At 60.8% G+C, this 53,145-nt stretch carries 47 protein-coding genes; 11 read left to right on the top strand and 36 right to left on the bottom strand.

Annotation, left to right across the window (positions count from 1 at the left end; translation table 11 throughout):
* The 3 genes from AB5Y97_RS02765 to AB5Y97_RS02755 form a co-directional block, all read right to left on the bottom strand.
* Positions 1-1,745: retention module-containing protein (locus tag AB5Y97_RS02765; RefSeq protein ID WP_368157219.1), on the bottom strand; the 1,745-nt coding region annotated here is incomplete at its 3' end.
* A 231-nt stretch (positions 1,746-1,976) separates the two neighbouring features.
* Positions 1,977-3,638, bottom strand: coding sequence for a putative transporter (locus AB5Y97_RS02760; RefSeq protein WP_021229463.1), 1,662 nt, complete (start codon positions 3,636-3,638; stop codon positions 1,977-1,979).
* A 127-nt stretch (positions 3,639-3,765) separates the two neighbouring features.
* A complete protein-coding gene (locus tag AB5Y97_RS02755) occupies positions 3,766-4,401 on the bottom strand; it encodes a hemolysin III family protein (RefSeq protein WP_005335337.1) in 636 nt (211 codons plus the stop codon).
* Positions 4,402-4,576: 175 nt separating this feature from the next.
* On the opposite strand from AB5Y97_RS02755, the gene AB5Y97_RS02750 reads away from it, so the two are divergent.
* The 3 genes from AB5Y97_RS02750 to AB5Y97_RS02740 all read left to right on the top strand — a co-directional run bounded on the left by AB5Y97_RS02750 (position 4,577) and on the right by AB5Y97_RS02740 (position 7,075).
* Positions 4,577-6,100, top strand: coding sequence for an aminotransferase class V-fold PLP-dependent enzyme (locus tag AB5Y97_RS02750; protein WP_216952964.1), 1,524 nt, complete (start codon positions 4,577-4,579; stop codon positions 6,098-6,100).
* 90 nt (positions 6,101-6,190) lie between these two features.
* The gene (locus AB5Y97_RS02745) at positions 6,191-6,754 is read left to right on the top strand and encodes a septation protein A (protein ID WP_216952963.1); all 564 of its coding nucleotides are present in this window, start codon (positions 6,191-6,193) and stop codon (positions 6,752-6,754) included.
* Positions 6,755-6,778: 24 nt separating this feature from the next.
* Positions 6,779-7,075, top strand: a complete 297-nt coding sequence (locus tag AB5Y97_RS02740) for a YciI family protein (RefSeq protein ID WP_368157218.1) — start codon at positions 6,779-6,781, stop codon at positions 7,073-7,075.
* A gap of 80 nt (positions 7,076-7,155) precedes the next feature.
* On the opposite strand, the gene cysQ is transcribed toward AB5Y97_RS02740, so the two are convergent.
* The 11 genes from cysQ to rpoE form a co-directional block, all read right to left on the bottom strand.
* On the bottom strand, positions 7,156-7,911 hold the full coding sequence (gene cysQ, locus AB5Y97_RS02735; RefSeq protein WP_368157221.1) for a 3'(2'),5'-bisphosphate nucleotidase CysQ: 756 nt from the start codon (positions 7,909-7,911) through the stop codon (positions 7,156-7,158).
* 210 nt (positions 7,912-8,121) lie between these two features.
* Positions 8,122-8,859: a pyridoxine 5'-phosphate synthase gene (gene pdxJ, locus AB5Y97_RS02730; RefSeq protein ID WP_201944399.1), complete on the bottom strand. Its 738-nt coding sequence runs from the start codon at positions 8,857-8,859 to the stop codon at positions 8,122-8,124.
* A gap of 84 nt (positions 8,860-8,943) precedes the next feature.
* On the bottom strand, positions 8,944-9,654 hold the full coding sequence (recO, locus tag AB5Y97_RS02725; RefSeq protein WP_005335391.1) for a DNA repair protein RecO: 711 nt from the start codon (positions 9,652-9,654) through the stop codon (positions 8,944-8,946).
* On the bottom strand, positions 9,655-10,554 hold the full coding sequence (gene era / locus AB5Y97_RS02720; protein ID WP_005335393.1) for a GTPase Era: 900 nt from the start codon (positions 10,552-10,554) through the stop codon (positions 9,655-9,657).
* On the bottom strand, positions 10,551-11,222 hold the full coding sequence (gene rnc, locus AB5Y97_RS02715) for a ribonuclease III (protein ID WP_005335394.1): 672 nt from the start codon (positions 11,220-11,222) through the stop codon (positions 10,551-10,553). Before rnc ends, era begins: the two co-directional genes overlap by 4 nt.
* Positions 11,223-12,146 carry a signal peptidase I gene (lepB, locus tag AB5Y97_RS02710; RefSeq protein ID WP_005335395.1) on the bottom strand — a complete coding sequence of 308 codons (924 nt, stop codon included), beginning with the start codon at positions 12,144-12,146 and terminating at the stop codon, positions 11,223-11,225.
* 3 nt (positions 12,147-12,149) lie between these two features.
* Positions 12,150-13,943: a translation elongation factor 4 gene (lepA, locus tag AB5Y97_RS02705; RefSeq protein WP_005335396.1), complete on the bottom strand. Its 1,794-nt coding sequence runs from the start codon at positions 13,941-13,943 to the stop codon at positions 12,150-12,152.
* A 116-nt stretch (positions 13,944-14,059) separates the two neighbouring features.
* Positions 14,060-14,521: a SoxR reducing system RseC family protein gene (locus AB5Y97_RS02700; RefSeq protein WP_368157220.1), complete on the bottom strand. Its 462-nt coding sequence runs from the start codon at positions 14,519-14,521 to the stop codon at positions 14,060-14,062.
* Between the two features lie 93 nt (positions 14,522-14,614).
* Positions 14,615-15,595 (bottom strand): MucB/RseB C-terminal domain-containing protein, encoded by a 981-nt coding sequence (locus AB5Y97_RS02695; RefSeq protein ID WP_005335407.1) that lies wholly within the window; start codon positions 15,593-15,595, stop codon positions 14,615-14,617.
* Positions 15,596-15,616: 21 nt separating this feature from the next.
* Positions 15,617-16,219 carry an RseA family anti-sigma factor gene (locus AB5Y97_RS02690; RefSeq protein ID WP_064335572.1) on the bottom strand — a complete coding sequence of 201 codons (603 nt, stop codon included), beginning with the start codon at positions 16,217-16,219 and terminating at the stop codon, positions 15,617-15,619.
* A 22-nt stretch (positions 16,220-16,241) separates the two neighbouring features.
* A complete protein-coding gene (rpoE, locus tag AB5Y97_RS02685; protein ID WP_064335571.1) occupies positions 16,242-16,823 on the bottom strand; it encodes an RNA polymerase sigma factor RpoE in 582 nt (193 codons plus the stop codon).
* 182 nt (positions 16,824-17,005) lie between these two features.
* On the opposite strand from rpoE, the gene nadB reads away from it, so the two are divergent.
* Positions 17,006-18,613, top strand: coding sequence for an L-aspartate oxidase (nadB, locus tag AB5Y97_RS02680; RefSeq protein ID WP_110304308.1), 1,608 nt, complete (start codon positions 17,006-17,008; stop codon positions 18,611-18,613).
* A 154-nt stretch (positions 18,614-18,767) separates the two neighbouring features.
* Here the strand turns inward: nadB and AB5Y97_RS02675 are convergent, their stop codons facing one another.
* Both AB5Y97_RS02675 and AB5Y97_RS02670 read right to left on the bottom strand, forming a co-directional pair.
* Positions 18,768-19,160 carry a protein YgfX gene (locus AB5Y97_RS02675; RefSeq protein WP_368157217.1) on the bottom strand — a complete coding sequence of 131 codons (393 nt, stop codon included), beginning with the start codon at positions 19,158-19,160 and terminating at the stop codon, positions 18,768-18,770.
* Positions 19,161-19,179: 19 nt separating this feature from the next.
* On the bottom strand, positions 19,180-19,449 hold the full coding sequence (locus AB5Y97_RS02670) for a succinate dehydrogenase assembly factor 2 (RefSeq protein WP_005335417.1): 270 nt from the start codon (positions 19,447-19,449) through the stop codon (positions 19,180-19,182).
* Between the two features lie 111 nt (positions 19,450-19,560).
* Here AB5Y97_RS02670 and ygfZ point away from each other — a divergent pair, with 111 nt between their 5' ends.
* On the top strand, positions 19,561-20,469 hold the full coding sequence (gene ygfZ / locus AB5Y97_RS02665; RefSeq protein ID WP_191966374.1) for a tRNA-modifying protein YgfZ: 909 nt from the start codon (positions 19,561-19,563) through the stop codon (positions 20,467-20,469).
* Positions 20,470-20,475: 6 nt separating this feature from the next.
* On the opposite strand, the gene AB5Y97_RS02660 is transcribed toward ygfZ, so the two are convergent.
* Complete coding sequence (locus AB5Y97_RS02660) at positions 20,476-21,357, bottom strand: LysR family transcriptional regulator (RefSeq protein ID WP_021229472.1); 882 nt, start codon at positions 21,355-21,357, stop codon at positions 20,476-20,478.
* A 125-nt stretch (positions 21,358-21,482) separates the two neighbouring features.
* On the opposite strand from AB5Y97_RS02660, the gene AB5Y97_RS02655 reads away from it, so the two are divergent.
* On the top strand, positions 21,483-21,929 hold the full coding sequence (locus AB5Y97_RS02655) for a PACE efflux transporter (RefSeq protein WP_201944393.1): 447 nt from the start codon (positions 21,483-21,485) through the stop codon (positions 21,927-21,929).
* Positions 21,930-22,091: 162 nt separating this feature from the next.
* On the opposite strand, the gene AB5Y97_RS02650 is transcribed toward AB5Y97_RS02655, so the two are convergent.
* Positions 22,092-22,448: a hypothetical protein gene (locus AB5Y97_RS02650; RefSeq protein WP_128815385.1), complete on the bottom strand. Its 357-nt coding sequence runs from the start codon at positions 22,446-22,448 to the stop codon at positions 22,092-22,094.
* A 244-nt stretch (positions 22,449-22,692) separates the two neighbouring features.
* Here AB5Y97_RS02650 and cutA point away from each other — a divergent pair, with 244 nt between their 5' ends.
* The 3 genes from cutA (at position 22,693) to AB5Y97_RS02635 (ending at position 25,343) form a co-directional block, all read left to right on the top strand.
* On the top strand, positions 22,693-23,010 hold the full coding sequence (gene cutA, locus AB5Y97_RS02645; RefSeq protein ID WP_201947620.1) for a divalent-cation tolerance protein CutA: 318 nt from the start codon (positions 22,693-22,695) through the stop codon (positions 23,008-23,010).
* A complete protein-coding gene (locus tag AB5Y97_RS02640; RefSeq protein WP_201947622.1) occupies positions 23,007-24,797 on the top strand; it encodes a protein-disulfide reductase DsbD in 1,791 nt (596 codons plus the stop codon). Before cutA ends, AB5Y97_RS02640 begins: the two co-directional genes overlap by 4 nt.
* A 132-nt stretch (positions 24,798-24,929) precedes the next feature.
* A complete protein-coding gene (locus tag AB5Y97_RS02635; RefSeq protein ID WP_042080037.1) occupies positions 24,930-25,343 on the top strand; it encodes a hypothetical protein in 414 nt (137 codons plus the stop codon).
* A 53-nt stretch (positions 25,344-25,396) separates the two neighbouring features.
* Here the strand turns inward: AB5Y97_RS02635 and AB5Y97_RS02630 are convergent, their stop codons facing one another.
* The 11 genes from AB5Y97_RS02630 to AB5Y97_RS02580 form a co-directional block, all read right to left on the bottom strand.
* Positions 25,397-25,984, bottom strand: coding sequence for a hypothetical protein (locus AB5Y97_RS02630; protein WP_201947623.1), 588 nt, complete (start codon positions 25,982-25,984; stop codon positions 25,397-25,399).
* 238 nt (positions 25,985-26,222) lie between these two features.
* Positions 26,223-27,527 carry an FAD-binding oxidoreductase gene (locus tag AB5Y97_RS02625; RefSeq protein ID WP_201947625.1) on the bottom strand — a complete coding sequence of 435 codons (1,305 nt, stop codon included), beginning with the start codon at positions 27,525-27,527 and terminating at the stop codon, positions 26,223-26,225.
* Between the two features lie 159 nt (positions 27,528-27,686).
* A complete protein-coding gene (gene fbaA / locus AB5Y97_RS02620) occupies positions 27,687-28,766 on the bottom strand; it encodes a class II fructose-bisphosphate aldolase (protein ID WP_005340963.1) in 1,080 nt (359 codons plus the stop codon).
* Between the two features lie 115 nt (positions 28,767-28,881).
* Entirely contained in the window at positions 28,882-30,045 is a 1,164-nt protein-coding gene (locus tag AB5Y97_RS02615) for a phosphoglycerate kinase (protein WP_368157216.1), read from the bottom strand.
* 61 nt (positions 30,046-30,106) lie between these two features.
* Positions 30,107-31,117: an erythrose-4-phosphate dehydrogenase gene (gene epd, locus AB5Y97_RS02610; protein ID WP_201947627.1), complete on the bottom strand. Its 1,011-nt coding sequence runs from the start codon at positions 31,115-31,117 to the stop codon at positions 30,107-30,109.
* 80 nt (positions 31,118-31,197) lie between these two features.
* Positions 31,198-32,127, bottom strand: a complete 930-nt coding sequence (locus AB5Y97_RS02605) for an ROK family protein (RefSeq protein WP_201947628.1) — start codon at positions 32,125-32,127, stop codon at positions 31,198-31,200.
* 112 nt (positions 32,128-32,239) lie between these two features.
* Positions 32,240-33,307: a uroporphyrinogen decarboxylase gene (gene hemE, locus AB5Y97_RS02600; protein WP_005335440.1), complete on the bottom strand. Its 1,068-nt coding sequence runs from the start codon at positions 33,305-33,307 to the stop codon at positions 32,240-32,242.
* 180 nt (positions 33,308-33,487) lie between these two features.
* Entirely contained in the window at positions 33,488-34,267 is a 780-nt protein-coding gene (nudC, locus tag AB5Y97_RS02595; RefSeq protein WP_201947630.1) for an NAD(+) diphosphatase, read from the bottom strand.
* Positions 34,268-34,477: 210 nt separating this feature from the next.
* The gene (putA, locus tag AB5Y97_RS02590) at positions 34,478-37,642 is read right to left on the bottom strand and encodes a bifunctional proline dehydrogenase/L-glutamate gamma-semialdehyde dehydrogenase PutA (protein ID WP_201947632.1); all 3,165 of its coding nucleotides are present in this window, start codon (positions 37,640-37,642) and stop codon (positions 34,478-34,480) included.
* 334 nt (positions 37,643-37,976) lie between these two features.
* Entirely contained in the window at positions 37,977-38,582 is a 606-nt protein-coding gene (locus AB5Y97_RS02585; RefSeq protein WP_201947633.1) for a TIGR04211 family SH3 domain-containing protein, read from the bottom strand.
* A 146-nt stretch (positions 38,583-38,728) separates the two neighbouring features.
* Positions 38,729-39,481 carry a potassium channel family protein gene (locus AB5Y97_RS02580; RefSeq protein WP_234920611.1) on the bottom strand — a complete coding sequence of 251 codons (753 nt, stop codon included), beginning with the start codon at positions 39,479-39,481 and terminating at the stop codon, positions 38,729-38,731.
* 101 nt (positions 39,482-39,582) lie between these two features.
* On the opposite strand from AB5Y97_RS02580, the gene AB5Y97_RS02575 reads away from it, so the two are divergent.
* Complete coding sequence (locus AB5Y97_RS02575) at positions 39,583-40,833, top strand: methyl-accepting chemotaxis protein (RefSeq protein ID WP_005362726.1); 1,251 nt, start codon at positions 39,583-39,585, stop codon at positions 40,831-40,833.
* Positions 40,834-41,038: 205 nt separating this feature from the next.
* On the top strand, positions 41,039-43,912 hold the full coding sequence (glnE, locus tag AB5Y97_RS02570) for a bifunctional [glutamate--ammonia ligase]-adenylyl-L-tyrosine phosphorylase/[glutamate--ammonia-ligase] adenylyltransferase (RefSeq protein ID WP_368157215.1): 2,874 nt from the start codon (positions 41,039-41,041) through the stop codon (positions 43,910-43,912).
* A gap of 81 nt (positions 43,913-43,993) precedes the next feature.
* Here the strand turns inward: glnE and AB5Y97_RS02565 are convergent, their stop codons facing one another.
* From AB5Y97_RS02565 to AB5Y97_RS02535, 7 genes are all read right to left on the bottom strand, one after another.
* Positions 43,994-44,728: an SDR family oxidoreductase gene (locus AB5Y97_RS02565; protein WP_201947639.1), complete on the bottom strand. Its 735-nt coding sequence runs from the start codon at positions 44,726-44,728 to the stop codon at positions 43,994-43,996.
* Between the two features lie 78 nt (positions 44,729-44,806).
* On the bottom strand, positions 44,807-47,008 hold the full coding sequence (locus AB5Y97_RS02560; protein ID WP_201947640.1) for a glycoside hydrolase: 2,202 nt from the start codon (positions 47,006-47,008) through the stop codon (positions 44,807-44,809).
* Positions 47,009-47,116: 108 nt separating this feature from the next.
* Entirely contained in the window at positions 47,117-47,950 is an 834-nt protein-coding gene (locus tag AB5Y97_RS02555; protein WP_201947643.1) for a DUF2861 family protein, read from the bottom strand.
* Entirely contained in the window at positions 47,947-48,594 is a 648-nt protein-coding gene (locus tag AB5Y97_RS02550) for a response regulator transcription factor (protein WP_042018118.1), read from the bottom strand. Before AB5Y97_RS02550 ends, AB5Y97_RS02555 begins: the two co-directional genes overlap by 4 nt.
* The gene (locus AB5Y97_RS02545; protein ID WP_201947644.1) at positions 48,591-49,973 is read right to left on the bottom strand and encodes a DUF3404 domain-containing protein; all 1,383 of its coding nucleotides are present in this window, start codon (positions 49,971-49,973) and stop codon (positions 48,591-48,593) included. The genes AB5Y97_RS02550 and AB5Y97_RS02545 overlap by 4 nt, the downstream gene beginning before the upstream one ends.
* Before the next feature lie 145 nt (positions 49,974-50,118).
* Positions 50,119-52,281: an AsmA family protein gene (locus tag AB5Y97_RS02540; protein WP_201947646.1), complete on the bottom strand. Its 2,163-nt coding sequence runs from the start codon at positions 52,279-52,281 to the stop codon at positions 50,119-50,121.
* A gap of 132 nt (positions 52,282-52,413) precedes the next feature.
* Positions 52,414-52,815, bottom strand: coding sequence for an NUDIX domain-containing protein (locus AB5Y97_RS02535; RefSeq protein ID WP_234920617.1), 402 nt, complete (start codon positions 52,813-52,815; stop codon positions 52,414-52,416).
* Between the last annotated feature and the right edge of the window lie 330 nt (positions 52,816-53,145).

The raw sequence follows: 53,145 nt of genomic DNA, 5'->3' as shown, positions 1-53,145 counted from the left end.
GTCACGGTCATGGTCTCGTTCGCTTCGTCAATGGTGTCATCGCTGGTCGGGAAGCTGACGGTGAAGCTGGTCACCCCGGCCGGCACGCTGATCTGGCCGGTGCTGGCGTTGTAGGTCACGCCGTTGCTGAACACCGCGCTGCCGTAGTCCTTGCCCGCTTGCGCGCTGCCATCGGCACTGCCAAAGGCAAAGCTGGTGGCGCTGCTCGACGCATTGGTCAGCTTGACAGTGAACACCAGGTCCTCGCCTTCGGGGGCGGTAACATCACCGGTACCCGTGGCCGGGCCGACCGATTCGATGGTCGGGGCGTCGTCGTTGTCCACGATGGTGCCGGTGGCGGTTTTGCCGCCCACGGTCACGGTCATGGTCTCGTTCGCTTCGTCAATGGTGTCATCGCTGGTCGGGAAGCTGACGGTGAAGCTGGTCACCCCGGCCGGCACGCTGATCTGACCGGTGCTGGCGTTGTAGGTCACGCCGTTGCTGAACACCGCGCTGCCGTAGTCCTTGCCCGCTTGTGCGCTGCCATCGGCACTGCCAAAGGCAAAGCTGGTGGCGCTGCTCGACGCATTGGTCAGCTTGACAGTAAACATCAGGTCCTCGCCTTCGGGGGCGGTCACATCACCGGTACCCGTGGCCGGGCCGACCGATTCGATGGCTGTTGGGTCAACACTACCTTGGTCAGTAGCATTAGCTGTGTTACCCGCTGGGTCGGTTACGCTAGCCGTCACCTGATAGCTGCCTTCAGCCAGCGGAGTGGTCACATCCACGCTGTAGCTGCCACCGGGTTGCACCGTGGCAGTCAAAGTTTGCTGAGTGCCATTGGCATCGGTCACCACTAGGGTGACTGTGCTGCCTGTGGCCGCATTGGTAGTACCAGTAATAGTCGGGGTGGTGTCATTGGTATTGTCAGGCGCATCAACGGTGATCGCTGGAGCGGTTACATCCACGCTCCCCGAATCAGTCGCACTGCCGGTATTCCCCGCAGGATCGGTCACGGTGGCTGTGACGGTATAAGAGCCTTCGGCCAAGGGGGTAACCACATCCACAGTGAAAGTACCAGCGGGTGTGACGATAGCGGTCAGGGTTTGTTGATTACCGTTTGCATCGGTAACCAGCAGGGTGACGATGCTGCCAAGGGGAGCATCCGTGGTTCCGGTCAGGGTCGGAGTGGTGTCATTGGTGTTATCTGGTGCAACTACGGAAATGGTGGGGGGCGTAAGGTTAAATACTTCATCTTCGCCAGCAGCACCCAGGGGCGGCTCACCATTGGCGTTGTAGGTGGTATCGAAAGTGGCTTCGGCAATGGTTGCATCACCGGTACGATCGATGGTGACAAAACCGCCGTTACCACTGGAGCCGGCAACACCACCGATACCGCCACCGCCAGCAGCAGGTGCACCGCCTGCGGCAGAGGCTTCAAAGGCCTGGGTCGGGTCAGCGCCACCCAAGATCGCCTGTTGCAGGGCATTGATATCATCAGGAGTGCCAGCTGCATCATTTTGCGCCAGCTGGGGAGCATCCCCCTCTTCGGCAGGCTCACTCTGCTCGCTGGCTGGTTGCACATTGAACGACTGTCCGCCGCCCATGAAACTGGCGCCATCCGGCGACACGATCACCGCCCCTTTAGGCAGCACATCACCTTCAGCCAACAGCTTCCGGCTGCCATCAGCGGCAACCAGATAAATTTGTCCTTTAAGTTGGGTTACGGTTACGCCCTGTTCCAAGGTAACGGCATTGGTGATCATGTTCTCTCCTGAATCCTGATTTGAATGCAATAAGCCACAGCCTACTTTGCAGACTGAGGGGAAAAATAACCAGCTCGAAAATTCGAAAGGATAGACCGATTTGAGGCTGAACTGTTCAGCCAGACAGAAGTGTGTAAAACGAGGTTGCGAGAATGGTAAAAACCAAAACTATCAATAAATTACAGAATAATGACGAGAGCATGACAAGGCATGCTCCCATCAGGATTAACCCTAGACTCCCGCCCAGAGGATGATAGCCAGCAGCTGTGGCGAGATGATCCGCAGGAACATCACCAGCGGGTAGACAGTAGCGTATGAGAGCGCACTGGCGCCACTGGTCGGGTGCATGGCGTTGGCAAAGGCCAGCGCGGGAGGGTCTGTCATGGAGCCGGCCAGCAAGCCGCACAGGGTCAGATAGTTCATCTTGCCGTAGAGGCGCGCCAGCACACCGACCACCAGCAGCGGGATCAGGGTGATCGCCATGCCGTAGAGCATCCAGGCTGGGCCATCACCGTTGATCAGGGTATCGACAAAACCGGCACCGGACTTGAATCCTACCACCGCCAGAAACAGCACGATGCCGATCTCCCGTAGCGCCAGGTTGGCGCTGGGGGGCATAAACCAGTAGAGCTTGCCGATGCTGCCGATCCGCGACAGGATCAGCGCCACCACCAGCGGCCCACCCGCCAAACCCAATTTGAGAGCGGCCGGGAAACCGGGCAGGTAGAAGGGGATGGAACCGAGCAATACGCCGAGGCCAATCCCGATAAATACCGGCAACATCTGCACCTGCTGCAGTTTTTGCTGCACGTTGCCGACCACATTGGTCACCGCTTCGATGGCGTCGAGACGGCCAACCAGGTTGAGGATGTCACCAAACTGCAGGCTGGTCTGGCTGGTCGGCACCAGTTCGATACCTGCACGGTTGAGACGGGAGATAACCACGTCATAGCGCTGCTTGATGTCCAGATCGCGGATCTTCTTGCCAAGAACCTGCTCGTTGGTCACCACAACCCGCTCGACGCGCAGATCGGTGCCGCGGGTCGAGAGCGAGGTCTCCACCTCCTCCCCCAATACCAGCAACACCTTGTGCAGCGCGTGGCGCTCACCCACCAGATGTAACAAGTCACCCAGTTCGATACGGGATTCCGGCCGTGGCACCATCAGCTCGTCGCCACGCTTGAGCCGTGAACAGATGACATCAGACTCGTCGAGACTCGGGATCTCGCTCAGCATCAGGCCGTGCATGTTGGGATTGCGCACCGCGATGTTGATGGTCTGCAAGCTCTCCTTGGTTTTACCGGTTTGTAGCTCGAACTGGGCGGCTTCATCGTCGATCTTGATGCGAAAAAAGACCCTGACCAGCCACATGGTGAGCAAAATGCCACAGATACCAAACGGATAGGCAACCGCATATCCCATCCCCATCAGGCCGGTAGAACCGGGCGCGGCGCCCAGCTCGGCCAGGATCTGTTGGCCCGCACCGAGGGATGGCGTATTGGTCACTGCACCGGAGAAGACCCCCAGAATGACCGGCAACGGCACATCGAAAAATTGATGCAAGCCAGCAGCCACCACGCAGCCAAGGATGACCAGCAAAGCGGCAAAGGCGTTGAGTTTGAGACCCGAACTGCGCAATGACGAGAAGAAACCCGGCCCGACCTGGATGCCGATGGTATAGACAAACAGGATCAGGCCAAATTCTTGAATAAAGTGAAGCGTTTGTGCATCCAGCGCGAGATCGGAGGCGCCTGCAAAGTGACCTACTATGATGCCGCCGAACAACACCCCCCCTATTCCCAAGCCAACGCCATAGACTCGCCAGTTTCCCAGCCAGAGTCCTAGCACTGCCACCAGCGACAACATGCTGATGGAAAGCGCGATTTCACTCATTTCGTGCATCCTTTGCGAATTGAACTGGCCCTAGCTTGTCAGCAAACACTGATGCCAACTGTGTGATACCGCACGAATTTATCCTTTTACGCGCTAAAAATACCAATTAAGGGCTAGTTGCAAGACGTTAGGCGACGTAGCCGTAAATGGCCATAAAGTGACAAACGCTGCCACCCAGCACAAAGAGATGCCAGATGGCGTGGTTATAGGGGATCTGCTTGGCCACATAGAAGATGACCCCGAGGCTGTAGATAAGGCCGCCAAGCCCGAGCAGCAACAACCCCTCACCGGCCAGATGGATATAGAGCTGGTAGATGACCACCAGCGACAGCCAGCCCAACATCAGGTAGGTAAAGAGCGACAACTTCTTGAAGCGGTTGATAAACACCAGCTTGAACACCACCCCGGCCAGCGCCAGGGCCCAGATCACCACCATCAACCCCTTCGCCAACGGCGTATCGAGCGCCACCAGCAGAAAGGGGGTATAGGTGCCGGCAATCAGCAGATAGATGGCACAGTGATCAAACACCTTGCACCAGCGTCTGGCACGCCCTTCAGCCATGCTGTGATAGAGGGTCGAGGCGAGATAGAGCAATACCAAACTGCCGCCATAGAGGCTGTAGCTCACCAGCGCCTGCGTACCCTGTCCCCATCCCTTGATGAGCAACAGCACCAGCCCGACAATCCCCAGCAACAATCCCGCACCGTGACTCAGCCGGTTTGCCAGCTCCTCCCGGGGGGAGTAATCCATCACACCACTCATAACATCGACTCCACAATAACTGTGGCTCACTCTACCCAGCACCATTTCGGAGTACAAGTGTTCGCTTAAAAAATGGGGTGGCTGTCACCCGCCCCCCTTTGGTGTATGCTCTGCCGCCGATGCCCGAGACAAGCGGCATAGACACCTAACCCGGTGACCTGGTCTGGAGAACCTGATGAAGTTGACTGAGTTGTTTGCACAAGCGGATCCCGCCTTTGGCGAGGCGATGAACACCTTGCTGGAGAGCTTCCACCACTCCGACGACAGTCAGGCCCCCTATCAGCGCGACCTGTTCACCCACCAGCTCGATCAATCCCGCATGCCTGCAGTCGGCCAACCTATCGAGGAGTATCTGGCGCGGCTGGCTACTCTGGTACCCGGCGCCTCGCACCTCACCTCGCCACGCTACATGGGCCACATGACGGCGCCCCTGCCGGCCTATACCGCCGAGCTGTCGCGCCTGCTGGTGATGCTCAACCAGAATCCGATGAAGATGGAGTCCTCCCGCCTGCTCAGCTTTCTGGAGCGGGAGGTGCTGGCCAAGCTGCACCGCCTCATCTATGGCAGGGACGATGCCTTCTACGGCGAGCAGATGCATGCCAAGGATGCCGCCCTCGGCGTCATGACCAGCGGCGGCACCATCGCCAACGTCACAGCTCTCTGGCTGGCCCGCAACCGCGCCTGCGGCGACAACCTGTTCGCGCTCTATGAGCAAGGCTATCGCGGTGCAGTCATTCTGGGCTCCCGGCTGATGCACTACTCCTTCGACAAGGGGATGGATCTGCTGGGACTGGGCGCCCGCAGCGTCTGGCGCCTCGAGACCGACGAGCAGAACCGGCTCAGTCTGGCTGCGCTGGAACAGGCGCTGATCCAGTGCAAAGAGCAGAAATTGAAAGTACTGGCGCTGGTCGGCGTAGCCGGTAGCACCGACTTTGGCTCCATCGATCCCCTGCCTGAGCTGGCGGCCATTGCCGAACGAGAGCAGATCCACTTCCACGTGGATGCTGCCTGGGGTGGCCCGACCCTCTTCTCCCCCCGCTATCAAGGTCTGCTAGCCGGAATAGAGCAGGCCGACACCGTCACCCTGGATGGTCACAAGCAACTTCTGGTGCCGCTCGGTACCGGCATGCTGCTCTGCCGCCAGCCCGACCTGATGATGGCGGTCAAGCGGGAGGCGCCCTATGCCATTCGCGCCACCTCGTTCGATCAGGGTCGCTTTACCCTGGAGGGCACCCGCCCGGCCAACGCCCTCTATCTGGATGCCGCCTTCCAGCTCTTCGGCCAGCAAGGCTATGCCGAGCTTATCGAAGCCAACTACGACCGAGCCAGACTGATGGCCGAGCTCATCGAAAGCGACCCCGCCTTCGAGTTGATGTCTGCTCCGGTGATGAACCTGCTCTCCTATCGCTGCATCCCGCCCCATCTGCAGGGCAAGGTGCTGGATGAGACGGCCAATGCGCAGATCAACGACTTCAACGTGTCCCTGCAAAAAGCCCAGCGGGCCGAGGGGCACAGCTTTGTCTCCCGCACCCAACGAGCGGTGGTACGCTACGGTGCCCAACCGCTCACCCTGCTGCGCGCCGTGCTGCTCAACCCTCTGATTGAAGAGCGCCATATCCGCGACCTGCTGGCCGATCAGCAGCGACTGGGGATATCCATTGCACGCCAACTGTTTGGCGACGGCACGGAACCGGCGTAAAAATGAGCGGTCTTATTCATTTGCCGTTGTCCGCCATGCAGGTAGACTGGGCGAAATTTGCAGGCCATCTTTGAGGACTAGGCGCCAGACATGAAGCAATTTATTGAATTTATTCCACTTATCGTTTTCTTCGCGGTCTACAAGTTCTACGACATCTACATGGCTACCGGCGCACTGGTGGTGGTCACCGGTCTGCAGCTCGCCTATAGCTGGATCCGCTATCGCAAAGTCGAGAAGATGCAGCTCTTTACCTTCCTGCTGGTCGGCTTCTTCGGCGGCCTCACCGTCTTCTTCCACGATGACACCTTCATCAAGTGGAAAGTGACTGTCATCAACGTGCTGTTCGCACTGGGTCTGCTCATCAGCCGCTACGGCTTTGGCAAGAATCTGATCAAACAGATGTTGGCCAAGGAACTGCAGGCACCCGATGCAGTCTGGGACAAGGTCAATCTCGGCTGGGTCGGCTTCTTTACCGTCTGTGGCCTGCTCAACCTCTATGTGGCATTCAACATGCCGCAAGAGATGTGGGTCAACTTCAAGGTGTTCGGCCTGCTGGGGATGACGCTGGTCTTTACCCTGCTGAGCGGCGTCTACCTCTACCGCCACATCCCTGCCGAGCAGTTGTCCCAGCAAAAAGACGAACTCAAAAAGTAACCCTCATCAGAAAAGGATTGTCTCATGTGGTATCTCATCTACTCCGAAGATGTCCCCGATAGCCTGCCACTGCGCAAGCAAGTTCGCCCTGCCCATCTGGCTCGCCTGCAAGCCCTGCAGGATGAAGGTCGGCTGCTGACTGCCGGCCCACACCCGGCCATCGATGCCGAGGATCCGGCCGATGCCGGCTTTACCGGCAGCACCGTCATCGCCGAATTTGCCTCACTGGCTGACGCCAAGGCCTGGGCCGATGCCGACCCTTATGTGGCCGCCGGTGTCTATGCCAAAGTGACCATCAAGCCGTTCAAAAAGGTCTTCTGACCGCAAAGCGCATAGCGAAATAAAAAAGGCCGGACTGGAAGTTCATTCCAGTCCGGCCTTTTTGCATCCCGATATCTCGTTTATGCCTTGGCGACAAACCAGGGATTGAGGATATCGGGCTTGTTGTAGGCAAGGGGTGAGCCATCGAGCTGGGTGACGCTGCCACCCGCCCCCTCCAGCACAGCCTGCGCCGCGCCGGTATCCCATTCGCAGGTCGGTGCGAGGCGCGGATAAAGCTCGGCGCCCCCCTCGGCAATGATGCAGAACTTGAGGGAGCTGCCCATCGATACCAGCTCGATCTCGCCAAAAGGAGCCAAGAAATCGAGGGTCTCCTGCGACAGGTGGTTGCGACTGCCCACCACTCGCCACGCCTCGCCTTCACGATGAGGCCGGGTCTGGATAGGCTCGCGCTTGCCATCGGCGATACGCCAGGCCCCCACGCCCTTTCCGCCATACCAGAGCTTGTCCAGCACTGGGGCATAGACCAGCCCCCAGCGCGGCGTCCCCTCTTCAATCAGCGCGATATTGACGGTGAACTCGCCGTTGCGGGAGACAAACTCCTTGGTGCCATCGAGGGGATCCACCAGCCAGTAGCGTGACCAGCCGTGGCGCACCGCCATCACCTCGGGCCCCGACTCCTCAGACAGTACGGGAATATCCGGAGTCAGCTGTGCCAACCCCTGCACTATCACCTCATGAGCCCCCTTGTCGGCAGCGGTAAGCGGGCTCTCGTCGCTCTTGTACTCCACCGCGAAGGGCTGGCTGTAGATGGCCATGATGGCCGCCCCCGCCGCGCGGGCTACAGGTTCAAGTTCGGTGATATCGGGGTGGTACAGGGGGTGATCCATAACAATCTCGTCCAATTCACAGGGTCAACCAGTGTAACCCTTTTGACATCAACTGCTTATAGCCGATTGTGCTGGGTTATTACAGCTCTATAGCCGCCAGCCCATTGCCCTCACTTGAACAACGCCTGAAATAACAAAGGACGCCGTGGCGTCCCTTGTTATTTTTGGCAGCCTGTATCAGGCCGCCTGTCTGATGGGTCAGATCCCCTGACGGGCTTCCTGCATCAGCAGGCGCATGTCGCTCACGGCTTTGGCCAGACCATCGAAGGCGGCGCGGCCGATGATGGCGTGGCCGATATTGAGTTCATAAAGCTCGGGGATGGCGGCGATGGCCTTGACGTTGTGGTAGTGCAGACCGTGGCCGGCATTGACCTTGAGCCCCTTGCCAGCGGCATAGGAGGCACCGGCGGCGATGCGCTTGAACTCGGCGTTGCGCTCTGCATCTGTGGTGGCATCGGCGTAACGGCCGGTGTGGATCTCGATAAAGGGGGCACCACTCTCGGCAGCCGCATCAATCTGGATGGGATCGGCGTCGATAAAGAGGGATACCTGGGCACCCACAGCAGAGAGGCGGGCAACGGCGTCAGTCACCTTGTCCAGCTGGCCGGCCACGTCCAGACCGCCCTCGGTGGTCACTTCGGTGCGCTTCTCCGGCACCAGACAGACGAAGTGGGGCTTGATGCGGCAGGCGATGCCGATCATCTCTTCGGTCACTGCCATCTCCAGGTTCATCCTCGTCTGGATAGTCTGGCGCAGGATATCCACATCGCGGTCGGTGATGTGGCGACGATCTTCACGCAGATGCACGGTAATGCCATCGGCCCCCGCCTGCTCGGCCACGAATGCGGCCTGTACCGGATCAGGATACTGGGTGCCACGGGCGTTGCGCAGGGTGGCGATATGGTCGATGTTCACACCCAGATAGATTTCACTCATTGAGAACTCCTTGAAAGGCTTCATCTGTTGACTGCGCGGTCAGCGAATCACACCGCGCCAATATCCGTATGTCTGTAATCTGTGTCAGCCTTGCATACTGGCTTTGCGTTTTAAAAACAGCTCCCGACTCTTTAGCTGACGCTTGCCCAGATAGGGTTGCAGTGCCAATCGGCTGAAACGTTTGGCCGCCTGCAGCAAGGGAGGGGTATCGAAACGTCCCTCGGCAAAGGCGAGCAGGTGGGCACCGAGAAACAGGGTACGGGGATCCGGCGCCCGCTCGCAAGCAACAAAGCCCAATTCACGCTCGAAGCCATAGAGCAGGGTCGGCTCGATGGGGGACTCGTCGTCCGCCGTGTATTCGAAATCCACCGCATAGCCGAGCGCCTGCAACAGCAGGAACTCGAAGCGACGCAGCGGCAGCTCCGGCGTCTCGCCATCGGCCAGCGCCATGATGGCACGGGCATAGGCATCGAACACTTCGGGGAACGGGGTGTGCGCTTCCAGCAGGTAGTAGACCAGCTCGTTGAGATAGAGGCCGTAGAAGAGACGATCGCCGCCGAGACGCAGGGAGTGATCCGGGCATTCGACCTGGGTGAGGTTCTTGAGATCCCCCTTGCCGCGCCAGGCGATGGTGAGCAGGGTAAAAGGTTGCAGCAGCCCCTTGAGAGGGGAGCGTGGCCCGCGAGAACCGCGAGCCACCAGAGTAAATCGGCCACTATCCTGGGTGAAGACCTCGACCAGCTGGCTGGTCTCCCGATAGGGCCGACTGTGGATGACGAAAGCCGGGGTCAGCAATCAGTCGTCGCCATACCCGAGGCTGCGCAGGGCGCGCTCATCGTCAGCCCAACCGGATTTGACCTTGACCCACAGCTCCAGGTGCACCTTGTTCTGGAACAGACGTTCCATATCGAGGCGCGCTTCGGTGCCGATGGTCTTGATCTTCTCGCCCTTGTTGCCGATGACCATCTTCTTCTGGCCATCACGCTCGACCAGAATGAGGCCGTGGATGTGGTAGAGGCCGTTCTCTTCCACCTTGAAGCGTTCGATCTCCACCGTCACCGAGTAGGGCAGCTCCTCGCCGGTGAAGCGCATCAGTTTCTCGCGGATGATTTCGGAGGCCATAAAGCGGGAGGAGCGGTCGGTCACGTAATCTTCCGGGAAGAAGTGGACGTTTTCCGGCAGCAGATCCTTGGCCCACTCGCGGATCTTCTCCACGTTGGTGCCTTTTTCGGCACTGATGGGCAGAATATGGGCGAAGTTCATCTGTTGGCCCAGCCACTCGAGGTGGGGCAGCAGATCTTCTTTCTCTTTGACGTTGTCGATCTTGTTGACCGCCAGTACCACAGGGCACTTGAGATTGCGCAGCTTGCCCAGCACCATCTCGTCGTCTTTGGTCCAGTGGGTACCGTCGACCATGAACACCACCATGGCCACATCCCCCAGCGAACTGGTGGCGGCACGGTTCATCAGGCGGTTGATGGCCCGTTTCTCTTCAATGTGCAGACCCGGGGTGTCGACATAGATGGTCTGGTAGTTATCCTCGGTGTCGATCCCCAAAATCCGGTGACGGGTGGTCTGGGGCTTCTTCGAGGTGATGCTGACCTTCTGGCCAAGCAGCTTGTTGAGCAGGGTGGACTTGCCCACGTTGGGGCGGCCCACGATGGCGACAAAGCCGCAATAGGTAGTATCTGTCATGACAGTTTTTCCAATGCTTGCTGCGCAGCGGCCTGTTCGGCCTTGCGACGGCTGGTGCCGACCCCGACGAGGGGACCATCCAGACCTTCCACGTCACACTGGACGGTGAACTCCTGGTTGTGGGCCTCGCCCTTGACGTTGGTCACGGTGTAGGTCGGCAGGGATTTGCGGCTTCCCTGCAAAATTTCTTGCAGACGGGTCTTGGGATCTTTCTGCTCGATGCCCGGCTTGATCTCTTCCAGGCGGCTGGCATACCAGCTCAGCAGCAGTGTCCGCACCGTCTCAAGATTGGTATCCAGATAGACGGCACCGATCACCGCCTCGACCGTATCGGCCAGAATGGATTCGCGGCGAAAACCGCCGCTCTTGAGTTCGCCGGGACCGAGGATCAAGTGATCCCCGAGGTCAAACTCCCGGCCCAGTTCGGCCAGGGTCTTCTCGCGCACCAGGGTGGCGCGCATCCGGCTGAGATCCCCTTCCGCCGCTTGCGGGAAGCGGTGGAACAGATCGTCGGCAATCACCAGACTCAAAATGGAGTCCCCCAGAAATTCCAGTCGTTCATTGTGACGGGAACCGGCGCTGCGGTGAGTCAGCGCCCGGGTCAGCAGTTCCAGATCCGCAAAGACATGCCCGAGACGGGACTGCAGTCTGTTCATCTTGATATTCATTTACTTGATTCCGCCAATGCGGTTGAAGCGCACACCTGTCGGTACCCAACTTGGCAGCAGGGAGCCTTCTTCGCGCTCGAATTCAAAACTTATCCAGATAGCGACCGCCTTGCCGACCAGATTCTGCTCGGGCACAAAGCCCCAGAAGCGGCTGTCGGTGCTGTTGTCGCGGTTGTCGCCCATCACGAAATACTGGCCTTCCGGTACCACCCACTCGTCGGGGTAGGTGCCGGGCTGGCGATAGTAACGGCCAACCATGTCGGGCATCAGTGGATTGCGCAGGGTCTCGTGGGAGACATCACCCAACTGCTCGGTATAGCGATCAAGGGGGATCCCCATCTGGGTAAATTCGCCTCTTTGTTCAAACTTGACGTCGAGCTTCTTGAAGCCCGGACACGTTTTCCCTTCCTGCTCTTCGCACTTGGGCCGGATCATCAGCTCCTTGTTGCGATAGATGACCCGATCACCCGGCATGCCGACCACCCGCTTGATGTAGTCAACGCGCGGTTCAAGAGGATACTTGAACACCACCACGTCGCCACGCTTGGGCTCGCCAGTCTCGAGGAACTTGGTGTTGGTCACCGGGTCCCGCAGACCGTAGGCAAATTTTTCCACCAGGATGAAGTCGCCCACCAGCAGGGTGGGCATCATGGAACCTGACGGGATCTGGAACGGTTCAAAAATGAACGAACGCAGGATCAGCACAAAGGTGATGACCGGGAAGACCCCGGCGGTCTGCTCAATCCAGACCGGCACGGGGGCGACCTTGGCCAGGGTCTTCTCATCCAGGTGGGCACCGCCATGGGCACGAGCCACGGCAATCTTGGCGGCGCGCTGCTTGGACCAAATCATCTTGTCCAGACACCAGATAACACCGGTGATCGCGCAGACCACCACCAGGATCAGGGAAAACGTGCTTGCCATCTATTAATCCTTTCCGACGTGGAGAATCGCGAGGAAGGCTTCCTGCGGCACGTCGACACGGCCGAGGGACTTCATCCGCTTCTTACCTTCTTTCTGCTTGTTCAGCAGTTTCTTCTTACGACTCACGTCACCACCGTAACACTTGGCGGTTACGTCTTTACGCAGAGCCTTGACAGTGCTGCGAGCGATGATCTGGTTGCCGATGGCCGCCTGAATGGCGATATCGAACATCTGGCGCGGGATCAGCTCGCGCATCTTCTCCACCACCTGACGACCGCGATACTGGGCGTTGTCCTTGTGGGTGATGATGGCCAGGGCATCGACGCGCTCACCGTTGATCATGATATCCAGACGGACCATGTCGGAGGTTTCGAAACGCTTGAAGCCATAGTCCAGCGAGGCGTAACCACGACTGGTGGATTTCAGACGGTCGAAGAAGTCGAGCACCACTTCCGCCATCGGGATTTCATAGGTCAGCGCCACCTGCTTGCCGTGGTAGACCATGTTGGTCTGCACGCCACGCTTCTCGATACAGAGGGTGATCACGTTGCCCATGTACTCCTGCGGCAGCAGGATATGACACTCGGCGATCGGCTCGCGCATCTCCTTGATGCTGGTGATGGCGGGCATCTGGGCCGGGCTGTCGATATGGATGGTGGAGCCGTCGGTCAGCTCGATCTCGTACACTACGGTCGGCGCCGTGGTGATCAGATCCAGATCGTATTCACGCTCCAGACGCTCCTGAATGATCTCCATGTGCAGCATGCCGAGGAAGCCGCAACGGAAGCCGAAGCCCAGTGCAGTAGAGCTCTCAGGTTCGAAGAACAGGGAGGCATCGTTCAGGGAGAGCTTGTCGAGGGCGTCACGGAACGACTCGTAGTCATCGCTGGAGATAGGGAACAGACCCGCATAAACCTGCGGCTTCACCTTCTTGAAGCCAGCCAGCGCCTTGTCGGCACCATTCTTGGCCTGAGTCAGGGTATCGCCCACCGGCGCGCCGTGGATGTCCTTGATACCGCAGACAACCCAACCTACCTCGCCGCAACCCAGACCCTGGGTATCCACCTGCTTGGGCGTGAAGATACCGATACGATCGACACCCCACACCTGACCAGTGCTCATCACCTTGATCTTGTCGTTCTTCTTCAGGGAACCGTTCTTGATCCGCACCAAAGAGACAACGCCCAGATAGGAGTCGAACCAGGAGTCGATGATCAGCGCCTGCAGCGGGGCATCCGGGTCACCTTCCGGCGCCGGGATCTTGGCAACGATCTCTTCCAGCACCAGATCAACACCCAGACCGGTCTTGGCGGAGCAGCGCACCGCATCGACCGCGTCGATACCGACGATGTCTTCGATCTCCTCGGCAACCCGCTCCGGCTCAGCAGCCGGCAGGTCAATCTTGTTCAGCACCGGCACCACTTCCAGATCCATTTCCATGGCGGTATAGCAGTTGGCCAGAGTCTGTGCCTCAACCCCCTGGCCGGCATCCACCACCAGCAGCGCCCCTTCACAGGCCGCCAAAGAGCGGGAGACCTCGTAGGAGAAATCCACGTGGCCCGGGGTGTCGATAAAGTTCAGCTGGTAGGTGTTACCGTCTTGTGCCTGGTAGTTCAGGGTCACACTCTGTGCTTTGATGGTAATGCCGCGCTCGCGCTCCAGATCCATGGAGTCAAGCACCTGAGCCTGCATCTCGCGGTCGGACAAGCCACCGCAAGTCTGGATCAGACGGTCCGACAGGGTCGATTTACCGTGGTCGATGTGCGCAATAATCGAAAAGTTACGAATGTGTTTCATCGAGCAAGAGTCACTCAAAATTAGTTAAGGTCAGTTATGGAGGCGCGATTTTACTGGATAACCCGGCTGACGGCCATTCTTTAGTCGCCAACGCCAGTGAAATAGCGCCTGTTCAGTCAGGAGAGGGTACGGACGGGAACCACAACGCCGAGCATCTGCGGGCCGTAGCGCCCCTGATCCAGGCGGTTGGAAAAGTAACGAACCAGTAAAAAGCCCAGCACGCCCCCCAGCAGGCAGCAGAGAATGGTAATCCCCTCCCCGCCCGAGAGCAGCGGCGCCAGCCAGAGCTGCCCCAGCAAGGCGCCGGCCAACAGACAGAACAGCGGCAGCACGTAGACCAGCGCAGCCCCGCGCAGCAGACTCTCTTGCGGGATACCGAGCCTCACTTGCTGGCCAACCCGCACCTCGGCGGTCAGCCTGACTCGCAAGCGGGGAGCTTTCAGGGGAAACGCCTTGGCCACGGTGCCGGTACCGCAGTTGGATTGCTGCTGACAACCACTGCAGGCGGAGCGACGCTCGCACTCCACCCAGGCATGGTCACCCTCAATGGCCACCACGGTCGCCAGCTCTTCACTCATCTCATTCACGGCAACACCTCGGGTTCACACAATCAGGGGATCTGACCATGACTCGCCACGCTCGGCAAGCGGGGAACAACCCCGCAGCCCCCGTTACTGCACCGCTTCGTTGCGTGCCAGCGGCTGGACCGACTCGGCGATGCGCTTGGCGGTTTCGGCAGGCACCTCGCCGACCACGGTGATCTCGACCCCCACCTCGTTGACATAGCTCACCAGCGAGGTTGCCCCCTGGCGGATCAGCTGCTGGCGCACCGCCTGCTTGGGATCGACCCGGGAGACGTAGACCGAGAGATCCACCAGCCCGTCGGAGAGCATCATGTAATCCACCGGCATACTGGTGGTCACCAGCTGGTGCCGGTCTTGCGACAGCACCTTGAAGCCATCGGGCAACCAGGTGATCTGCCAGTTCAACTGCTGTTGCGGCGCCGGATAGGCATCCTCCAGCGCCAGCGCCGGAGGCTGCTTGCTGTTGGCCAGCTTCACCAGCCAGGGGGCCGGTTTGCTCTGCAGATCCAGTTCGACACCAAGTACCTGCTCCACCAGATTGCCTTCCCGCTCGACCATGTCGATCCGCAGCAGCAAGTGGCTCTGCTCGTCAATCCAGAGCACGAAACCATATTTGTCGGCCTCTTTAGGCACCAGCCTCACCACCTGTGCCACCACACCGGCGACCCGGCTGCGACCGGCCAGCACAGGATCATAGCTCTCCAGCACCTGCGCCAGCGGCATCTTCACCAGGGTCGACCAGATGCCGGGGAAGCGGGCATCCTTCAGGGTGTAGGGATCGTGGCTGTTTTCAAAGAAGGTGTATTCGTTCTGGCGCTGGAGATACTCGATCGCCTTGCCGTCAAGGTAACTGAGGTGGGCCACTTCCTTGCCGTTGATCACGGCATGGCTGATCCGGATCGGTTCAAGACGCCCCTGACGGGCCTTGACCATGGACAACTCGAAATTCTGTTGCTGCACGGCACTCTGCATCTGCTGCAACAAGGCCTCGGCCGACTTATCGTCGGCCGAGGCCTTGGCACTGATCAGCAGGAGAGAGGCCAGCAAAATACGGCTGGACTGGCGCACGTTTGTATCCCTGACAATTCGTTATTGTTGGAGCTGTCTGTCTTGCAACAGGCGCTGCTGCAACTGGTGGTCACGCAGGAAGGCGTTGATCCGCTCCCGCTGCTCCTGCATCTGCTGTTCGGTCAGCCCTTGCTGACGGGCACGGGCGCCATCCTGTTGCGGATAGTGAACACTCACAGGTGCCGCACTGCCACCGATTGGAATGGTATTGAGCACCGGATTGGCCGGAACGCCATCCTGTCCCTGATACTGCTGCACCCCGAAGATAACGGCAGCGGCCACGGATGCCGCAATGGCATATTGACCCAGCTGCTGACCGACACGGCGGAACAACGGAACCACATTAGAATCTGTCTTGACCGGTGCAACGGCAGGTTGCAGCACGGGAGCCGTCTCGACCGGCTTGGGTGCCAGTATGGTGGGCTCATCCTCCAGCGCAGCCATGATGCTGTCACTGAGATCCAGTTGCAGATTGACCGGCAGGTCACCCCGCATGGCATCGCCGATCAGGTGGTAACGACCCCAGGTATCTTGCAAGTCGGAGTCCATCTCCAGCTCGTTCAGTACCTCTGCGTCACTCAGGTCACCATCCATCAGGGCAGAGATTTGCTCTTTATTTGCCATAAGTTAACCCGTCTTTCCCCAGTTAATTCTCGATCAGAGGTTGCAGCTTTTTATCGATTGCTTCCCTCGCCCGGAAGATACGGGATCTGACCGTACCCACTGGGCAATCCATGATTTCGGCAATCTCTTCGTAGCTCAGCCCTTCCAGTTCGCGAAGGGTGATAGCTGTCCTCAGGTCTTCCGGCAATGCCTCTATGGCTGAAAACACGGTGCGTTTGATCTCGTCAGTCAGCGCCAGGTTTTCGGGGGTTGAGACCTCTTGCAAGGCTTCACCACCACCATAAGACTCCGCTTCGTCAGCCTCCACATCACTGCTGGGCGGCCTGCGCCCCAGGGAGGTGAGATAATTCTTCGCCGTGTTCACGGCAATTCGGTACAACCAGGTGTAAAAAGCACTTTCGCCACGGAATGTCGGCAATGCACGGTAGGCTTTTATAAAGGCCTCTTGCGCCACATCGGGCACATCACCGGGATTGTTGACATACCTGGCAACCAGGTTGACCACCTTATGCTGGTATTTTTTTACCAACAGGTTGAAAGCTGCTTTATCGCCGCGCTGGACCCGTTCAACCAGCTGTTCGTCCAGTAGATTCTGGTCGCTCATCAGAGCCGTAAAACCCCCATCAGGTTATCGTTTTTCTTTTCCGGCCCTTCCTAAGCGCACAAGTTCAGACAGGGAGAATCAGAGAAAGTTCGCTTCAATTGAAAAAAATGTGATGCAGGCTGCATCCTCGCCCTCGCTTGGGCTACCATGGTGCCAGTTCTTAATCCAGGCCAATGATACTTATGAAAGCAAGTGTTGAATACCTTTGCGATGTACTGATCATTGGCAGCGGTGCCGCTGGTTTGTCCCTCGCGTTGCGATTGGCAGACCACGCCAAAGTCCTGGTTCTGAGCAAGGGGCCCATCAGTGAAGGGGCCACTTTCTATGCGCAAGGAGGCATCGCTGCCGTTTTCGACGAAACCGACAGCATCGAATCCCACGTGAGCGACACGCTCAACGCGGGCGCCGGGTTGTGTGACCCGGCAGTGGTCGAATTCACCGCTCGCCACGCCCGCGAGTCCATCCAGTGGCTCATTCAGCAAGGGGTCCCCTTCGATCAGGAGGAGAACGCCGATGGTGAATCCCAGTACCACCTCACCCGGGAAGGGGGCCACAGCCATCGCCGCATCTTCCACGCGGCCGACGCCACCGGCAAGGCGGTGCAACTGACCCTGATCGATCAGGTGCGCGCTCACCCCAATATCCAGCTGATGGAGCGCTTCAACGCGGTCGACCTCATCACCACCCGCAAGCTCAACCTGCCGGGCAACAAGGTGCTGGGGGCCTACGTCTGGAACCGCAACGCCGAGCAGGTCGAGGTTATCCGCGCCCGTTTCGTGGCACTGGCCACCGGCGGCGCCTCCAAGGTCTACCAGTACACTTCCAACCCGGATGTGAGCTCTGGCGATGGCATCGCGATGGCATGGCGGGCCGGCTGCCGGGTGGCGAACCTGGAGTTCAACCAGTTCCACCCCACCAGTCTGTTCCACCCCGATGACCCCAACTTCCTGCTGACCGAAGCGCTGCGTGGCGAGGGGGCCTATCTGCGCCGCCCGGACGGCAGCCGCTTTATGCAGGAGTTTGACGAGCGGGCCGAGCTGGCGCCGCGGGATATCGTCGCCCGCGCCATCGACCACGAGATGAAGCGGCTCGGGGCGGATTGCATGTATCTGGACATCAGCCACAAACCGGCCGATTTCATCATCAAGCACTTCCCGACCATTTATGAGCGCTGCCTCGCGGTCGGCATCGACATCACCAAGGAGCCGATGCCCATCGTGCCGGCCGCCCACTATACCTGTGGCGGCGTGATGATCGACAACAACGGCCAGACCGATATCCCCGGCCTCTACGCCATCGGCGAAGTGACCTACACCGGTCTGCACGGCGCCAACCGCATGGCCTCCAACTCCCTGCTGGAATGCGTGGTTTATGCCCATCAGGCGGGGGCCGACATTCTGGCCAAGCTGCCGATGAGCGTGGAGCCGCCGCGCCTGCCGGTGTGGGACGAGAGCAAGGTGGAAGATTCCGACGAACTGGTGGTGATCCAGCACAACTGGCACGAGCTGCGGTTGATGATGTGGGACTACGTGGGAATAGTGCGTACCAACAAACGCCTGGCCCGCGCCAAGCGCCGCATCGACCTGCTCAAGCAGGAGGTGCAGGAGTACTACGCCAACTTCCGCGTCTCCAACAACCTGCTGGAGCTGCGCAACCTGCTGCAGGTGGCCGAGCTTATCGTCAACTGCGCCCTGCAGCGCAAGGAGTCCCGCGGCCTGCACTACAACCTGGATTATCCGGATATGCTGCCGGACTCCAAGCCGACCGTGCTGACCCCGGAGCGGGATTAATCCCCTTCCAGCCAAGCGTTGCAACAATCAGTGACCCCGCCCCGGCGGGGTCACTTGTTTTCAACCGCTTTTCAGCCACAAAAAGAGTGTCGCCAGCCACATGGCAACAGCTTATCGCGATAAATCAGCGCATGGTCATCACGGAAAGCAGGCGTCAGCGCCGGGACGGCAGAAAGTGGATGGCTCGCGCCAGCAGGCGGTAATGTTCGGGGGGAAGGGCGTCGGAGAAGAGCCACAGTTGCCGTGGCGACGCCGATTCAGAGCCTTCCGGCTCGGGGCAAAGCGCCAGCCTGAGCACGCCGGGCAAAATACGGCTTTTCTTGCCGAGCTGATAGCGGCAACCTTGCCACTGTAGCCACTGACCATCCCAGACAAGCTCGAACGGGGGCGCGGCGAGCGCCCGCCAGCTCAACCAGAGCGCCGCCAGCCAGACGGGCAGCAACAGCGCCCACTGCCAACCGGCAATCAGGCCAGCCACCGGCCAGAGCAGCAACAGAAAGAGGGCCACCAGCAAACATTGCTGATGGCGGGAGGGGTGAACCGTCATGATCACCCGCTCCACGGTATTACCCCTGGCGGTCGTGGCGCGCCTGATTGCGCTCCAGGATCATCGGGATCATGGCGGCAAATGCGGGATCGGCAGGGACACCATGACCCATGCACCATTTGAACAGATCCGGATCGTCGCTCGCCAGCAGGCGGATAAAGGTCTGCTGATCGGCTTCGCTCAGGGAGTCGAACTCGTGTTCGAAAAAGGGCATAAAGATCACATCCAGCTCGAGCATACCGCGACGGCAGGCCCACTTCAGGCGGGATTTTTCAACTGGGCTCAACATGGCACTCTCCTTACAAAGACCGGGGGATGGTACCAGCTGGATTTTCCGGCTGACAAACATTAGTTACGTCTTTACCATGCAGCTCACATACTTTCTCTCTGGAATACCATCGTGAGCCTGCAACCACCTGTTTTTCCTGCCGAGCCGACCCGCTTCTCCCTGACCAAGCTGGCCATCACCCGTATCAGCGGCCAGGATCGCGTCAAATATCTGCAAGGTCAGGTCACCTGTGATGTCAACGCCCTGCAACCGGGGCAACAGACCCCGGGTGGCCACTGTGATCCCAAGGGCAAGCTGTGGAGCAATTTCCGCCTGCTCTGCCTCGACGACAGCCTGCTGCTGCTGACCAGCTCTTCGGTGCTGGAGCGCCAACTGCCGGAGCTGAAGAAATTTGCCGTTTTCTCCAAGGTCGAGATCACCGCCGATGAGCGTCACGCTACCGGGATCGCCGGTACGGGCAGCGATGGCTGGATCGCCGCGCAATTTGGCCTTCTGCAGAGCGGTCTTATCGACGGCGGCATGGCGGTGAAGATTGAGCAGGATCGCTGGCTGCTGGTGAGCAATCAACAAGCCGACGCCCTGCCGCAAGGTGACGAGTCACTCTGGTGGGGGCTCGAGATCAAGGCGGGTCTGCCGCACATGGAGGCGGTGCATCAGGGGGAGTTCATCCCGCAGATGCTCAACCTGCAGGCACTGGACGGTATCAGCTTCAACAAGGGCTGCTACATGGGGCAGGAGACAGTGGCCCGCGCCAAGTATCGCGGCGCCAACAACCGCGCCCTGTTCCTGCTGGCGGGCACTACCGGCGAGCCGGTTGCCAGCGGCGATACCCTGGAGCTGCAACTGGGTGACAACTGGCGCCGCAGCGGCATGGTGCTCAACGCCTGGCAACAGGCCGGGCAGGTGTGGCTCACCGCCGTACTGCCGAAAGATACCGAGGCTGACGCCCAATTCCGCCTCAAGCAGGACGAAGGCTCCCGCCTCACCCTGCAACCCCTGCCTTACGCCCTGACCGAGTAAGGTCTGCTAGCGAGGCACCCGCGCCAGCAGTGCCTCCTTCAGCCAGCGCCCCGCCTGCCCCAGCGGGCGGGCGCGATGCCACTGCAGCTCCAGCGCCAGCGCGTGGCTGGCGATAAAGTCCGGCTCCAGCACCACCACCTCGCCCCGCTTCAGCGGTTGATGCAGCAGAAATTCCGGAATGGCGGACCAGCCAAGGCCCCGCTTGACCAGCTCCAGCACCCCGAGATCCCCCTCGACCCACCACACCTGAGCCGAGATGCGAAAACGCTGACGCTCGCTCCCTTCCCGTCGGCCGGTCACCATCAGCTGGCGTGCCCCCTGCAGATCGACCTCCCGCAGCGGCTGCTTGCGGGCCAGCGGATGATCCGGTGACACCACCAGCGGCATGGTCACCTCCCCCAGCGAATGGGCGACAATCTCCCGCTGGGGATGCACCTTCTGATAACTGATGCCGAGCTGGGCCCGGCCGGTCACCAGCATCTCGGTCACATCCTCCATCAGCGGGAAGAGCAGCTCCAGCTCCACTGTCGGGTAACGAGTGGCGAACGCCTCCAGCAGGGTGCCGAGCCAAGGGAGGTGGGAGTCATCATCGATGGCCAGGGTGAGGCGCGTCTCCACCCCGGCCGCCAGCTCCCCGGCAATGGACTGCAACCGTTCACTCTGCGCCAGCAGGATCCCCGCCTCCTGCACCATGCGGGCCCCCGCCTCCGTCAGCTGCGGATAGCGGCCGCTGCGGTCAAACAGGGTGAGCGCCAGATCGATCTCCAGATTGGCGATGGCGCTGCTCACCACCGACTGCGCCTTGCCCAGCTTGCGGGCGGCAGCGGAAAACGAGCCGGTTTCGGCGGCCGCCAGCAAGATCCTCAGTTGTTCCAGTGATGGCGTCATCTTATGGCCCTCCGGCAAGCTCTCTCATCCATCTATTTTAGCGATGGATACCAACATGAATCTATCGCTAAAGATCTATAGATTAACCAGCAATCCGTGAATAAATCTGATTGAGAGAGTGACTTATGCGTACCCGTAACGATCGCCTGCGCCATGCCATTGGCTTTGAATTTATTGGCCTGCTGATTGCCGCCCCGCTGGCCAGCTGGGTTACCGGGGTCGGGCTCAACCATATGGGCCCGCTGGCACTGTTCTTCTCGGTGCTGGCCACCGTCTGGAACTACATCTACAACATCGGGGTCGACAAGCTGCTGCTCAAATATCAGGGCCATACCCACAAAACCCTGTGGCAACGGGTGCTGCATACCTTCGGCTTTGAGGGCGGTCTGCTGATCGTCGCGCTGCCGGTCATGTCCTGGTGGCTGAGCGTCAGCCTGCTGGAGGCGCTGGTGCTGGATCTGGGCTTCGTCGTCTTCTACCTGATCTATGCCTTCGTCTACAACTGGTGCTATGACAAGGTGTTCCCCATCCCCCGCGAAGTGCCGCACGGCATGCCACAAGAGGCGCGCTAAGGCACGAATCAGTTGGATTGAAACCGAGAAGTGAAGGTCAACAAGGGAAGGCAACAGAAGAAACGACACGGCCCCATCATGGCAGACATGATGGGGCCGCAAGAGGGATCAGCGCTGGCAGGCCGGCTGATTCAGAGGTAAGGATTCAGGCCTGCCCGTCGCTCAAGCCTGGGCTTTGAGCTCTTCGCCGCTCTCGTCAGTTGCGACAGCCTCTTCAGGCTGGGCCTGAGCGGCCTGCAGCGCTTCCAGCTCGCTCTGATAATCGCTCAGGATCTGCTGGGCAACCACCATATCTCCCTTGTGTTTGCGCTCGAACAGATGGTGCTGCACCACGCCGTTGAGATACTCCACTGTAATGGGCTGCTCCAGGGTGGCCATCAGCTCCTCTTTCTCCAGCTCGGCATTGATTTCATCGGCGGTCGTGCGCAGCAGCCCGGCCAATTGAACCAACATGCGGCGCTCACCTTCGCGCAGCAGGCTCAACATGCGGTTTCTCTGCTGCTCATTCTGTTGGGTCATACATTTCCTTACGTCAATTGGGAACAAGCCCGCTCATTCTGCCCTGTCCCCATGACAGCGTCTATCTCATGCCCCCCACAAATTTTTGGCGCTGGCTCACAAATGGCTACAGATGCTATTTGAAGCGGCTCTGGGGTATAGTAGCCGCTGATTTTCGGGCGCTTTTTTCACCTTCATCCGCAGACAGGGATGAGACGGCAAGGGCGCCTGCCCGGTTTACCCCAATGAGGTGAAGATCCGCTTTATGACCGACGCCATTGTGGTGCTCTGCACCTGCCCAGATCAAACCAGTGCCGACCTTCTCTGCGAACAGCTGCTGAACCAGCGGTTGGCCGCCTGCATCAATCAACTGCCGGGCATTACCTCCGTCTATCGTTGGCAAAGCAAGGTGGAGCGCGCCACCGAGATCCAGCTCATCATCAAATCCCGCCAGCCACTCTTTGCCGAGCTGCAGGCATGTATTCAAGCCAATCACCCCTATGAGGTTCCCGAGCTGCTGGCCCTGCCGGTAAGTGCCGGACTACCTGCCTATCTCGACTGGCTCAATGGGGAGACCTCATGACGTTCAACCGCTTGCTCTCTCCCCTGCTGCTGCTCTGCGCCCTGCTGATGACAGCGGTGGGCAGCTCCCCAGCCCACGCCAGCGGCGCCGATCTGCTCAGCTCGCTGGGTATTGAGGCCAACGCCAAGCCCAAATTTTTGCAGGTCGATGAGGCCTTTCAGATCGAGAGCGAACAGCGTGGCGATCAGCTGCTGCTGACCCTCCATATCGCCGACGCCTACTACCTCTATCGCCATAGCCTGCGCTTCAAGGGAAACAACCTCACCTTCAGCGAGCCGACCCTGCCGGAAGGCACCGAGCACGAGGATGACTTCTTCGGCAAGACCCGGGTCTACTATCAGCAGGTGAGCATCGCGGTGCCGCTAAAGGAGGTGGGGGAAAATGCCACCCTGCGGGTGCGCTATCAGGGCTGTACCGACGGCCTCTGCTATCCACCGACCGACAAACTGATCGATGTGGCTCCGCTGGTCACGGCAACCACCGCATCCGCTGCTGAAACGGCACAAAGCGTCGCACCGGTTAGCCAGCAGGATCAGCTGGCCTCCGCCCTCGGCCATCAGGGGTTCTGGCTCAGCATCGTCGCCTTCTTCGCGCTGGGGCTGGGGCTCGCCTTCACCCCCTGCGTCTTCCCCATGTACCCAATCCTGACCGGCATCATCGCCGGTGCTGGCCATCGCCTCTCCACAGGTCGCGCCTTCCTGCTCTCCTTTGTCTATGTGCAGGGGATGGCGGTCACCTACACCTTGCTTGGGCTGGTAGTGGCCTCGGCGGGGCTGAAATTCCAGGCTGCGCTGCAACACCCCTATGTGCTGATCGCCCTCTCGGTGATGTTCGTGCTGCTGGCCCTCTCCATGTTCGGACTCTATACCCTGCAACTACCGAGCAGTTTGCAAACCCGTCTCTCCGGTCTCTCCAACCGCCAGCAGGGCGGCTCGGTAGTCGGGGTCGCCATCATGGGGATGATCTCCGGGCTGGTCTGCTCCCCCTGCACCACGGCGCCGCTCTCGGGGGCGCTGATCTACGTGGCCCAGAGCGGCGATCTCTGGCTCGGCGGGGCGGCGCTCTATGCGCTGTCACTGGGGATGGGGCTACCGCTGCTGCTGCTCGGCACCTCGGGTGGCAAGCTGCTGCCCAAAGCGGGCGCCTGGATGGATGTGATCAAGCAGCTGTTTGGTTTTGCCCTGCTGGCGGTGCCGATCCTGCTGCTGTCACGGCTCTGGAGCGATCAAGTTACTACCCTCGCCTGGCTCGGCTGGGGGCTGCTGCTGTGCGGCTACCTCTATCACCACAACCAGCACCAACCCCACTCGGTGGCCAGAAGCGTGCGCGGCTTCGTACTGTTGCTGGCGATGATCAGCGCCGTGGTAGTGGGCAAGGATCTGCTGCAACCGGCCGCTCCTGCTGCCGTCACGGCGGATGCCGGTCAAACGGCATCGCAGTTTATCCGCATCAAGGCGCTGGATGATCTCAAGGTGCAGCTGGCCGCCGCCCGCGGCAAGCCGGTGCTGCTCGACCTCTACGCCGACTGGTGCGTCGCCTGCAAAGAGTTCGAGCACAAGACCTTTAGCGATCCCGCGGTGAGGGAGCGCTTCGGCCAGATGGTGCTGCTGCAGGCGGATGTCACCGCCAACGACGATGCCGATATCGAGCTGCTCAACAGTCTCAATGTGCTGGGGCTGCCGACCCTCATCTTCTTCGACCGCGAGGGCAAGGAGCTGACCGGGCAGCGGGTCACCGGTTTTATGGGGCCGGCGGAGTTTCTGGGCAGGCTCGATCAGCTACGCTGACCAACGGCGCCCCTGTAGACAGACAGGGGGCAGCCTTATACGTTACGCACTGATTTTTCTGGCAATCCCTTGTATATGACCGGCAGCATGGCAGAATTTGCCCTTCGATTGTCTCGCCCGTCCGGAGTTTTGATGAAAAAGTGGTTCATCCCCCTGCTAGCCCTCTGGCTTTATGGCTGCAGTGCAGGGCCCGGTGAAGAGGATATCCGCCAGCAGGTCACCGCCAAGCTGCTGGCCGAGACAGACGCCAACCTGTTCGATATCAGCGACTTCACCATCCTCGGCAAGGAGGAGCGGATGGAGGGGGTCTATCTGGTCAAGGTGAGTTACCAGCTCCACTTCAAGCAGGGACTCGATCAGTTGCAGGTGTTGCACGACGAGGACCTGGTCTACGACCGGGTTGGCCCCTTCCAGCAGGAGATGGGCCTGATGGAGCTCGAGCGCAAATATGGCGAGTTCGAGGCGGGCCAGGTGCTGCCACAAGAGGCCGAGGTGTGGATGATGAAGGACGAACAGGGGTGGCGGCTGGCGGAACCGGCCCAATAAAGGGCTTCTCACCCCTTCTGTCTGCAACGGCAGATCTGCCATTGCTAACCAGCTCAAACCTGGGTATCGACCCGATACCCTTTTCGCTCGGCAGGTTCGTTCGGCAGCTTGCTGGCCAACCCTGACAGCACCTCCTTGAGGGTGACCCCGCTCTCTGCCGCACCACTGCTCTCCAGCAGCTTGGTCAGCTGGTTCTGCAAGGGGTTGACCGCTTCACGCTCGGCTCCTTGCTCGCTCTCTTTTTCCTGTCCGCCCTGCTGATCCAGCGTCTCCAGCAGGCGCTCCAGATCTCGCTTGAGCGGGTTCTCGCTGCTGTCGGCGATGGCGAGTTTGCGCTGTTCCTGCTCTTGCCGCTGTTGTTGCTGCAATGCCAACTGTTGCTCCTGCTGCTGTTGCAGGGAGCCCATCATGGTGTTGATGAACGCTTCCAGCGAATCCCTGATTGAAACAGTGCCACCGCCGCTGCTCTCCCCTTGCGGTGACAGCCCCAGCTCATCCAGCACAGCGCCTAGGTCGCGCACCAGGCTGTCACTGCCCGTTGATGGTGAAGTTGCAGCCCTCTCCTGTGCCTGCACGGCGGGAGAACCCTGCCTTTGCGCCAGCGGGCTGGGCCCGCCTGACGCGACCACATTTATCTCCATCTTGGCCCTCCTCTCCCCGCCCTCTGGCCCTTTTTCGGCAAATATTCCGGCAATCTGACAAACTCTTGCCCCTTGGCAGATAACCGCACTCACACCTAAAAGATAGCGCCAACCGGACGAGATTGGCGCGAATGCATCTTTTGGTCTATCGGGCGGAACGATAGTGCCAACCCGCTATAAACAAGGGCTGGCAAGGGGGCTGGCGTTCAGCCATCACTGCGCTGGCTGACAATGGGGGTCAGAAGATATCCTTGAAACGGTGCCACAGCATCCCCAGCGCCAACAGCGGGGAGCGCAGCGCCGGGCCGCCGGGGAAGGTGATATGGGGCACGCTGGCAAAGAGATCGAAACCCCGGCTTTCGCCGCGGATCGCCTCGGCCACCAGCTTGCCCGCCATATGGGTAGCATTGAGACCATGACCCGAATAGGCCTGGGCGTAGAGCACGTTGGGGTGTTCCTTCAAGCGGCCAATCTGCGGCAGCCGGTTGGCGCCAATCCCGATCATCCCGCCCCACTGAAACTCGATAGCGGTGCCAGCCAACTCGGGGAAGACCCGCAGCATCTTGGGCAACATAAAGGCCTTGATATCCTTCGGGTCTCGCCCCGAATAGTTGCAGGCCCCGCCAAACAGCAGGCGACCGTCGGCGGAGAGGCGGTAGTAGTCGAGGGCCACGTTCTGATCGCACACCGCCATGTTTTGCGGCAGCAAGCGCTGGCGCAAGCGGCGATCCAGCACCTCGGTGGCGAGGATGTAGGAGCCCGCAGGCAGCACCCGCCCCCCCAGCTCCGGATTGAGGTCGTTGAGATAGGCGTTACAGCCGATCACCAGATAATCGGCGGTGACCCGGCCATGAGCCGTGGTCACTTCAACCTGCTTGCCGTAATCGATATGGGTCACTCTGGAATGTTCAAACAGGGAAACCCCAAGGCTGGCTGCGGCTCGCGCCTCGCCGAGCGCCAGATTGAGGGGATGGAGATGGCCGGAGCCCATGTCGATAAGGCCGCCGATATAGCGATCCGACCCCACCACGCTATGGATATCTTCCCGCGGCACCAGCTTGAGTTCGTGCTCATAGCCGAGGCTCGCCAGATGCGCGAGATCCTCTTCAAAGCCAGCCAGATGACGCTGACGGGTGGCCAGATCGCAGTAGCCCCAGGTGAGATCGCACTCGATGTTGAAGCGCTCAACCCGCTCGCGCACCAGCTGCACCGCCTCCAGCCCCATCAGATCCAGCTCGCGCACCCCATCCTCACCAATCCAGCGGGCGAACTGGCTGGTGTCATGGCCGATACCGCGAATAAGCTGGCCGCCGTTGCGCCCGGAGGCGCCCCAGCCGATACGGTTGGCCTCCAGCAAGGCGACCTTGTAACCGACATCAGCCAGATTGATGGCGGTATTGAGACCGGTAAAGCCGCCGCCGATGATGCAGACGTCAGCCTTGTGCTCCCCCTCCAGCTCGGGCCACTGTTGCGGATCGTTGCGGGTGGCCGCGTAGTAGGAGGCGACGTGCTCCTGATATCCGTTGTGCTTTCCTGCCTGCATACTCAGCATCCTGCCTTGGTTGCAAATTGTTTAATAAAATAAGCAAAGTTGTTTCGATAATACCCAGTTCCCCCTCCACTCACCAACCGGTGCGGATCACAGAAATGCAAAAGGCGCCCCGAAGGGCGCCTTTTCATGCAATCAAGGTGCTGTAACGAATTACAGTACGTCGATGGCGTTCAGGTCGGAGAATGCTTTCTCCAGACGAGCGATCATGGAAGTCTGACCTTCACGCAGCCATACGCGCGGATCGTAGTACTTCTTGTTCGGCTTGTCGGCGCCTTCCGGGTTGCCCAGCTGGCCTTGCAGGTAAGCTTCGTTCTTCTTGTAGAAGTTCAGCAGACCTTCCCAGGTTGCCCACTGGGTGTCGGTGTCGATGTTCATCTTCACTACGCCGTAGGAGATGGACTCGCGGATCTCTTCCAGAGTGGAGCCTGAACCACCGTGGAATACGAAGTCCAGAGACTTGGCTGGAACGCCAAACTTCTCGGAAACGTACTTCTGGGAAGCGTCCAGGATGGACGGGGTCAGCTTGACGTTACCCGGCTTGTATACACCGTGTACGTTGCCGAAGGAGGCAGCGATGGTGAAACGCGGGCTGATCTTGGACAGACGCTCGTAAGCATAAGCAACATCTTCCGGCTGGGTGTACAGAGCGGACTGATCCATGTGGCTGTTGTCAACGCCGTCTTCTTCGCCACCGGTGCAACCCAGTTCCAGCTCCAGAGTCATGTTCATCTTGGCCATGCGGGTCAGGTACTCGCAGCAGATGTCGATGTTCTCTTCCAGAGACTCTTCAGACAGATCCAGCATGTGGGAGGAGAACAGCGGCTTGCCGGTTTCAGCAAAGTGCTTCTCGCCCGCTTCCAGCAGACCGTCGATCCACGGCAGCAGCTTCTTGGCAGCGTGGTCGGTGTGCAGGATTACCGGCACGCCGTAGGCTTCGGCAACAGCGTGAACGTGCTTGGCACCAGAGATGGCACCCAGGATGGCAGCTTTCTGACCTTCCAGCTTCAGACCCTTACCGGCGGTGAACACGGCACCACCGTTGGAGAACTGAACGATAACCGGCGCTTTAACCTTGGCGGCAGCTTCCAGTACGGCGTTCACGGAGTCGGTACCAACGCAGTTTACGGCCGGCAGAGCAAAACCGTTCTCTTTAGCGATGGCGAACACTTTTTGAACGTCATCACCAGTGATCACGCCGGGTTTTACGAAGTCGAAAATTTTCTTAGACATGTTTAATCGTCCTGTCTCGTATGCCGTTAATAAAAAATGGGGGGTTCATCATGAACCGGCACAGCGGGCACATGATAAACGAAACGGGAGGCTTTTGCCCCCCGTTCCGGGTCAATTAGGCTTTGGCGCGCTGTTCCAGAATCGCAACAGCCGGCAGTACCTTGCCTTCTACGAACTCCAGGAAGGCGCCGCCGCCAGTGGAGATGTAGGAGACTTTGTCAGCGATGCCGAACTTGTCGATGGCAGCCAAGGTGTCGCCACCGCCAGCGATGGAGAAGGCCGGAGAAGCAGCGATGGCTTCAGCGATAACCTTGGTGCCTTCAGCAAACAGGTCGAACTCGAACACACCAACCGGACCGTTCCACAGGATGGTCTTGGCGTTCATGATGATGTCAGCCAGGGCCTTGGCAGAATCCGGGCCGATGTCGAAGATCATGTCGCCGTCGGTCACGTCAGAGACGGACTTGATGGTCGCCGGAGTGGACTCGGAGAACTCGGCACCTACAACCACGTCGGTGGTCACAGGAATGTTGGTCTCGGCAGCCAGTTTCTTGGCGGTGTCGATCAGATCGTGCTCGCACAGGGACTTGCCGACGTTGTGACCGGCAGCAGCGATGAAGGTGTTGGCGATGCCACCACCGACAACCAGCTGGTCAGCGATTTTGGAGAGGGATTCCAGAACGGTCAGCTTGGTGGAGACCTTGGAGCCGCCAACGATGGCAACCATCGGGCGCTCGGGCTTCAGCATGGCTTTGCCCAGGGCTTCCAGTTCACCCGCCAGCAGCGGACCAGCACAGGCGACCGGTGCGAACTGAGCCACACCGTAGGTGGAACCTTCGGCGCGGTGAGCAGTACCGAACGCATCCATTACAAAGACGTCACACAGGGCGGCGTATTTTTTGGCCAGCTCTTCGGTGTTCTTCTTCTCGCCTTTGTTGAAGCGGCAGTTTTCCAGCACAACCAGCTCACCGGCAGCGACGTCTACGCCATCCAGGTAATCCTTGGCCAGGCGAACCGGGCAGGACAGAGCGTCTTTCAGATAGTTGACAACCGGAGCCAGGGAGAATTCTTCGTTGTATTCACCCTCGGTCGGACGACCCAGGTGGGAGGTGATCATCAGCTTGGCGCCCTTTTCCAGAGCCAGCTTGATGGTCGGCAGAGTCGCAACGATACGTGCATCGGAGGTGACCTTGCCGTCTTTTACCGGTACGTTCAGGTCAGCACGGATCAGAACGCGTTTACCCGCCAGATCCAGGTCAGTCATCTTGATAACAGACATATTCAGTCCTCTATATTTTCCAGGTAATGTTAAAAACAGTAACCTTTCGCCCGGGGCAGGCTCAGCCTGCGGCCATCATGGCCCGGGTGGTATCCAGCATCCGGTTTGCGAAGCCCCATTCGTTATCGCACCACATCAACATCTTGACGAGGTTGGCATCGCTCACCCGGGTCTGGGTACCATCAATGATGCAGGAGTGTGCATCATGATTGAAGTCTACGGAGACCAGCGGTTCTTCCGTGTAATCCAGAATACCGTGTAATGTACCTCTGGATGCCCGTTGCAGGGCTTGATTTACGTCACTAACTGTCACTTTTTTACGAACAGTAATACTGAGATCCATCGCTGTTACATTGATGGTCGGCACCCGCACCGCGATCGCCTCAAACTTGCCGGCGAAGTGGGGCAGGATACGCTCCAGCCCCTTTGCCAGCTTGGTGTCCACCGGAATGATGGACTGACTGGCAGCGCGGGTTCGGCGCAAGTCACTGTGGTAGGCATCGATGACTTGCTGATCATGCATAGCCGAATGAATTGTCGTAATAGTACCACAATTTATCTCGAATTCTCGATGCAATGTTTCAATCACCGGTACCACGCAGTTGGTGGTACAGGAAGCGTTGGAGACGATCCGCTCCGCTCCGGTGAGGGTATGATGGTTGACCCCGTAGACCACGGTGGCATCCACATCCGCATCCGCCGGATGAGAGAACAAAACCTTGCCCGCCCCCGCCGCCAGATGGAGCTCGGCATCGGCCCGCGAGCCGAATACCCCGGTGCAGTCGAGCACCACATCCACCCCCAGCGCCCGCCACGGCAAGTTCGACGGATCCCGCTCGGCAAACAGGGAGATGAGATCCTCCCCCACCAGCATGCTGTTACCAGCCAGCTGCACCGGATAGTGAAAACGGCCGTGGCTGGTATCGAAGCGGGTCAGGTGCACCATGGCTTCGGGAGCCGCCAGCTCGTTGATGGCGACGATCTTGATGGTCTTGTCGCGCCCGCTCTCGTAGAGGGCACGCAGTACATTGCGGCCGATCCGTCCGTAACCGTTGATGGCAATCTTGATCATCTGGCAGCCAGTTCCTTACCACAGATTTGCTAGCGCAGGGGCTAGAGAAAAGAGCAGCCGACCGGCTGCCCGGGCCCGGCTCACGACAGCAGGGCATCCTTGAATTCACCACGGGCCAGCAGTGCGGCCCCGAACACCCCGGCACTGTCACCCAGGGCTGGAGCAATAATGGGGGCACTGAAACGGGGATTAAAGAGGAAGGGCAAAATAGTCTGTCTTCCCACGCTGTAGAGGCTCTGCACGTTGCCCACCCCACCGCCGATGACAATAACATCCGGGTCGAGAATGTTGACCACGTTGGCCAGCGCCTGACCAAACAGCAGGTGCAGCCGGTCGATGGTGAGCTTGGCGATGTGATCGTGGGCGGTGGCAGCCGCGATTTGCGCCAGTGAGAGGCGACGCTTGGCCTTGGCCTCGTACCAGGCCTCCAGCGCCGGGCCGCTGATCAGGGTCTCGACGCAGCCGTGCTTGCCGCAGTAGCACTCGGGGCCATCGGGGGAGAGCACGTTGTGGCCCCACTCACCGGCGATGCCGTGATGACCGTTGAGAATGCGGCCGTTGATGACGATGCCGGAGCCGACCCCGGTGCCCATGATGATGCCGAACACCACTTTCGCATCGGGATGGTGCTGGCGCACCGCCCCCAGATGGGTTTCTGCCAGCGCGAAGCAGTTGGCGTCGTTGGCAATCAGTACCGGCACGCCGAGCCGGCGCTCCAGATCCTCCTTGAACGGCTTGCCGTTGAGCTCGGTGGTGTTGCAGTTTTTCATCAGGCAGGTCTGCGGATCCCGCGCCCCCGGCGTGCCCATGCCGATGACGGCCGGACGCTGGCCAATCTTCTCGGCGCACTCTGCCACCAGCCTGGAGATCTGGCCGATCATGTGGTCATAACCGCCCGCCCGCTCGGTGGGGATGCGGTGGCGCAGCAGCACCTCGTCACCATCCAGCACCACGCATTCACACTTGGTACCGCCAAGATCGATACCCCAATCCAGTGACTTGCTGCTCATCTTGCCTCCTGCACTGACGCCACGCGCTCGTCGTCGCAGCGCCATTTTTTAATGTAAAACGGGGCCTGACGGCCCCGGATATCAAGCAAACTCTTCTTCTCTCGCCCCGGCCTTAGCGACCGTGGTACTGGGCGGAGAGCTCGTGAACCGCGTTGACGAACACGCCAGCGTGTTCCGGGTTCACATCCTGATGGATGCCGTGGCCGAGGTTAAATACGTGGCCGTTGCCGTGGCCGAAACCGGCCAGAATGGAGGCGACCTCTTCACGGATGCGAGCCGGGGTAGCGTAGAGCATGGAGGGATCCATGTTGCCCTGCAGCGCCACCTTGTCGCCGACCCGACGCTTGGCGTCGGCAATGTCGGTGGTCCAGTCCAGACCCAGCGCATCGCAACCAGTGGCGGCGATCTGCTCCAGCCACTGGCCGCCGTTCTTGGTAAACAGGGTGACCGGCACGCGGCGACCGTCGTGCTCGCGGATCAGGCCATCGACAATCTTGTGCATGTACTGCAGGGAGAAGTCGCGGTAATCGCGCGGGGTGAGCACGCCGCCCCAGGTGTCGAACACCATGACCGCCTGCGCACCCGCCTTGATCTGGGCGTTGAGGTAGGCAATCACGCTGTCGGCCAGCTTGTCGAGCAGCAGGTGCAGGGTTTGCGGCTCTGCGTACATCATCTGCTTGATCTTGGTGAATGCCTTGGAGCTGCCCCCCTCCACCATGTAGGTGGCCAGGGTCCATGGGCTGCCGGAGAAGCCGATCAGCGGCACTTCGCCCTTCAGCTCGCGGCGGATGGTGCGCACCGCGTTCATCACGTAGCCCAGCTCATCTTCCGGATCCGGAATGGGCAGCGCCTGCACGTCGGCCATGGAGGTGATCGGACGCTCGAAACGCGGGCCTTCACCCTGCTCGAAGTAGAGACCCAGCCCCATGGCATCGGGCACGGTCAGGATGTCGGAGAAGAGGATGGCGGCATCGAGCGGGTAGCGGCGCAGCGGCTGCAGGGTGACTTCACAGGCCAGCTCGGCATTGCGGCACAGGGACATGAAATCCCCCGCCTGGGCGCGAGTCGCCTTGTATTCCGGCAGATAGCGCCCTGCCTGGCGCATCATCCATACCGGCGTCATGTCTACATCCTGACGCAGCAAAGCGCGCAGGTATCGATCGTTCTTCAGCTCTTTCATCCCAGTTCCTGAATTCATATCACGCATAAAATGGCGGCCATAATACCACTTTGCCCAGTCAAGCGGACTGCCCAAAACGTGGCAAATAGGCGCGCGGTTGCAAAGATGTGAAGGGGCGCAAACCTGACCGCCCCGTTTTTAAAAAGAAGTGCAAAAAGGTTGGCGAAAAGATAAGCGCCGTTACCCCTCGCCAGCCAGTGACAACTCGATCAGCCGCCGGGCAATGGTGCCGTGGGGTGGCAAGCGCGGCAGCCGGTCGGCGGCAAAGAAAGCGGCGGCCACCAGTTCGTCATCCTGTACCCTGATCTCGCCGCTCTCGTAGTCGGCGGTAAAACCCATCATCAGGCTGTGAGGGAATGGCCAGGGCTGGCTCGCCACATAGCGCACATTGCGCACCCGGATGCCGCTCTCCTCGAACACCTCCCGTGCCACGCACTGCTCGAGGTTCTCCCCCGCCTCCACGAAGCCAGCCAGCACGGTATACATGGGATCGTCCGCCTGATAGTGACGGCGATGGGCTGCCAGCAGGATCTCCGGCCCCTTGCGCACAGCCACTATGATGCAGGGGGAAATGCGCGGATAGACGCTGTGCCCCTGCTGGCACTCCTGTGCCCACTCCCCCGCCTTCGGGGTCATGGGGGCGCCGCACTCGCCGCAGAAACGGTGGGTGCGGCGGAAGGTGGCGAGCTGCCAGGCGCGGCCCGCGAGACGAAAGCCCTCCTCGTCCCCCGCCACCATCAGCTGGCGTAGCGGACTCATGGCGCTCGTGTCGGCCTCATCACCCAGATCCAGCAGATAGCAGGGCTGCCCCTGCCACTCATCAAAACGCTCGAAACGGGCACCGGCCAGCGCTGCGGGCAGGCACGCCTTCACGCCGCTCGGCACCTGACCCGCCTCATCGAGCAGGATTTGATGGTCACCCGCCACGACAAACCAGCGGGCTTGTTCAGTTAATGACATCGGATAAACACTCTCGTTAAGTCAGATTAAACAACGCCACGGTCACAGCAGGCTGCAGCAGGGGCAAAATAGCGCGAATGGGCCCCATCTTACGACTGGCAAGCGCCACTGACGACCCCGCCGGGGCCAAAACCGGCGAGCAAGAGGAGCACATCAACAAAGAGGCCGCCCGAAGGCGGCCTGCTGTCAGTCGTTCTCTCGCTGCACCGATCAGGCATCGCCCATCGCCAGCAGGGAGGCGTTGCCACCCACCGCAGTGGTGTTGATGGTGCGGGTCTTTTCAGTGACGAAGCGGCTCAGGTAGTGGGGGCCGCCCGCCTTGGGACCGGTGCCGGAGAGCCCTTGGCCGCCGAATGGCTGCACCCCGACCATGGCGCCGATCTGGTTGCGGTTGATGTAGACGTTGCCCACGTTGATGCGGCTCGCCAGCTCCTCAGCGTGGGATTCGTTGCGGCTGTGGATCCCGAGCGTCAGGCCGTAGCCGGTGCCGTTGATGTCGCTGATCACCTTGTCCAGATCCCGGGTGGCGTAGCGCACCACATGCAGGATGGGGCCGAACTGCTCCTTGGCCAGCTCGCGGATGGAGCCGATCTCCAGCGCGGTCGGCTGGACAAAGTGCCCTTCCATGGTCGCGGCCGGCATCGGCGCCTGCGCAATCAGGCGAGCGCGCGGCACCATGTAGGCGAGGTGAGCATCGAGACCGGCCTTGGCATCGGCATCGATCACCGGGCCGACGTCGGTGTTGTGCTCGGCCGGGTTGCCCACTTTCAGCTCCTGCATGGCGCCGGTGAGGATCTCCAGCACCCGCTCGGCGATCTCCTCCTGCAGGTAGAGCACCCGCAGGGCCGAGCAGCGCTGACCGGCGCTCTGGAAGGCGGCGCTCACCACGTCGCGCACCACCTGCTCCGGCAGGGCGGTGGAGTCGACGATCATGGCGTTTTGGCCACCAGTCTCGGCGATAAGCGGCAGGATGGCGCCATCGCGCTGGGCCAGGGTCATGTTGATCAGCTTGGCAGTCTCGGTGGAGCCGGTGAAGCAGACGCCGCCAATGCGCGGATCGGCTGTCAACTTGGCGCCGACGGTGGCACCGTCACCGGGCAGCAGTTGCAGCACGTCACCCGGAATACCAGCCTGATGGGCCAGCGTCACCGCCAGATGGGCGATAAGGCCGGTCTGCTCGGCAGGCTTGGCGATGACGGTGTTGCCGGTGGCCAGCGCAGCGGCAACTTGCCCCAGGAAAATCGCCAGCGGGAAATTCCACGGGCTGATGCAGACAAAGACACCGCGCCCCTGCAGGAACAGCTCGTTCTGCTCGCCGGTGTAACCGGGCAGCAGGGTCGCCTGCCCCATCAGGCCGCGCGCCTGCACCGCGTAGTAGCGGCAGAAATCGACCGCTTCACGCACCTCGTCGATGCCATCTTGCAGCAGCTTGCCCGCCTCGCGGGTACAGAGGGAGACGAACTGCTCGCGGTTCGCTTCCAGCAGATCCGCCAGCTTCTCCAGCGCGGCGGCACGCTCGCTCACCGGGGTTTCGCGCCAGCGCGGGAAGGCGGCGTGGGCAGATGCCAAGGCCTGCTCCACCGCCTGCTCGTCGGCCCAGTGGATCTTGCCGACGGTGAGGCTCACATCCTGCGGGCTCAGCACGGTACGTGCCTCGCTGCGCTTGAGGGTCTCGCCATCGACGATGGGGCCCGCCAGCCACTGCTTGCTCTCCAGCTCTTTCAAGCGGGCGAAGAAGGGGCGCTGGATGGAGAGGATGTTCATGTTGACGCCGCTGGAGTTCTTGCGGTCGCTGAAGAGGTTCACCGGCTGCGGAATCCGGTCGTTGGCAAAGCCGGAGTAGCGCTTGAGGGTGCGCAGCGGATGCTCGGCCAGCGAGTCCACCGGGGTATTGGGATCCACCAGCTTGTGAACGAAGGAGGTGTTGGCCCCGTTCTCCAGCAGGCGGCGCACCAGATAGGGCAGCAAGTCCTTGTGGGCGCCGACCGGCGCGTAGATGCGGCAGTGCAGGCCGGGATTGTCGCTCAGCACGGCGTTGTGCAGCTCCTCGCCCATGCCGTGCAGGCGCTGGAATTCAAACTGGCGATCACCGGCCATCTCCAGAATGCTGACCACGGTATTGGCATTGTGGGTGGCGAACTGGGGAGCGATAAAGCCGCGGGTCGGCTCGCTCAGCAGGTAGCGGGCGCAGGCGAGGTAGGAGATATCGGTGCCCGCCTTGCGAGTAAACAGCGGGTAGCCGGGCAGGCCCGCCTGCTGGGCATATTTCAGTTCGCTGTCCCAGTAGGCGCCTTTTACCAAGCGAACCGGAATGAGGTCACCCTGCTCGCGGGCCAGCGCGGTGAGCCAGCAGAGTACCGGCAGCGCACGCTTGGAGTAGGCCTGCACCACCATGCCGAGCTTGCCCCAGCCGCGGTTGGCATCGGAGCGGTAGAGCTGTTCGAACAGGTCCAGCGACAGCTCGAGGCGGTCCATCTCCTCGGCATCGATGCTGATGGCCACATCCTTGTCGCGGGCCAGACGCACCAGCCCCACCAGCCGCTCGCACATCTCGCCGAGCACCCGTTCACGGTTGGCTACGTCATAGCGCGGATGGAGCGCCGAGAGCTTGATGGAGATGGAGGGGGCCGGGCCGCCGTCGCTGATGCGCTCGTTGCCCACCGCCTCGATGGCGTTGCGATAATCGGTCAGATACTTGTCGGCATCCTGCATGGTCAGCGCCGATTCACCCAACATGTCGTAGGTGTGGGTGTAACCCAGCTCGCGGGATTTGCGGCTCGCCTTGAGCGCCTCTTTCATGTCGCGCCCCAGCACGAACTGCTTGCCCATGATCTTCATGGCGGCGTACATGGCGGAGCGCACCACCGGCTCCCCCAGCTTGTTGACCATGCGCCCCAGCAGGTTGGCCGGGTTACCGTCGAGCTTCTTGTCGAGCTTGATGATCTTGCCGGTCAGCATCAGCCCCCAGGTGGAGGCGTTGACCAGAGTAGAGTCGCTCTTGCGGAAATGGGATGACCAGTTGGCGCCGGAGAGCTTGTCCTTGATCAGGGCGTCGGCGGTCTCGGCATCGGGAATCCGCAGCAGCGCCTCGGCCAGACACATCAGGATGATCCCCTCCTGGGTATCCAGGCTGTACTCCTGCAGGAAGGCGTCGATACCGTCACCGGAGCCGCTCTCTTTGCGCACCTTGGTCACCAGAGTACGGGCACGCTGGGTCACCTGCTCCAGCGAGGCGCCATCCCCCGGCAGCATGGCCGACAGTTCGGCCAGATAGGCATTTTCATCCACCACGTAGTTTTGAGTGATGGCTTCGCGCAGGGCGGCCAGATCAGAGGGGATATAGTCAGCGGCAAGCACTTGAGTAGCTTTGAACATATGGGGTCTTCCTGTACGCCCTAAGGCTGATATCGACAAAGGCGGTCGCGCCGCCGAAACGCCGACAATGTATACAATATCCTCCCCTATATGAAATGAATTTGTTGCCACTCTTTAACAAAGATCGCTAATTCACCCCATTAATTCCCTTTTGAAGCCAGCCCGCCAATAAACATGAGGGTCATCTGACTTCATTTTGTATACGATCTGCCACCGCCCGCCCTGTCGCAAAGCAGCCACGCATCCCGCCCAATAGCGGATGTCCCCAATGCGCCCAAAAAAAAGAAGGACCGCCACGGCGACCCTTCTCATCAATTCAGTCAGCCAGAGGCTGTCAGTTCATCCAGCGATCGCCACGGCTGCGACGGCGGGGCAACATGGGCAACAGAATGCCAAGCAGGATACCGGCACCAACCATGGCACCACCACGGATGAACCAGTCCATCTGCATGTCGTGCTCCTGGTTGTCGTAGCTCTGGGTCAGGGCATCGTTCTGCTCTTTGAGATTGTTCATCTCTTCACCCTGGCTGGCCAGCTGAGCCTTGAGGGCGGCAATCTCCTTGCTCTGGGCAGCGATCTGGCCATCCTTCTCGGCGAAGCGTTTCTCGTTGTCGCCGTTGAGGTTTTGCAGGCGGGCCTTGAGCTCGTCACGCTCCTTTTCTACCTGCGGCAGCTGCTCGCGCAGGCTGATCTGGCTCTGCAGTTCGCTGCTTTTGATCCATCCATCACGGCCGCGACCGTCCACCACCTGAGTGAAACCGGCCTCGCCGTTCACCGCCTTTACCTCCAGCGGTTCACCAGCCTTGACGCTACCGAGGATCCGGTATTGGGTACCCGGACCATTGTGGATATAGGTAAAGATGTTGTCTGAAACATAACGGGTATCGGCCAGTGCCTGTTGGGCACACAAGCAGATCAAAATCCCGAGAAGGGCGCGCATGGTCGATCGGTTCTCTTTTTCAGGTTTGGACAAGAGGTTGAATGTTAAGCCGCCAGCAGGTTAAAGGACAAGCAAAGAAAAAGCACCTCCCCCGGGATAATACGCGCAGAGTTGCGAGTCACCTCGCAACTTGCCCGTCTGCGGCCTCACTTGTTTTTCAGCGCCTGCACCTCGCTGCGCAGGGCGCGGATCTCCCGCAGCAGCTCCTCTTGCTGGTTGTTGTAGTGATGACGCCACTTGTCGGTCTCGCCATCCCCCTTGTTGGGCTGCAAAAACAGGCTGGCCATAAAACCGCTGATGGCACCGAACAGGCCGACCCCGAACAGGATCAGCAGGCTGGCGACAAACCGCCCCTCCTCGGTCTTGGGCACCAGATCGCCATAACCGACGGTGGAGAGGGTCACCAGCGTCCACCAGAACGCGTCATAGGGTGTCTCAATCTGACTGCCGGGCTGGCCAGACTCAATCCAGTACATGACGCCGGAGCCCACCCCCAGCAGCAGGAAGAACAGAAACAGGATGCCGGAGAGGGTGGTCTCGTTGCGCTCGCGGCGGAACATGGCCCAAAGATCCGGGTGCTCCTTGAACAACTGATAGACCCGCCACAGCTGGAGCAAACGGGCCCAGCGCAGCTGCTCCACCATCGGCAGGCTACCCGGCAGATAGATCCAGTTGGTCTTGAAGAAAGCTTTACGATCCGGCGCCCGGAGCCAGCCATAAGCAAAGTGCGCGAGGAAGAAGTAGCAGATCAGACTGTCGAGGTCATAGAAGAGCTGCAGGGTCTGTGGTGTCAGGCTCTCATGGCCCCACCAGCGGGCCGTCACCAGCACAACCGAGATAATCGACAGAAATGCCATCAGCAGATCCATCGCCCGCAGATGAGTTAAGTGATGTCGCATACATTTTCCAACTTTAAGCACAGTGCAAATTAATAAAAGAGAAGATAATGCCGATAGTCCTGAGGGCAAAGGAAAAAACGGCTTTTAAAAGGAGAATGACAATGCAGCTGAACCTGCTGGAGAAAAGAATGAGCAACATCCGGTTGGTACCCAAAGTGGTGCTGCTGATGGTGTTCAGTACCCTCCTGCTACTGACAAAACTCTGGTTTGACGCCAACAATCTGGAAGCGACCCTGCTCAGCGAAGGGCTCGATCCCGCCAAGGCGGATGCGATCTCCAATCGCCTGCTCTGGACCGGTCTGATGGAGACCGCCATCATGGGGCTGCTGTTCGTGATCCTGCTGCTCACCGGCTCCCGCCTGATGGTCAAGCAGGTGCACTATCTGGTGGGCCTGCTGGAGCGCTTCGCCAAGCGGGACCTCAGCCACAAGGTACTGCTCAAGTCTCGTGACGAATTCGGTGACATCGCCAAGGCGGTCTCCCACTCGCAGGAGAATCTCAAAGAGGTGTTTGGCAACCAGCGCGCCGCCTGCAAGGAGCTCAACGACATCGCCTCCCAGGTGACCCTTTGCATGGAAGAGGCCAACGAAGCGATCAACGAAGAGTTCACCCAGATCGAACAGCTGGCCAGCGCCATGAGCCAGATGGTCGGCGCCATTCGCGAAGTAGCCGCCCATGCGGATCAGGCCTCTCACGCCACCGCCGAAACCAGCCAGCTGGCGGAAGAGGGGAGCCGCTGCGTCGCCGACACCGTCAGCACCATAGACACCCTCTCCGGCAACATCCAGCGCTCCGCCACCGTGGTCAACGAGGTAGAACAGGGGGTCGAGCGCATTGGCTCTGTGGTCGACACCATTCGCGGCATCTCGGAGCAGACCAACCTGCTGGCACTAAACGCAGCCATCGAAGCGGCTCGCGCCGGTGAAGCGGGTCGTGGCTTTGCCGTGGTGGCCTCCGAAGTGCGTGAACTGGCCAACCGGGCTCAGGCCGCCACCGTCGAGATCCAGAAGATGATCGAACAGCTGCAGGGCAATGCCCATCAGGCTGGCGAGCTGATGGCCCAAAGCGTACAGCAGGCTGACAAGGGGGTGGAACAGGTGACCCAGGCCGGTACCCAGCTCGCCACCATAGTACAGCGGGTACAGGGTGTCGCCGACATGAACCGCCACATCGCCGCCGCCTCCGAGCAACAGAGCTCGGTCGCCGAAGAGATGCGCGGCAATCTGGAACAGGTCAAGCAGATCGCCGAAGGCTCCGTCGTGGTACTGCGTGAACTGCAAGAGGCCTCCGAGCTGGTCGAGCAGCACAGCAAGGAGCTCGACAGCCAGATCCAGTCCTTCAAGCTGGCGTGACCACAGCGCATAGACAGAAAGGCCCTGAGGGGCCTTTCTTCATATCCCCACCAGCAACCCATTTTCCTTTCTGGATCATGCTTCTCGCCCCTGCGCTGTGACGCGGGGGCCTGACAGTGCTAGATTGGCAGCCACCATTTTGAACCGGCAGCGTTGTTAACCTCGTGTCGTTAACCATCTGTCGTGAACCACAAGGACGGCAACCGTGGCCCAGCACTCTCCCTCTTTCTCCGCCCTCTCCCCCCTGCTGCAAGAACAGGCCGAGCGCCAATGGCAACGGCTGATCGAACTGGCCCCCGACTATGGCAACCAGCCAGAGCCCGTTCGCCAGACCCTGCTGACCCTGCTTGGTCTCTCCGATTTTGTCGCCGACTCCCTCTTCAAACAGCCGGCGTTGCTGACCGAGCTGCTCACCTCCGGTGATCTCGAACGAACCGAACGCTGGCCCGCCTACCAGCGCGATCTGACCGCCCTGCTCGCCGAGGTAAGCGATGAAGAGGCGCTCAAGCGCATCCTGCGCCAGTTCCGCCGCAGCCGCATGCTGGTGATCGCCTGGCGCGAGCTGCTGGGCCACGCGGCGGTGGAAGAGAGCTTTATCCACCTGACCAAACTGGCGGATGCCCTGATCTGCTCCGCCCGCGACTGGCTCTACGCCAAACAGTGTGGCGAGCTGGGCACCCCGATGGATGGCAATGGCAACCCGCAGCCGCTGCTCATTCTCGGTATGGGCAAGCTGGGTGGTGGTGAGCTCAACTTCTCCTCGGATATCGACCTTATCTTCACCTTCCCCGAGAACGGCTACACGGTCGGCGGGCGGCGCGAGCTCGCCAACCAGCAGTTCTTTATCAAGCTGGGCCAGCGCATCATCAACGCCCTCCACCAGCCCACCCAGGATGGTCAGGTGTTCCGGGTCGATATGCGCTTACGCCCCTTTGGCGATGCGGGGCCGCTCGCCATCTCCTTCGCCGCCATGGAAGATTACTACCAGCACCACGGCCGCAACTGGGAGCGCTACGCCATGGTCAAGGCGCGGGTGCTGGGGCCCCAGTGCGAACATGCGGTGGAGCTGGCCGAGATGCTGCGCCCCTTCGTGTTTCGCCGCTATATCGACTTCGGCGTCATCGACGGCCTGCGCCAGATGAAGGCGATGATCGCCGCCGAGGTGCGCCGCAAGGGGCTGGAGGGCAACATCAAGCTGGGGGCTGGCGGCATTCGCGAGGTGGAGTTCATCGCCCAGGCGCTGCAACTTATTCGCGGCGGGCGTGAGCCGGCGCTGCGGGTGCGCCATCTGCCAGAGGCGCTGACCGCCATCGCCCAGTGCGGCGCCCTCGAATCCACCCATTGCAACCGCCTGCTGACGGCCTACCGCTTCCTGCGCCGGGTCGAGAACATCTTGCAGGAGATCGGCGATCAACAGACCCAGACCCTGCCCACCGAGGAGCGGGATCGCCAGCGGCTGATCGCCGCCCTCGGCTTTGCCGACTGGGGCACCTTTATGGCTTATCTGGATGAGGAGATGGCCGCCGTCCATCAGGAGTTCGCCGCCGTGGTGGGGGAAGAGAAAGAGGCACCCGCCCATCTGGAGCAGCTCTGGCTCGATCTCTGGCGCACCGAGCTCGACGCCGCCGAGCTGGAAAAATTGCTGACTGCTCAAGGGGTCGTCGAGCCAGCCCCGCTCTGCGGTGCCCTGCTGCGTTTCAAGGAGGAGTACAAGCGCCGTCAGGTGGGGCCGCAGGGGCGCATCGCGCTGGACTGGCTGATGCCGGAGCTGCTGCGGCTGGTGGTCGCCAGTGAGCAACCCGCCCGCCTGTTCGAGCGGGTATGCGAGCTGCTGACCCGCATCTTCACCCGCAGCGCCTATCTGCAACTGCTGGCGGAAAATCCGGGCGCCCTGCGCCAGCTGGTGCGGCTGTGCGACGCCAGCCATCTGGTGAGCGAACAGCTGGCCCGCTACCCTATCCTGCTGGATGAGCTGCTCGATCCCCAGCACCTCTACCACCCCACCCCGCTCGATCAGTACAAGCCCCAGCTGCGCCAGTTCCTGCTGCGCATCCCCGAAGAGGACGTGGAGCAGCAGATGGAAGCGCTGCGCCAGTTCAAGCAGGTGCAGCTGCTGCGCATCGTGGCGGCCGACATCGCCGGCGCCCTGCCGCTGATGAAGGTGAGCGACCACCTCACCTGGCTGGCGGAGGCGATCACCGAAGAGGTGGTCAATCAGGCATGGGCCCAGATGAGCGAGCGCTACGGGGTGCCGCCCGAGGTGGCAACCAGCGGCCAGCGCGGTTTCGCGGTGGTGGCCTATGGCAAGCTGGGCGGCATCGAGCTCGGCTACGGCTCGGATCTCGATCTGGTGTTCCTGCACGGCGGTGACCCCAACAGCTACACCGATGGCCGCAAACCCATCGACAGCCGCCAGTTCTACCTGCGTCTGGCACAGCGGATCCTGCACCTGTTCAGCACCCGCACCCCGTCCGGCATTCTTTACGAGATCGATATGCGGCTGCGCCCCTCCGGCGACTCCGGCCTGCTGGTCTCGTCCCTCTCGGCCTATGAGCAGTATCAGCAAAACGAGGCCTGGACCTGGGAGCATCAGGCACTGGTGCGGGCCCGCCCCATCTATGGCGATGACGCCATCGTTGCCGAGTTTGCCCGCATCCGCCGCGCCGTGCTGGCCAAGGAGCGCGAACTGCCGACCCTGGCCCGCGAGGTGCGCGAGATGCGCCACAAGATGCGGGATCACCTGCTCAAGGCGGGCGCCGGCGAGTTCGACCTCAAGCAGTCCCCCGGCGGCATGGTGGACATCGAGTTCATCGCCCAGTACCTGGTGCTGGCCCACGCCTGCGGTGAACCCGAGGCGCTCACCCGCTGGTCCGATAACGTGCGCATCTTCGATGAGTGCGTGCTGGCGGGGGTACTCACGCTGGAGCAGGCGGAGGGGCTCAAGCACGCCTATCTGGAGATCCGCAACCTCGGCCATCGCCTCAACCTCTCGGAGATCTCCCGCAAGGTGAGCGACGATCAGCTGCAGAGTGAGCGCAGCCATGTCCTCGGCGTCTGGCACAAGCTGCTGGGGGAGTGAGATAAACCACAGCAGGTTCAACGAGAAAGGGGCGCTTGGGCGCCCCCTTCTTTATCCAGATATAAGCGGTAGCATCAAGCTCTAGCGTCCACCGGCAAGATCGATGAAGGTGCCGGTAGCGTAGGAGGCTTCGTCCGATAACAACCACGCAATAGCGGCCGCCACCTCGGCTGGTTGGCCGCCCCGTTGCAAGGGGATCAGATCCTTTACCCTGTCGACACGGTCTGGCTCACCACCGTCGGCATGCATTTCGGTATAGATAAAGCCGGGACGCACACTATTGACTCGTATTCCCTTTGCCGCGACCTCCAACGATAACCCCTTGGTCAGCACATCGATCGCTCCCTTGGAAGCGGCATAATCTACATACTCACCTGCCGAGCCCAAACGGGCAGCGGCCGAGGAGACGTAGACGATGGCACTGCCCACAGCCATACGCCGTACAGCCTCACGACAGCAAAGAAAATAGCCGGTCACATTGGTGGTCAAAGTCTTGTTGATGCGCTCAGCGCTCATCTCCATCACTTTCATCTGTGGTTGCAAGAGCCCTGCATTGTTCACCAAATGAGTGATCACCCCGAGTCGCTCGTCCATCTCTTCAAACAGATGTACCACCTCAGCCTCGATGCTGATATCCGCCTGCACGGCTATGCAGGAGACAGCAAAGTTAGCCTTAATCTCTGCCACCAACGCATCGGCGGCCTGCCGGTCACACCGATAGTTAATACAAAGGTTATATCCCTGCCCCGCCAGATAACGGGCGGTGGCAGCACCAATTCCTCTACTGCCCCCGGTGATCAACACATGTTTGTTCATTGAACATCCTTGTTATTCCACTATCAGTTTCACGATCGCTACCCGCCACGATAGTACCTAAACCAACCAGCTCCAACTTCAACGCGCTCCATCTGATTGCGAGACAAACTGCTGCTGACTGCCATCGGGCAACAGCGCCAGCACGCTCTGGCTCGCCAGCTTTATCCCTGCCAACTCGGTGGCCGGGCCGAAGTTGGCCATCAGTCGAGTGCCATCGGCAAACTCGCTCTGCTGCACCACACCTCTTTTATCGAGCCAGCGAAAACCGGTGAGCGGCTGGTTGTAGAGCCGCTCATGCAGCGGGCGGAAGAAGGCATCGAGCCCCTTGAGGTAGGGAATGCGCGCGCTGGCGCTATCCAGACTGAGGTTGAGCAGGGGCGGCACGTTGTAGAGCTGCTGCAACAGCTCGGTGACCTGACGGCTCTCCTTGAACTTGAGGCTATCCATCGTCCAGTGGTGGGTGGTCACTATGCTGTCGTGAAAAACGCTCTGGAGCAGCGGCAACCGCAGCGCCGGATCGAAGTAGAGCCCCTGATACTCAGGTTTTAGGTGGCTCTGGCGAAAGAAGAACGCGGGCTGAAACTCGGGATACCAGGCCCCCAGATAGTAGGGAGAGCGCTTGTTGCGGCGCATATCGGGATCCTGCCAGCCAAAGCCGCTGGTCTGGGGGCCATGGGCAAAGGCCGCGGTGCGGTTGGCAACAGCGCCGCCCTCCTCGGAGCCCACCAGTACACCCTGACTCCTGGCAATCCACGCCATCCCGGCCATCCGGTTTTGCGCATCCTGCGCCTGAGTGGTCGGCTTGGCCGGGTCGAAGTCGTCAAACACCATGCCGGTCGCCGCCACATCGAGGAACCAGCTGTTGTAGTGGCTCGCCTGCTGCAATTTGGGCACTCGCTGCTCCATCACCGGGCGCACACAGGCCTGATTGGTGTAGACGCCGCTATTTTGAAAGCCGCTCTTGCGCCGTCCGTTCTCCTGCATGATGCCGCAGCGCAGGTAAATATCCTGCCCCATCTGGGCGGTGAGCCAGCTCTGCTGGCGATTCCCCTCCGGCAGCGCGGTATCGTAGGAGTCGTAGGGAGCGATGAGATAGCCCGCCTGTTTGGCAAGCGCTATCCCCTCTGGCGCGGCAAAACCGGCGGTCCACTGGGGCAGACCCAGCCAGAGCTTTGGTAGTCCAGCCTGCTTGAGAGCGGCGATCATCTTGGCCGAGCTGCCATCACCCCAGCTCTCTGGCTCGTTGAGCGCAGCCCCCAGTTGCGTGGCAGCCAGCGTGCACCGGGCTTTGAAATCAGCCAGTTGCTGACCCGGATGGCGCAGCGCCAGCGCCTGCTCAACTCCGGTCAGCACCCGGTTTTGCAGATAGCTGTTGCGCTCGAGATCGGGCGCTTGCAGCGCCGTTTTGCTCTCCCCCTTGAGCCAGTCGGCGGGGATCAGGCGACGCAGTGCGGGCCAACTCTTCACATCCTGTGGCACCAGCAGTCGCTCGCCCCAGAGGTAGAGGTGAGAGGCACCGATCAGCCGTTTGCCATCCGGTACCGCCGCCAGCTTGCTTTCGAGCGAGACCAGCTCGCCCCGCTCCTGCAACCAGCTGCGATAGGCCTTGGCCGCCGCTAGCCAGTCGTTGCCCGGTTGCAACGACACTGCCACCTCATAGGGGTCAGCCAGATTGAGGCGATTGACGCTATGGGTCGCGGTGAGGGCAATGCCATCTTGCTTGGGGGCAAAGGTGAGCCGGTTGTTGAAGGGGTTGGCAAAGAGGATCGCCAGCTGCTGATCACCGTAATCCAGCCCGACCAGCGGCAGGGTGAGATCCTCGGTGGTGTTGATCCCCTGATACTCCTGCGCCAGCGCCTTGCGCCACGCGGGATGATCAACCGGGATGCGAAAACCCTCGTGGATCGGCAGCATCAGCGCCTGCGCCCCTGCCGGTACCCGCGGCCACACCAGATCGCCAGCACTCGCACGGCTGAGGGTAAGGATCAGACGGTTACCCTCAAGGCGAGCCAAGGCACGCACCTCGCCATCGGCACGGGTCAGCCAGCTGGCGCGCTCCCCCTCCTGCTGCAAGGCGGTGACCGGCTGGCGAGGGCCGGGAGAAGAGATGAGAAGGTGCTTGCCCGATGGCAGCACAGCCTCGACCGCCAGAGTCGCGGGATCCAGCTCGATGCGCCACTGATCGTTGGCCAGGGTCAGCGCCTCGGCAGGCAGGGAGAACAGCGGCGCCAACAGCAGCAGCGGGCGGATCCGGCTCGTTAGCACGGGAAGAAAAGTCATGGTCGGTGATTCCTGATAACACACGGGAATCGCCATTTCAGCAGATTGGCCGCCTGCGATTGTCAGGCCAATGTCAGGATTGCGGTGACCTGACCATCACGACGACCATTAGTCCACCGGCCCAGCCTGACTGTGACTCAGCTGCAACACCAGCTGGCCGCGCTGGCTGGTCTGCACCAGCGAGAGGGTACGCCAACTGTCGGGCGTAGCGGTTGGCCAGTTCACCGGCTCATCAGTCGCAAGCCGGTGCCACCAGAGCAGGGAGTATTGCGGGCGGGCCAGCACAGTCTGCTCAAGCCAGAGCGGAGTGCACGAAGCGGGATTGGCGGGGGGATTGGCTACCGCCTGTGGCGAGCGGGAGAGCCAGTCCAGATCCTGCACCGCAGGCAGCGGCAACGCCACCTGCCACTCCTTGCCCGCCACCGTCAGCCGCAGCTGATAGAGTCCGGCAGGTAAAGGCGTCGGCAGATCGGCCCCGACAACCCTGACTCCGGAGTTCTCTTCCGCCTCCCACTGGGCGCCAGCCAGCCGGTCATGGCCAGCGGGATCGACAAGTTCAGCGGCGGCGATGGGCCCCTCGCCGGTCAGCTGCACCCGATAGTCCCGCAGCAACGGCGCATCGCGCTGGATCAGCTCAAGACGCAGCTCGCTCACCCCATCAGGCAGAGTGAGCGGGAAATCCTTGCCGCAGTGCTGGGCACTCAGCGCGGCCAGCATCCCCTGCCAGCTACGGCGCTCGGCATCACTTGTGAGGGCGGGCCATGCCTGCTGCAAAGATTGCCAGGCGTGCCGGTTATCCCCCAGCAACAGCGCCAGGGTAGCCGGTTGCAGTGGATCGGGGCGATCGGTTTCCAAGAGGCGTTCGGTTGCCATCACGCTGCCTGCATTCAGAAGGCCGCCGCTTAGAGCCAACAGCAGCGCAGCCAGCGTTGTGCGCTTCACGCTATCACCTCCAGCCGGTAGCCGATGCCGCGCACCGTCTCGATAGCCAACCCGGGCAGCTTCTGGCGCAGTTGCAGAATATGGGTATCGACGGTGCGGGTGGAGGGAAACGCCTGATAGCCCCATACCCGGTTGAGGATCTCCTCCCGGCTCAGCACCCGCCCCGCCATCCGCACCAGCAGGGTGAGCAGGGCAAACTCGGTGGGGGTAAAGCTCACCTCCGCATCCTGCCAGCTCGCCTGCATCCGGGCGGGGTGGAGCTGCAAGCCGCCCACCGCCTGAGTGCCATCCCCCAGCTGGCGCAGCTGAGCCCGGATCCGCGCCAGCAGCTCGTCGTGGGAGAAGGGCTTGGTCAGGTAGTCGCGCGCCCCCGCATCGAGCCCAGCCACCCGATCGCTCACCTCCACCCTGGCGGTGAGCACGATCACCGGCAGCGCCTTGCGCGCCAGCCACAGGGGCAACCAGTCGAGAGCATCCCCCTCCGGCATGGTGCGATCCAGCAGCACCAGATCCGCCGCCAGCCACTGCTGCTCCGCCGCTGTCAGGGTATCGCACCAGAGGCAGCGATACCCTTCGCGGGTCAGATAGCGTTGCAGGTTCTCCGCCAGCAGCGCCTCGTCTTCGACAAGCAGGATGGTCTTCATGATTTGGGGTCGCTCCAGAGTTGGCAGGGCAGCGTCAGGGTAAAAGTAGTGGGCGGGCCGGATAGGGCGAGGCGCCCGCCCAAACGGCGCAGCAGATGGCGCACGATGGCAAGCCCCAACCCCAGACCATCGGCACGGGCACCGCGGCGCAGCAGGGTGGCGAGCCGGTAATTTGGCAGCTCTCCGCCATCGCTGACCACGAGGATCAAGCGCCCCGCCTGCCAGCTGGCATAGACGCGAACCGGTGCGCGGCCATGCTGGCTGGCGTTGCGCAGCAGGTTGTCGAGGGCGAGATCGAGCCAGTAGAAGGGGAGCGCCAGAGTCATCTCCCGCTCAAGGCAGAAGGTGGCGTCATGCCGCTCGCAAGCCAGGGTGAGCCACTCGGTGAGACTGACCGCCACCCGCTCATCTTCCAGAGTCTCTGCCGCCAGATAGTGGCGACTGGCCTGCGCCAGCTGATGCAGGCGGGCGACACTGCCCAGCAGTTGCCCCACGCTCTGCTGAGCGGAAGGGGGCAGCCGGTCGAAATCGTGGCGCAGCTCCTCGCTGATGCCGGAGAGCGCCATGATGGGAGTGCGCAGCTCGTGGGTCAGCATCTGCAACGCGACGCGCCGCTCCCGCAGCAGTCGCCAACGCTGCCAGCTGGCCCACCCCAGCAGCATGATGAAACCAAGGGAGCTGGCCAGCGCCAGCCACTGCCAACCAAGCGTGGGGCGAGTATTGAAGCAGATCGCTCCGACTCGCTCTTCACAAGTACCAGCTGTGCGGCTATCCAACGTCACGCCGAGCCGCTCGGCCAGCGGCTGCCACTGCCCCGCGCCATAACGACGCCACTGCCCATCGGCAAGCAGCCAGAGCTGACCCGATTGCAGCAACCAGCGATCCCCCCGCAGCAGGGCGTCGAGGTTGTCATCGCCGAGCTCACCGAGCTGCCCCAACTGATCTCGCCGCTCCCGCACATGGAGCAGAGCGTCGAGCCCGGCCGCCGGATGACCTGCCAGCCAGCGGGCAGCGCTGGAGCCACCCAACGGATAGACGGGGTGAGCGGCAAACCAGCGGATAGAGGGCGTAGCCCTTTGGCCGCAAAGCGCCCGCAGCAGTGGCAGCCACTCGGCGGGCAAGTCATTCTCTGTCCCGCACTCCTGCTGATAGCGATAGATGGCCTGCAACTGACGCAGCGGGTAACGCTGCCAGGCAGGATGAAGAGAGTCGGGCGCAAGCAGGCGCCGGTCGAGCCGCTGCACCTCGTCAAGGGGCAGCGTATGTTCAGGAACCTGCCTGGCCAGCTCGCCCGCCAGACGATCCGCCAGCGGCCCGGCCAGCACGGGATACGCCATGCCGTAGCAGATCAAGGAGCAGAGCAGCAGGATCAGGCGCATGGGTTCAACTCGAGATGACTCCGGATGAAGACACAGCAGGTCACTGCGCCATAAAAAATGTCAGCGCCATTTTTCAATGGCGCTGACATCCGGTCAACCGCTAACGGCATTGGCGCGGCTCCCGCCAGCCCATATGAACCGTCACCTATTTGAACAGTCCTTTGAGCAGCTGGTCGGCCACCCCTTTGACGGCATCGTTGTCGGCCTTGTCCCCCAGCAGCTTCTTGAGGCCGCGTTCGGCCTCCTTGCGCGCCTTCTCCTCCAGCAATTTGTTGTTGCTGAGCAGTGCCTTCACGTCGAGCTGATAGCTGGGGGCTTGCCAGTGGCCGCCGATCCGCACCGGAATGGTGATCTCTTTGAGCTCATCCACATCCTTGCCTCCCTGCCCCTTGCTGCTCTCGACGATGGAGGTGAGGAACAGGAAGTCGAGGCTCTCCGGCACCAGCGCCGTCTGCCCCTCGCCCTTGACCCGCAAGGCCGGGGCAAAGAGCTGGATGTCGTTGCTGCGGGCGATGCCGTCGGCAATCTGGAAGCTGGCGGTCAGAGCGCTGAAGTCGGTCTTCCGTGCCTCTTTCACCTGCTCGGCCCCCTTGCCGGTGAGGGTGGCCCGCGCCTCGCGGATCATCTCCGCTAGGTTGATGCCATGCAGGGCGCCGTCGCTCAGCTTCAAGGTCACCTTGCCCTGCATTCCGTTGCGCAGTGTCAGAGGAGAGAGACCACGCCCCTGCACCTGCACATCGAGCTCGCCCTTACCCTCCAGCAGATCGCTCTGGGCCAGAGTCTGCAGCAAGGGACGAATGTTCACTCCGGCCACCTGCTTGTGCACCTTGTAGGTGGCGGGTTGCTGGCGTGCGTCGAGAACCCCTTTCGCGCGTACCTGACCGCCCGCCACGGTCGCGCTGAACTGTTTGAGCGTCAGCAGTCCCTTGGCCAAAACCACCTGCAGATCGACAGCACCGAGATCCAGCCCTTTCAGACGCAGGCTGCCGAGTTGCAACCGACCATCCAGATCCAGTCCCTTGAGCGCGCCCAGATCCGGTTCAACCGCGGAGAGGGCTTGGCTCTTGCCGGTTACCGCTTTATTGTCACTTGCAGCGGCATTGGAAGCACCGGCTGCCGGTTTGTCCTCTTTCGCCTGCGCTGGTGTGGTCGGTACCGATTTGGCGAGCCATTTGTCGAGATCCAGCTTCTCCCCCTTGAGATCGAAGGTGATTGCCGGAACGGCACCAAGCTGCACGGTTCCATCACCACTCAGCAGCGCCTCATCGGCACTCATCACCAGCTTGCTCAGGGTAATCAACTGCTTGTCGAGCTCGGCACGGGCAAACCCGGCCAGTTTCAGCTTCATCTGCGGGCGTGGCAGCGCATCACCTTCCAGCGCTGCCGTCAGCAGCACATCGGAGAGCTCGGCCAGCTTCATCTCTTTATCGAGCCGTCCCTTGAGTGTTCCTTCCAGCGAGCCAGCCAGTGAAGCTTGCTGCCCCTCTACCTTGGCCCCTTTCAGCGCCAACGTGAGGTTGCTCCACTCACCCAGGGCCAATCGGTCTCCCTTGATGGAGAAACTGTCGAGTCGCAGGGACGGGTCACTCAGGCTGCCACTGAGGCTCAAGTCTTTCAGTTCACTCGCCATCACCTCCTGCGCCAGCTTGATCTGGGTCTGCCCTTTAACGTTGAAAGCGAGCTTGTCGGCACTCCCCTTGGCGGCCAGCGTCACGGGTACCCACTGACCGGTGGCCAGCTGCCCCATATCGAGATCGAGGCGATCCAGTCGCAGCGAGGTGCCGCTGCGATCATCCTGTACCAGCGCGCTGGCATGGGAGAGCGCGACACCCTGCAAGCTGATCTGCCAGGGCTTGCTATCAGCGGTTGGGGCAGGGGTTGCGGGGACGACCGATTCGCTTGCATCAGCAGTGGCATCTTTGATCAGTCCGCTCAGATTGGAGCTGCCATCCGCCTTGGTCTGGATAAAGAGATGGGCGCCACTTAGCGTCACCTTTCCAATCTCCAGACGATGGGAGAGCAGCGGCAACAGAGCCACCGAGGCCTCCCCCTGTTCGAAACGAACCAGATCCGGCTCGGTAAAACCGGCCGGATTGCGCAGAGCCACCTTCTCCAGCGAGAGCCCGAGACTCGGCCAGAAACGCCAGTCAATCTCCCCCGCCATCACCAGCTCCCGGCCCGTGCTCTTGCGCACCTGTTCAGCCAGTTGGGGCTTGAATTGATTGGGGTCGATAAGGCTTATCAACGTCACGATGGCCAGCAAGGCCGCCACGGCGATGCCGAGCAAGATGAGAACTATCTTCTTCACGATATGCTCCTTGAATCCGGATCCACTGCAGACTATACCACTCACCGTCTGACGAATGGCGTCTACGGGACAAAAGCGGACAAGGATGAGACAGGGATGGTCGCAGCCAATCCCCATCGTCATCAGCAGGGATCAGGCTTGCAAAGGGGATTGCTGCAGCCGCGCCATCGCGCTGCGCGTCGATTCGAAAGCAAAGCGGGACATGGGGATATCGCTGATCTTCTGCCACTGGCAGGCGGCCACATCGTCAGCTGGCTGGATGACCGGTTTTTCACTCAACCTGATGGCGAAAAAGGTGTCACAGGTGTGATAAGTGATGCCATCGTAGGGGTAAATATTGGGGAATGAACCAAGATAGGTAAAAGGTTGAGCGCCAACATCGAGCTCCAACTCCTCCTGCAACTCGCGCACCAGCGCCCCCTCCAGCGACTCGCCGGGATCAACAAATCCTCCTGGCAGATCCAGCAACCCCTTGCCCGGATTGCCGGCACGCACCGCAACCAGCACCTCATCCTGCCAGCAAAGCGCTACCATCACAGCCGTCGCCACATTCTGGAAAAAATGAAAACCGCAGCCACAGCGAAGCTCTTTAGGGCTGACGCTCTGCAGGGTTTGACCGCCGCATTTTGGACAAAACATGGGCTATCTCCGACGAAATAAAGCACCATTTTACGCTGTTGTGACCGTTTTTTATGAGTAAAACCGACGGGGAAAACTAGGCATTCAAAGGGAGAGGAATAAAACGGGACAATTATCAGACGATTTAATAAATTGCAGGCAATAAAAAACCCCGCTCGATGAGCGGGGTTCTTAAATTGGGTGCCTGGCAGTGTCCTACTCTCGCATGGCGAATGCCACACTACC

It is taken from the genome of Aeromonas sp. R10-2 (assembly GCF_040908445.1).
GTDB classification, from domain to species: domain Bacteria; phylum Pseudomonadota; class Gammaproteobacteria; order Enterobacterales; family Aeromonadaceae; genus Aeromonas; species Aeromonas veronii.
Note: the sequence above shows the minus strand (reverse complement) of the source record. Positions and strands in the feature narration are given on the sequence as shown.

What these genes read in the sequence shown, in the direction of transcription:
- AB5Y97_RS02760 (WP_021229463.1), bottom strand. Translation starts at nt 3,638, where the DNA reads ATGAGTGAAATCGCGCTTTCCATCAGCATGTTGTCGCTGGTGGCAGTG.
- AB5Y97_RS02755 (WP_005335337.1), bottom strand. Translation starts at nt 4,401, where the DNA reads ATGAGTGGTGTGATGGATTACTCCCCCCGGGAGGAGCTGGCAAACCGG.
- AB5Y97_RS02750 (WP_216952964.1), top strand. Translation starts at nt 4,577, where the DNA reads ATGAAGTTGACTGAGTTGTTTGCACAAGCGGATCCCGCCTTTGGCGAG.
- AB5Y97_RS02745 (WP_216952963.1), top strand. Translation starts at nt 6,191, where the DNA reads ATGAAGCAATTTATTGAATTTATTCCACTTATCGTTTTCTTCGCGGTC.
- AB5Y97_RS02740 (WP_368157218.1), top strand. Translation starts at nt 6,779, where the DNA reads ATGTGGTATCTCATCTACTCCGAAGATGTCCCCGATAGCCTGCCACTG.
- pdxJ (WP_201944399.1), bottom strand. Translation starts at nt 8,859, where the DNA reads ATGAGTGAAATCTATCTGGGTGTGAACATCGACCATATCGCCACCCTG.
- era (WP_005335393.1), bottom strand. Translation starts at nt 10,554, where the DNA reads ATGACAGATACTACCTATTGCGGCTTTGTCGCCATCGTGGGCCGCCCC.
- rnc (WP_005335394.1), bottom strand. Translation starts at nt 11,222, where the DNA reads ATGAATATCAAGATGAACAGACTGCAGTCCCGTCTCGGGCATGTCTTT.
- lepB (WP_005335395.1), bottom strand. Translation starts at nt 12,146, where the DNA reads ATGGCAAGCACGTTTTCCCTGATCCTGGTGGTGGTCTGCGCGATCACC.
- lepA (WP_005335396.1), bottom strand. Translation starts at nt 13,943, where the DNA reads ATGAAACACATTCGTAACTTTTCGATTATTGCGCACATCGACCACGGT.
- AB5Y97_RS02700 (WP_368157220.1), bottom strand. Translation starts at nt 14,521, where the DNA reads ATGAGTGAAGAGCTGGCGACCGTGGTGGCCATTGAGGGTGACCATGCC.
- AB5Y97_RS02690 (WP_064335572.1), bottom strand. Translation starts at nt 16,219, where the DNA reads ATGGCAAATAAAGAGCAAATCTCTGCCCTGATGGATGGTGACCTGAGT.
- rpoE (WP_064335571.1), bottom strand. Translation starts at nt 16,823, where the DNA reads ATGAGCGACCAGAATCTACTGGACGAACAGCTGGTTGAACGGGTCCAG.
- nadB (WP_110304308.1), top strand. Translation starts at nt 17,006, where the DNA reads ATGAAAGCAAGTGTTGAATACCTTTGCGATGTACTGATCATTGGCAGC.
- AB5Y97_RS02675 (WP_368157217.1), bottom strand. Translation starts at nt 19,160, where the DNA reads ATGACGGTTCACCCCTCCCGCCATCAGCAATGTTTGCTGGTGGCCCTC.
- AB5Y97_RS02670 (WP_005335417.1), bottom strand. Translation starts at nt 19,449, where the DNA reads ATGTTGAGCCCAGTTGAAAAATCCCGCCTGAAGTGGGCCTGCCGTCGC.
- AB5Y97_RS02660 (WP_021229472.1), bottom strand. Translation starts at nt 21,357, where the DNA reads ATGACGCCATCACTGGAACAACTGAGGATCTTGCTGGCGGCCGCCGAA.
- AB5Y97_RS02655 (WP_201944393.1), top strand. Translation starts at nt 21,483, where the DNA reads ATGCGTACCCGTAACGATCGCCTGCGCCATGCCATTGGCTTTGAATTT.
- AB5Y97_RS02650 (WP_128815385.1), bottom strand. Translation starts at nt 22,448, where the DNA reads ATGACCCAACAGAATGAGCAGCAGAGAAACCGCATGTTGAGCCTGCTG.
- cutA (WP_201947620.1), top strand. Translation starts at nt 22,693, where the DNA reads ATGACCGACGCCATTGTGGTGCTCTGCACCTGCCCAGATCAAACCAGT.
- AB5Y97_RS02640 (WP_201947622.1), top strand. Translation starts at nt 23,007, where the DNA reads ATGACGTTCAACCGCTTGCTCTCTCCCCTGCTGCTGCTCTGCGCCCTG.
- AB5Y97_RS02635 (WP_042080037.1), top strand. Translation starts at nt 24,930, where the DNA reads ATGAAAAAGTGGTTCATCCCCCTGCTAGCCCTCTGGCTTTATGGCTGC.
- AB5Y97_RS02630 (WP_201947623.1), bottom strand. Translation starts at nt 25,984, where the DNA reads ATGGAGATAAATGTGGTCGCGTCAGGCGGGCCCAGCCCGCTGGCGCAA.
- AB5Y97_RS02625 (WP_201947625.1), bottom strand. Translation starts at nt 27,527, where the DNA reads ATGCAGGCAGGAAAGCACAACGGATATCAGGAGCACGTCGCCTCCTAC.
- fbaA (WP_005340963.1), bottom strand. Translation starts at nt 28,766, where the DNA reads ATGTCTAAGAAAATTTTCGACTTCGTAAAACCCGGCGTGATCACTGGT.
- AB5Y97_RS02615 (WP_368157216.1), bottom strand. Translation starts at nt 30,045, where the DNA reads ATGTCTGTTATCAAGATGACTGACCTGGATCTGGCGGGTAAACGCGTT.
- epd (WP_201947627.1), bottom strand. Translation starts at nt 31,117, where the DNA reads ATGATCAAGATTGCCATCAACGGTTACGGACGGATCGGCCGCAATGTA.
- AB5Y97_RS02605 (WP_201947628.1), bottom strand. Translation starts at nt 32,127, where the DNA reads ATGAGCAGCAAGTCACTGGATTGGGGTATCGATCTTGGCGGTACCAAG.
- hemE (WP_005335440.1), bottom strand. Translation starts at nt 33,307, where the DNA reads ATGAAAGAGCTGAAGAACGATCGATACCTGCGCGCTTTGCTGCGTCAG.
- nudC (WP_201947630.1), bottom strand. Translation starts at nt 34,267, where the DNA reads ATGTCATTAACTGAACAAGCCCGCTGGTTTGTCGTGGCGGGTGACCAT.
- putA (WP_201947632.1), bottom strand. Translation starts at nt 37,642, where the DNA reads ATGTTCAAAGCTACTCAAGTGCTTGCCGCTGACTATATCCCCTCTGAT.
- AB5Y97_RS02585 (WP_201947633.1), bottom strand. Translation starts at nt 38,582, where the DNA reads ATGCGCGCCCTTCTCGGGATTTTGATCTGCTTGTGTGCCCAACAGGCA.
- AB5Y97_RS02580 (WP_234920611.1), bottom strand. Translation starts at nt 39,481, where the DNA reads ATGCGACATCACTTAACTCATCTGCGGGCGATGGATCTGCTGATGGCA.
- AB5Y97_RS02575 (WP_005362726.1), top strand. Translation starts at nt 39,583, where the DNA reads ATGCAGCTGAACCTGCTGGAGAAAAGAATGAGCAACATCCGGTTGGTA.
- AB5Y97_RS02565 (WP_201947639.1), bottom strand. Translation starts at nt 44,728, where the DNA reads ATGAACAAACATGTGTTGATCACCGGGGGCAGTAGAGGAATTGGTGCT.
- AB5Y97_RS02560 (WP_201947640.1), bottom strand. Translation starts at nt 47,008, where the DNA reads ATGACTTTTCTTCCCGTGCTAACGAGCCGGATCCGCCCGCTGCTGCTG.
- AB5Y97_RS02550 (WP_042018118.1), bottom strand. Translation starts at nt 48,594, where the DNA reads ATGAAGACCATCCTGCTTGTCGAAGACGAGGCGCTGCTGGCGGAGAAC.
- AB5Y97_RS02545 (WP_201947644.1), bottom strand. Translation starts at nt 49,973, where the DNA reads ATGCGCCTGATCCTGCTGCTCTGCTCCTTGATCTGCTACGGCATGGCG.
- AB5Y97_RS02535 (WP_234920617.1), bottom strand. Translation starts at nt 52,815, where the DNA reads ATGGTAGCGCTTTGCTGGCAGGATGAGGTGCTGGTTGCGGTGCGTGCC.